Raw genomic sequence first — 57671 nt, 5'->3', positions numbered from 1 at the left:
GGTAAGGTTTGTTCAATCACATCTCTCGCTTGCTGATTACTCACCGTAAAGTGCACGTTTGCCACGTCATTATTCATGGTCATGCGGATTTTCATTTGGCCCAATTCTGGTGGGTCGAGACGAATGTCCAAGTTCTTAAGGTTCTTAGACATCATCATTTGTACTTTTTCAGCCACTTGCTCATTGGCTAGCTCTTTGGTGAGCTGTAAGGGCGCTTGTTGAGCAGCTTGAATTTCAGCTCGCGTAGGTGCTGAACCCACCGTTGCCGTACCTTGTGCACCAGCCGCAGAAGCGATCTGCTGAGCAAAGGTCGAATCTTTAGAATCTTCTTTAGCACCCGCTTTACCCAAACCAGACAGTGCTGCTGCACCGGCGCCCGCTTTAAGAAGCGTATCAGTCGAGCCTGCTTTTGTGGCAGCTGGCGTTGCATTCATCGCCATTCCTTGCGCGGTTAAAGCTGGATCCAACGTTGCTTGCTGCTGAGGTGAAGCCACATTAGCTTGTTGAGCTGCGGCCTGTTGGGCTGCATGTGCATTATTGGCGTGCAGCATTGCCGCCTTGTCCGTAAGAGCATTGTTTGCTGATTGAGAAGCGGCCTGCGCTGACACTTGTTGTGTAGCCGTCGCTACAGCTGCTGTTGATGCTGCCGCAGCTAAGGCTTTAGTTTCGCTTGAATCCGTATTATCCCAATCGATAGCAGTGGGTTCACCAGACGCACTGTTCGCAGCCGGAGCTTGACTTAGCAAAGCTGTTACTTGTTGTTGAACGTTAGCGAGCTGTTGATTCAACAGGTCTAGGTTAGAGGTCGCTTTAGCCAAAGCGGCTTGCTCATCAACCGTCAGCTTAGCGCCACTTTGTTGCTTATCAAGCAAGCTATCGACAACAGACTGCTCTGATTCGATTTGTCCATTCAATTGGTTTAGCGCTTTGGTATGGGCATCTACTTGCTTTGCCAGTTCAATATCCACGGCTGACAATGCTTGGCTCTGCTCGGCAGCAACCGCACTAGCTGCATTCTTTTGGCTCAGCTCTCGGCTCATACTGGCTTCAATTTGTTCTGGAGTGACGCCTTTATCCATCAACTGTCGGATTTCAGTATCAGTTAGCTGAGAAACACCCTTACCTCCGGTAAGTACAGCGATTTCAGAATCGACTTCAAGGCTCTTCTCCTGATTTGCAGCCTTAGCTTGTTGTGTCGCCTTATCCGTAACGGAAACTCCTGCAACAGAAGCACCGGTGATATTACCTTGGGCTTGTTCTACCTGACCTTGCTGAGGCAAGCCTTTGCCGTTTGGCGCTTGATTTAGGGTTTTGTTTGCCTCATCCAATTGACCAAGCAATTTATTGCCTTCGCTCATCGCTGCATTGGCTTGCGATGCCTGCGTAGCACCATCTACCGCTGATGGACCCTGAGTTTGGGATTGAGCAATATGTTCTTTAGATTCGTTAGTCGTATCCTGCGCATCTTTACCATCTGCCTTATCTGCAACAGTCTTATCAGCGACAGTGCTATCAGTGCCCGAATTGGCTTTGAGCTGAGCCTCAGATCCAGACGCAGCCTCTGCTGATGTTTTATCAGCAGCTTTCTCGCCTTCTACTTCTGAAGCTGCTTGCTTGCTTTGCGCTTCGCTCACTTCGTCAGTAGCCTTTGATTCAGCGAAATCACCTTTGTTCGCTTCGGCTGACGCTTCACCTTCGGTAGATGTCTGTTTAGTATCAGGTTTCGCAGTGCTTTCTGTGTCTTTTGCTGCGACTTTACTGTCACTTTCTTCAAAGCCGAGCGCTTCTTTAAAGGACTCAAAGAAACCTTTAGAGTCGCCGGTTTCTTCTACCTTGGAAGAGGCAGAACCGGTGTCCAACAACGATGACATTTTGTTGGTCGCTGAATTTGAGGAAAGACTAACATTCATATATACAAGCTCTATCTACTAGCTTTGCTGCCATGAATCAGGCAACAAAAAGAAAGTCGGATGCTTTTCATGCCTTTGGTGGACATAACGCGCAATTTTATATAAAACGGAGCAAGAAACATGCCTATAAGTTCGGTTTTCACAATATAGAGAACAGCACTGACGTCATTCGTGGCTTAGGATCACATCTTCTTTCGGCTGTATAACAGAGTCGAAAACTCATCCATTTGCTTTTGTTCTCTTCGATCTTGCAGCTTTGCTTTCTCTTTCTGCTTTTTCTCCATCAACCACTCGTAGGATTTACGTTTTTTGCGTAACTCCATCCAGTAGCTTTGGCAGTTGTCGACTTGATTTTTAAAGTGGTGCTCGGCTTCTCTCTGTTTGGATAATGTTTCATCCAACTGAGTTAAGAAGCGGTTCAAGTGACCATATTGGCTCGCCGTTAAGCCTGCCTTGCCGCGGTCAACGAGCTGCTGACAGTAATCCAGTCGATACTTTTCAATCTGCGCAACCTGCTCATAGTAGCCTTGCAGCTCAGAGTTCGCTTTGTTGAGCGCAAGTACCGCTTGGTTCTCTTGATCTTTGGCTTGATCGAGCAAAAATTCTAATGCGTTATCCATGACTAACCTTATTCACCCGTTAGCCACCCAATACATGTTTCAACATGTTGACGCACATGTCGTATGGGACGGTCTCTTTCATCTTCTGCTGCAAGTACTCATCCAGTTTTGGTTTCAACGTGAAGGCACTATCGATTGCTGGATCCGTTCCTGGCTTGTAAGCACCAATCGACACCAAATCTTGGTTTTTACGGCAGATAGACAGCACTTGCCTTACCGCTTTCGACATCAAGACATGTTCTTCAGTGGTGATTTGCGGCATAACACGACTGACGGATTTCTCAACGTCAATCGCTGGGTAGTGACCGGCATCGGCCATCTCACGAGATAACACAACGTGACCATCGAGAATTGCTCGCGACGCATCCGCAATCGGATCTTGTAAGTCATCGCCTTCGGTTAACACGGTAAAGAAAGCCGTGATAGAACCTTGTTCATCATTGCCGTTACCTGCTCGTTCCACCAGCGCAGGAAGCTTAGCGAAGACTGATGGCGGATAGCCCTTGGTTGCTGGCGGCTCACCCACAGACAGAGCAATTTCACGCTGAGCTTGAGCAAAACGGGTCAATGAATCCATGAGTAGCAGAACATCTAAGCCTTGGTCGCGGAAGTACTCGGCGACAGCCAACGCGGTTTGACAGCCTTTTAAGCGCATCAATGGTGATGAGTCGGCAGGAGCGGCAACAACAACCGAACGCTTACGGCCATCTTCACCAAGAATCTCTTCAATAAATTCTTTAACTTCTCGTCCACGCTCACCGATTAGGCCTACGACCACTACTTGCGCAGTTGTGCCTCGAGTCATCATGCCCAGAGTTACGGATTTACCGACACCAGAGCCAGCAAACAGACCTATACGTTGCCCTTTACCCACGGTTAGCAAACCATTAATGGCTTTCAAGCCGACATCGAGTGGTTCAGAAATCGGTTTACGAGCTAACGGGTTGATTGGCTCCGCATTAAATGAAGCGCGTTGCTCTGTATAGATTGGACCTAAACCGTCGAGTGGATTACCTACGCCGTCGATCACTCGACCGAGCAGTTCCATTCCAACAGGGATACCACTTTCGGTAGTCATTGGCGTGACGCGAGCGCCAGGTAAGATCCCGGTGATTTGCTCACTCGGCATCAAAAATAGGTTATCGCCAGAGAAACCGACGACTTCGGCTTCCATCTGACCAGACATGGTTTCGACTAAACACAAACTGCCGATTGGCGCTTTACAGCCGGTCGCTTCAAGCGTTAAGCCAACAACGCGTACTAATTTACCAGAGGCAATTGGTCGCGATTTTAGCCCCTCGACTTTGTACTGACTGAGACGATTCGCTAACTCAAGCATTACTCATGACCTTGGTGACGATTTGCGCCGCAGAAATTTTGAATAACGTTCTTTACACGATCTTCCATGCGGTAGTTAACGCTCGACTCACCCGCTTCAATTTGTAAATCACCACGGTTGAGTGCTGGCTCTGCGACCAGCGTCCAATTACGGCAGTCCAATTCAGTCTCGCCATACGCAGAGCGAATGATCGCCACATCTTCCGGATTGAGTTTCAATGTGATTGCGTGACCAGAAATCGGCAACGACTCTACCGATTCTTTAACGGTATCTAATATGATTTGTGGGTTGGTTTGCACTTCAACATGAACCACTTCTTTGACCATGGTAAGCACCATGTCGACCAATTGCTTCTCCACCTGAGCGTTCATCAACTCTAATGGTTGAGCGAACTGGTTTGCCAGCCCCATGAAGACGGCCACCTGCTGTTGAATGTACTCTTGACCCGCGGTTACGCCTTCAAGCTTGCCGGCTTCGTTGCCTTCTTCGTGACCGGCAGCAAAACCTTCTTCTTTGCCTTTTTCATAGCCTTGCTTAAAGCCCGCCTCTTGGCCTTGATGCAGCCCTTCCTGATAAGCGCCTTGTTTAATCAGCTCGATTTGCTCTTCAGTCAGAACCAGCTCTTCATCTTCAATGGCTTCTTCAACCGTTGGCATCCAACTAGGGTCGTAGTTAAAAGCGGTTTCTTTGGCTTGTTTGCTCACGTCAGAGGTGTAGTCAGGCAGCCCCCATTTCTGAGGTTGGGCAACCGTATTATCTTCTTCAGGGCGAAGGAAGCCGCGTTTTCTATCACCTGACATATCAGTACCTATCTATGAGTGGCTTAACTGTATTGTGAATTCAAGCAGTTAAACTGAGTTAATCTGTGGTTCGAGATTGGATAAAGAAAAGCCCCAACAGTGTGGGGCTTTTGAGATTTCTGTATTAAAGGAACTCGTCGGCGCCACCAGACAGCATAATTTCGCCACTGTCTGCCATCTTCCTCGCGATACCCAAAATCTCTTTCTGAGCCGCTTCAACATCAGAGACTTTGACTGGCGGCATCGCCTCAATATCGTCTCTCATCATATCGGCAGCACGTTTAGACATGTTCTTGAAGATCTTCTCACGTAGACCTTCATCTGCACCTTTAAGTGCTTTCTGTAGAATATCTTGTGGAACATCACGTAGTAGTCGTTGAACACCTTGGTCATCAACTTCAATAAGGTTTTCAAAGACAAACATCAGATCTTGAATCTGTGTTGCCATGTCTTCGTCTTGGTCACGGATTTGATCCATCAAGACGCCTTCCACGTTGTTATCCATGTAGTTCATGATCTCAGCCGCGGCTTTCAGGCCACCAATTTTGGCAGCTTGAGCACCCGCTTGACCCGCGAACTGTTTCTCCATGATTTCATTCAGTTCAGCAAGCGCCGAAGGTTGAACTTCTTCAAGGTTGGCAATACGCATCATCAGATCCAGACGAACTCGCTCTGGGAACTGAGACAGGATCTCAGCCGATTGATCGGCATCGAGGTACGACAACACAATAGTTTGAATTTGAGGGTGCTCGTTGATGATAATGCTCGCCACCTGACGAGGATCCATCCACTTAAGCGAATCCAAACCTTTCGAACCTGTGCCGAGAAGGATTTGGTCAACAAGGTTATTCGCCTTGTCTTCACCCAGAGCAGCAACTAACGCATTACGCATGAAGTCTTCGCTGCCCATACCAATGTTGGTGTACTTCTGAATATCATCTAAGAAAGCACGGTGCACAGCGCCTACTTTCTCTTGGGATAGGTCTGTAGCTCGCGCCATCGCACTACCCACACGCTGAACCTGCTTTGGCTCTAGGTGACGAATAATACCAGCAGCATCTTCTTCATTTAAACTGAGCAACAAGATCGCAGCGCGCTCATCGCCTGAGATAGAGCCGATATCCACGCTAGAGACATCAAGCACTTCACCGCCTTCAGTTTGTTGTGGAACTATTTCGTTAGCCATCTACCATCCAATTCTTAACTACTTGAGCTGCTAGCTCTGGTTCATTCGCTACAAGTGCACGTACTGCTTTCAGCACGTCCTCGTCTTTATGAAGGTTTGGTAAGTCGATACTTGAACCAAATTCAAACAGCTCACCACCTTCAATATCACCACCAATTAAGCTGGTTTCGCCGTCGGCACCAATTGGCATGCCATCAGGTCCGTACATCTGTTCATCGTTGTCTGCTGCTGGGTTAAGCAGTTTCTTCATTGCAGGGCGAACAAGTACCAACACCACCACAATGATAACCAAGGCACTTGCAAACCAACGAACCCAATCATTGAAGTTTGGATGCTCCCAGATTGGCACATCAGCAACAACATCTGTTACTTGAGGTGCAAACTGCATGCTTAATACGTTGAGCAAATCACCACGAGTTTCATCAAAGCCCACCGTACCAATCAGTACTTGGCGAATCGCATTGATTTCGCTCGCCGGGATTGGCGTATGAACCACTTCACCCGTATCTGGGTTCAAGGATTGGCGGTCTTTGATCGCAACAGAAACCGTCTGACGATTAACCGTGCCGCTCTGTTTACGTTCATGACTGATCGTGGTGTCTAGCTCAAAGTTTCGAGTCGCTTCTTTGTGAACAGAGCCTTGACCTGTCATCGCGCCGTCTTTCATCTGAGCCACATCTTGTGGAATTGAGGCATCCGCTGGAGGCTGGTTACTCAACGCACCCGGAATACCCGCCACCGTATTTCCATTGTTGTAATCTTCTAAGGTGTATTCACTTCGAGTCGCCGGTGTATTCGGATCAAAACGTTTTCTGGTTTGCTCCACAGCACTGAAATCGAGCTGGATATCAACCTGAGCGGTGTAGTTACCAAACCCAAGAATAGGAATCAGGATGGAGTCAATTTTTTCACGCAGCGCTTGTTCTTGATTGCGCTCTAACTCGTGTTCTTTACGACGCGCCGCTGACATAGGGTCTTGAGAGCCTGAGCTCAACAATCGGCCATGCTGATCGGTCACCGTAATACGTGAGGTTTTCATTCCCGGAACGGCACTTGCCACCATATCCACAACAGAATCAACTTCTTGCTGCTTGAGGTTAGTACCTGTTTTTAGAGTTAGGAATACAGAAGCAGAGGCTTCTTGATTATGACGTACAAAAACACTCTGCTTCGGCAGGGCCAATAAAACCTGAGCTTTACGCACCTGTTTCATCTGCTCAATGGCTTTGGCAAGTTGTCTTTCGCGGCTTAATTTAAGGCGTTCTTGTTCTAAACGTTGTGATACACCAAAACCCATGTCTTGCATGAGGATGTCATCACCCGCGTTTCGCTCTTGATTCAAACCCGCTCGTACCATATTAAGCTTTAATGAGTTGTACTCACTCGCCGGTACTGAGATGGTATTGCCTTCAAGCGTGTAATCGATCTTTTGCAGATCTAAGTAATCAAGAACGGGGATCAATTCTTCTGTTTCGTAAGCCCCTAATGGACGCATTTCTGGCTCTTTTACCCAGAAAAACAGCATCACAATCAGCGCTACACAGATAGAGATAGAAAGGACTAAGACGACCTGACGAAGTAAATCAAGATCACCGACAGCCATATCGAACTTCGATGAACTGCGTTCACCTAGATCGGGATTTTGCCCTTCTCCGTCTAGCTCAGAGCCTGCAATAAGTGCATGGTTGTTGCTATCGCTTACGGTTAAATCTGTTGTTTGACTATTATCTGCCACTATTTAACTACCCAACTTATACCGGCATATTCATCAGCTCTTTGTACGATTCGACCAATTTATTTCTAATTTGGATCGTCGCCTCAAAAGCCACACTAGATTTATTACGAGCAATCATCACGTCCGATAGGGATACGCTTTGGTCGCCACTATCAAAACGAGCTTGAAGATCACCTGAGGTCTTTTGTAATGAGTTCACATTATTGATGGCATTAGTCAGCATGTTGCCAAAATCTGCACCGACCGCTTGCCCCGTTGCTGCGGGACGCGCGCTGGCAGCTTCGACCATCATTGCCTGCATTTCGCCTTGTAAACCATCTATTCTCATCTACTACCTCAGGAGTCAAAATTATGACCATCTATTTAGCTATATTATTGACAGAGCAATTAGCATGCCACACATTTAATTGACTAGATATCGTATTACACTAGTCAGAAAGCTGACACTACTAATCTATCCTCAGTTTGGGATATCTATTCCAGCATCGCGCATTTTAGCCAACTTGTAACGCAGTGTACGAGGGCTAATGCCCAGTTTTTCAGCCATATCTTTGCGTCGGCCATTACATGCAATCAGGGTTTCAAGAATGATCGCATACTCTTGATCTCTAAGCTCATTACCTAACCCTTCGCTGCTAGCCGCGATTTTATTGATTGGGTTTGCTTCGGCAATAGGCTTAATTTCTGGCGCAGCTACGTCACTGCCTTCGACGATTTGTTGTAGGCTGCTTGCGTCTTGCCAATCGACACCTTCAAGAAGGATATGCTCACCAGAGATGTTCTCTTGTTCGCTCAATATTAGCGCACGCTGTACCACATTGTCTAATTCGCGAACATTGCCCGGCCACGGATAATTGACGAGTTTACTGATCGCTTGCGCTGACATAACCGGTACAGGCATACCAAGTTTGGTGCAATGACGCTCAACTAAGTGCTTAGCTAAAGGCTCAATATCACCTTTTCGCTCACACAGTGGTGGCCAAGAAATTGGGAATACATTCAAACGATAGTATAAATCCTCACGGAAATTCCCTTCAGAAACATACTGTTTAAGGTCTCGGTTACTGGTCGCTAATACACGAACATCCAATTTGATGCTCTTACGACTACCTAATCGCTCAACTTCGCGCTCTTGCAAAACACGTAGTAGTTTGGCTTGTAGGCTAAGATCCATTTCACTGATCTCATCCAACAGAATTGTACCGCCCTGCGCTTGCTCGAATTTCCCCGGGCAAGCTTGAATAGCGCCAGTAAATGCGCCTTTTTCATAACCAAACAGGGTCGCTTCTAACATGTTGTCTGGGATCGCCGCGCAGTTAATCGCGACAAACGGGCCATCTTTTCGGCTAGAAGCATTGTGAATGTAGCGAGACATCACCTCTTTACCAGAACCACTCGGGCCCAACACCATGACGTTGGCATCGGTTTTCGCAACTTTATCAGCCAGCATCATTAGCTTGATACTTTTTTCATCAGCAACGATAGCGTCGCCGTTGTCATCCGACTTTACAGGCGCATAACGGCTGACCATGTTGAGCAGCACTTCTGGCGCAAATGGCTTTGCCATATAGTCGATAGCGCCCTCTTTCATTGCAGCAACGGCATCTTCGATGTTGGCGTACGCTGTCATTAGCAATACCGGCAAATTTGGCCAATGCTGCTTAATGTTTCTCAATAGTGCCAAGCCACCCATGCCCGCCATCTGCACGTCAGATACGACAATATCAACGGAGTTCGATTTTAATTTGACCAGAGCATCTTCCGCACAATCCGCTTCCAGCCATTCATAGCCAGCAAGCGCGAGTGTGTCGACAAGGGCTTCGCGTAGACCTTCATCATCTTCGACGATTAACACTTTGCTTTGAGCCATAGGATTCTCCAGTGTAAATTCAGTTAAAACTTATTAGTCTTCAGAAGAAGCACTTCTTTCAAGCGGTAGACACATGGTAAAGCATGCGCCGTCGCCTTCTTCTGATATCAATTCCAGTCGGCCTTCATGTGCTCGACATACCATTTGTACAACCGCTAAGCCTAGACCTGTACCTTGTGAACGAGTGGTAAAGAAGGGTTCCATTATTTTACCTTGAAGATCTTTCGGTACGCCGGGGCCACTGTCTTGCACTGATATCTTAAGCTCGCCATTTACGGGCCTAAAAAAAACATCGATCTGCGATTCCTTACCCGCAATTTGAACCGCGTTCAACACTAGGTTGCTTAACGCTGAGGCGATAGCATTGGCGTTGCCGAACATTTGAGTCTGTTCGCCCTCAACTTCTTGGCAATAATCAATCTGGTTAGTTTTCAATGCCGCTTCCACCATAGGGTGAAATTCAGTGATCAATTCAGCCACAGTAAATGGCTTAACGACTTTGTTGTCACCACCTTTGGCAAACAACAGCATGTCGTTCACTTGCTTCTCTAAGTCATGCAATCTATCCATAAGCTTAGATTGAAAACGCGTTTTTGTTGCCGGCGGCAGATTTGGCGCGGCAAGGTTTGATGCATACAGCATCGCACTTGAAAGCGGCGTTCGCACTTGATGGGCAAGCGAGGCCACCATTCTACCTAATGAAGACAAACGCTGAAGATCACTCACGCGAGACTGCAATAGTCGGGTCTCGGTCAGATCGGTAATCAAAATCAGCTGACCCGTGGTAGAGGCTGAAATAGCCAAACGCACTTTTCGCCCGTTCTTCAATGAGATCTCATGACCGTCATCGTCTTTTGGGTCAAAGGCACTTTGAATCACTGAAAACCACTTCTCGCCAACCAACTCAACACCAAGAATACGATGCGCTTCAGGGTTCGCTTCTCTCACTTCGCCGTGTGTATCTAACAAGATAACCCCAGCTGGCATCACGTCGAGTACTTGCTTATAGCGCTCAACCTGCTGTTCAACAGAATCTAGGTGTGATTGATTTTCTGGTTCGTTAGATACGCGCATGTCAAAAATTTGCCTCAAATACTAAAACAGCCTGAGACGTACAACACGAGTCAGGCTATTTGCTATATTTATCACATAGTTAAGCAAGCAACAACTCGACTATGGTTTATCTGTTCACTTAGCTAGAGTTACCAAATAGCTAAAAAGTGTGTGCTAGTTTTTCGTTTTCATCGAAAACTGGACACTATCGCTGCAAGTTATATTTACGCATTTTTTCAACCAGAGTGGTTCTACGCATTCCAAGCATGTCAGCAGCACGAGCAACAATGCCGCCCTGCGCTTCCAACGCTTGATTGATCATATTCACTTCCATATCCGCGAGTAGCTCTTTCAAGTTAACCCCTTCTGGCGGTAACTCTTGAGGCGCATTAGCATTGTCGGCAATATCATCATCTTGCTGATCAAAACTGAAATCTTCTGAGAATAAGTCAGCAAGTGCATCACGCTCTTGCTCCTCTTCAGATCCAAAGCTATTAAACTCTGGCTGGAACTCAGGGATATCGCTGTATCGATATTTAGTTGGCAGGTGATTCACATCAACCAAGCTGTTTGGATACAAGATAACCATTCGTTCAACCAGGTTCGCTAGTTCACGAACGTTACCTGGCCAGTAATGCTCCATCAAAGAGTTGATAGCACGAGCCGTGAAACAGATAGGCATGCTGCCTTCCGCTTCCATTCGAGTCATCAGCTCTTGAAGCAACAGTGGAATATCTTCTTTACGATCTTGAAGCGCCGGCATTTCAATCGGGAATACATTTAAGCGGTAGTAAAGATCTTCACGGAACGAATCATCGTCGATCATATCTTCAAGGTTGCGGTGGGTTGCCGCAATCACTCTAACATCAGCTTGTATGGTGCTATTGCCACCTACACGCTCAAAGCATCGCTCTTGCAGCACTCGTAGCAGCTTAACTTGCATCGCCATCGGCATATCGCCAATTTCATCAAGAAACAGTGTGCCACCTTCAGCCAATTCAAAACGGCCTTTACGTGCGGTAATCGCCCCAGTAAATGCGCCCTTCTCATGACCAAACAGTTCACTTTCAAGCAAATCAGGTGGAATCGCGCCACAGTTTACAGGAACAAAAGGCCCTGAACGACGTTTAGAGTGATAGTGAATGTTACGCGCTACGACTTCTTTGCCTGTACCAGATTCACCAAGAATCAGCACGTTCGCTTCCGTAGAAGAGACTTGTTCAATTAAGTGACGTACTTCTTGAATGCCAGCACTTTGTCCTACTAGGCTGCGAAACAGGGTGTTCTTGCGTGCCGAAGACACAACTTGAACACCTTTGCGGCCTAAGAAGTCTTTACAGTGTCTTAATGCATCACTTAATTGCGGGTAGTTAAGAGGAAGTTCAAGCTCACCAACATAGTTAGTCAACTCGTCAACCGGGTGATTGTTTTTGCCAATCACCAGTAAAGGGATGTGATTGGCGTGAACAAGCTTCTCATTCAGTAATGCGTTGAAGCCTTTACCTTTAATGGTACCAATAATGCAGCCGGCCCACTGTAGTGACCAGTCAACTTTACGTGCTTGTTCAGAGCTGATTACTTCGCAGCTCTCTCCTACAAACTCTAATATTGTGCTTAAATTGTGACGATCTTGAGCGTTATCGTCGACGACAAGCAGTTTTGCCAAACCTTGCATAAGTAGGAATTATTGCCTTTATTTTGGTGCGATGCAGAAAAACGGTGAGCGACGTAATCGATAAAACAGAGAAAAGTATCAATGGTTATGGTCTACGTGGACAAATTTAGGAAATCAGCAACGAAAAAAGCCATTAGGCTATCTAATGGCTTCTATTTTATTTGATTAAAAAAATAAGGCAACCAACCAATTAAGGGGTATGAGATTGGTTAAAACTGCAATTTTTCTTTAAATACCTACGTCAGCGGACGTCAAGTTGTGATATTCGTTCGGAATTTGGTCCCAAGCGCTCTTAATTTCGCGAATAATATCGATAACATCATCAATAGGCTGTGGGTCATTTTTGTGATTTGCCGCAGAAATTTGCGTGATCATGAACTCATAAAGTTGATCTAGGTTTTTCGCAATATCGCCACCATCGTCCATAGATAGGCAACTACGTAGGCTAATAATGATATCTAGAGCCTTACCAAGTCGCTCACCTTTCACTGGGATGTTGCCTGCTTGCATTGCCGCTTTGCCTTGAATCAAACGCTCGATAGCACCGGCCATTAGCATTTGTACAATCTTATGCGGTGAGGCAGCCGTTAGCTGACTATCCACTGATACCTTTTTATATGCCTGTAAAGAACCGCGCATAGTAAACCTCTTCTATAAAAACTTTTTGTATTGTTGAACTGATTTAGCGCCGTGACGGTATTTATGTAGGGTCTTACCTACTCGACTCGTCTCAGACTGCATCAATTCGACTAATTTTCTGGTTCTGGTAATGGCTTCAAACCATTCAGAACTTTGCTTAACGTCGGGATGTGAGTCGATTATTTGAAGTACGTTTTGCAATAACTGTTCTCTGTTATCGACAAGCTGCGTTATTTCTTCAGCATTAATTTCACTAAATTCCAGTTTAGAGATAATTAGTTGATCGAGTTCACAAAGCTCTTGTAGCTGGCTATTCATCTATTAGCCCAACGCATTCATCATACTGCCCAGCTGAGATTGCATCTTACTGGTCGCATCTTGCATGGCTGTGAACTTAGAGTGGGTACGGCTCTCTAGGCTGTCCATGCGGCGGTCGAGCGCGCTTTGGTCATCAACCAAACGGTAGTTTTGCTCGACCAAGCTCTTTTCTCTAGTACGGATTGAACCCGTGATACCTGTGATACCTTGAATCGCATCTTCCACTTTTTTGGCGAAACCGTTGTTGCCACCAAAGAACTCACCCAACTTATCAAAGTTATTGTTGAGTTGACGGTCAAGCATATCGTAGTTGATTTCTAGCGAGCCTTGTCTTGTGGTGGTGATACCGAATTCAGTCAAAGACTTTAGATTGTCTGGCGCACCTTCGATACTTGATGAGAACACCCCTTTCAATCGGGAGTCGGCGTTACGCACTGTACTGTCACCAGAGAGCGGGCCTTTTTGACCAGTCGTTGGATCAACACCCGCGAGGTCTTTCGACACTTGATAGAACTGGTTATAAGAGCTCACAAAGGATTCGATATCTTGGCGAACACTGTTACGGTCGTACTCCACACCAATTTCTGCCGGCGGCTTATCTTTTGGCGTTTTTCCTTTCACCGTAATATCAATACCTTCAATGGCATCTTCAATCACATTGTTATTACTAGAGAGTTGAGCAACACCATCTAGGACAACCATAGAATCTTGGCCAGCCTGAACTTCAGTCATTCCACTATAGGTATCAAAAGATTGCTGTGCTTGTTCAAGGTCTGCTTGCGCTTTATCGACCTTCTCTAAGAGCTCGCGCTCTTCGGGTTCTAATTTGGCACGCTCAATTTTCTTGGCTTGCTCTGCGGTGAGTTCGCCTTTTTGAACTTTCTCAGCCAACTCCGCTTTTTCTTGTGAAATCTTCTCTTCGATACGCGCTTGCTCAGCCTCAAGCTTTTGTTGGGCTTCTTTCGGTGTCACGTATGAATCGGTCAGAGTACCTGAGGCAGCATTTGACCACCCCGGCACATCGGGTGCCTTCTCTATCGCTTTTTCATCAAGCTCAAGTTCTGGTGTGTAGTAAGAATCTAAAAGCGTACCTGACGCGGTTTCAGTCCAGCCAGGGATATTATCTTCAGGCATCACAGACTTTGCCGCTTGAGCTGCGTCTAGGGCGGCTTGGCCGTCGGCGGCTGCTTGCTCACCGTAGCTGAGACTTTTAGAGTCTCCGTCAACATCTGAAGTAGAATCGGTTTGGGCTGCTGGGATGATATTGCCATCTTTATCGAGTGTTTCATTCGCATTTGGGTCATCGCTAGCGATCACTTCATCGATGAGTTCAACGGCTTTTCCTGCAGGGGTTAGAGCTAGAATATCTTGAGCAGCAACGCGCGCTTTCTCTAGCGCTTTAACACGTTCTTCAAGCGTTTTGTATTCGAGTTTTTTTAAGGGATTGGCAGCATCTGACTCAACATTAATGCTGATCTGCTGATCTGAACCAGACTGGTTCGAGGCAATAATAAGTCTTGGACCTTCGACATCGTTGATAATAGATGCACGAACGCCTGGGTTGCTATCTGCACCGTTGATACCACGAACAACTTCGATAAGTCTCGATCTGTCGCCAACTTGCACGTCAAAGCTGTCATCACCAAGCGAAACCTGCAGCTTACCTGGGCCAAATTTCATGTCCTCTGACAGTACATCAGAAGCCACTTTATGGCTTTGGGCAAGCTGCAACACATCGATGGCATATTTGCCAGCGATCGCTTCGGTAGTCGCGGTTGCAGAGACAAGCGCTTCATCGGTACTTTCCACTGTTCGCACAGCAAAAGCTTTTTCCTGACGAAAGTTTGTCATCAGGTTTTTCATCGAATCAAGGGATTCTCTGAGTCTTCCATAGGCACTAATGCTGGTATCGATTCGCGTTCGTTCATTGTCGATTCGTTGCTGTTTAGGTACACGCTCCGAATCAACAATTTTGCTGACCATGGAATTGATATCCATGCCAGACGAAATCCCCATTGGGCCAAAACTCATTAAATCACCTCAATAATACGACTTAAACCTTCACCTCAAATATTCGACTATTCGAGTTTTGGGCTGCTAGGCGTCTTAGAATTTCAAGCATTTCTTCATCAGGGATCTGGCGAATAATATCACCGGTTGTGGTCTCATAAATGGTAACCACATCTCTCCCAGATTCTTCATCGACCTTAAAAGCCACACCTTTATTGAGAGAGGAGATAAACTCGTTTACCTTCTCCACCATTTTGACTCGCTCTTCATCATTTAACTCTTGTCTATGTTGAGCTAATTGAATCGCCGCTTCGGTAGCTTCCTCTTTCGATTTCTCTACCTTGTCATAAGATGTTGCTTCTTTTAGTCGCGAAAGACTCGACGCACTACTACCTTCATCGCTTGCAATTTTAATGCCATTAGGTGAGCCATAAGGCTGGATGTTCGATGCGTTGGATGATATTTCCATAACACTCTCCCTCCCTCCTTTATGAGCCATACAGTAAAACTCTACCCAGAGTAGAGTTTACCGCTACTTACCGAGGTAAGTTTAGCCCAATAAGCTTAGAGCTGCTGATGGTGATTGTTTCGCTTGAGCTAGGATAGAAGTACTCGCCTGTTGTAGGATTTGAGACTTCGTCATTGCCGTTGTTTCTTTCGCGTAATCGGTATCTTTGATACGGCTCTTAGACGCATTAACGTTTTCGTTGATGTTGTCTAAGTTGCTGATTGCATGGTCAAAACGGTTTTGGAAAGCACCTAGAGAAGCACGTTGGCTATCAACAGATTTTAGAGCACCATCAATGATAGATACTGCTTCGTTTGCACCTGCAACAGAAGTTACGTCGATATCGTTAACGGTAACGTCTTTACCAGCACCGATACCTAGTTCGCCCGCAAGGCTGCCGCCAAACTCAACATCACCTTCAACTTTTTGGCTTGAAGCGAAAAGTTGCAGTTTACCGCCTTCACCCACAGACGCTTTAACGTCTTGGCTTTGACCATTGATGTAAGTTGCTAGCTCTTCGATATCGTTGCCTTCTTTAGCAGAGATAGATAGCTCTTGCGCTTCACCAAACTTATCGTTGTATTTGATTGTTAAATCAGCACCCGCACCTACACGCCAAGAAGCATCTTTGCCTTCTGTAACGCCGTAGCTCTTACCACCCATGTCTTGAGTGTCAGTACGCATGTTGCTCATAGATAGCATTACTGCTTCACCTGAGTCAGCACCGATTTGGAAAGATTGGCTGCCGTAAGTACCGTTCAGAAGCTTGTTACCACCAAAAGAGGTCGTTTCAGCGATACGGTTAAGTTCTGTGTTTAGAGCAGAGACTTCTTCTTGGATCGCAACACGTTCAGATTTGCTGTTCGAACCGTTTGAAGATTGAAGAGAAAGGTCACGCATACGTTGCAGAATGTTGGTTGACTCATTCATTGCACCTTCAGCTGTCTGTGCAATAGAGATACCGTCATTCGCGTTTTTCACAGCCATATCTAGGCCACGACTTTGCGACGTTAAGCGGTTAGAGATTTGTAGGCCTGCAGCATCATCTTTTGCGCTATTGATTTTATAGCCAGAAGACAAACGCTCCATTGATTTTTGAGTACCTTCAGCCGCGCTATTTAGGTAGCGCTGAGCCGTCATTGCAGACACATTTGTGCTTACATTAATCGCCATAGTTGATCTCCTTTAGGCATTTTTTAATGTACTTATGTGACTCTCACCTCACACTAATACATGTCAATTTTGTTTATGCACCAGTGTCTCTCTCACCTTACATTGGTACATATCATTTCTCTCAATCCCTTTAACGGCGCCTTAATTAGAAGCTTTAATAAAAAATGCGCTTTTTTTCATATTCTTTTCAACAACAAAGGAAAGTGTGATCGGGCTTCAATTAATAGGGCGACATTCGCTAAAGTTGCCCCATTATTTAAGTTAATGAGCGTAGTGTTGAATATAAAGTCAGAAGAGATCCCTGATATCTCGTTCTACTCGATTCTGGGGTGACGAAAGACTGCTTCGATGTAGTAAGCGAGGAAACCATCATTTCCCAATTCCCGTCACTCCCTACAGTGAGGAGCGAGCGTGATAGGGAATCTCGCTTTCCAATCAACGACCAACACCAAAACTCCCCCCTTCTCCAAATTGCAGGCAATAAAAAACCCAGCCGAAGCTGGGTCTGTTTAGCGCTCATCTCTCACCACGAGCTAATTTGTGGAAGCCTAACGTTGACGCTTATAGTCAACGTGGCTTTTTAATCGATTAACCTAGTAGGCTAAGTGCCGAGTTCGGAGCTTGCTTCGCTTGAGCAAGAATCGAGCTTGAAGCTTGAGAAAGGATCTGAGACTTAGTCATCTGAGTCGTTTCTTTCGCGAAATCGGTATCTTTAATACGGCTCTTAGATGCGTTAACGTTCTCGTTAATGTTGTCTAAGTTGCTGATAGCGTGGTCGAAACGGTTTTGGAAAGCACCTAGCTCAGCACGGTGGCTATCTACATACTTAAGTGCCGCATCGATAATAGCTACAGACTCTTGTGCGCCGCCAACTGATGTTACGTCGATAGTATCAACCGTTACGTCTTTGCCAGGTTGCATGCCTAGTTCGCCAGCCAGGCTGCCAGAGAATGCCACTTCGCCTTCAACCTTGTTGTTACCAGTAAACATTTGTAGCTTACCGTCTTCAGTTACAGACGCTTTAACAGAGTCTTGTTGACCGTTGATGTACGTTGCTAGCTCTTCGATGTCGTCACCCGCTTTTGCGCTGATGTCGATTTCTTGTGCTTGACCGAAGTTATCAGTGAACGACATTTTTAGGTCGTTAGAGCCTGCTTGAACGTTCCAATCTTTATCTTTCGCGTTCTCAGTTTGGTAGCTCTTACCACCCATCTGAGCGTTATCAGAGCGCATGTCTTTCAGTTGAAGCATTACCGCTTCACCGTTGTCTGCACCGATTTGGAATGATTTAGTACCGTGAGTACCGTTAAGCAACTTGTTGCCACCAAAAGACGTCGTTTCCGCGATACGGTTCAGTTCGTCGTTCAGCGCTGTTACTTCTTCTTGAATCGCTACACGCTCAGATTTTGAGTTTGAGCCGTTTGAAGATTGTAGAGACAAATCACGCATACGTTGCAGGATGTTAGTCGTCTCATTCATTGCACCTTCAGCTGTTTGTGCGATTGAGATACCGTCGTTCGCGTTACGTACAGCAACATCAAGACCACGACTTTGAACGTTCAAACGGTTCGAGATTTGTAGACCCGCAGCGTCATCTTTTGCGCTGTTGATTTTTGAGCCAGAAGCTAGACGCTCCATTGATGTTTGTTGTGCGCTGTTTGCGTTGTTTAGGTAACGTTGCGCTGTCATCGCTGAAACGTTTGTATTTACATTCACTGCCATGGTGATTTCTCCAATTGATTTTCCGGTATAGCGGTTTCCGACGTCTCGGAAAACCAAGTAGTTCTCTCAAAGTTACTTTTAATAACGGCGCGAAAATCAGAAGCTTTAGAAAAACTTTCAAAAAACCACAAAAAAAATATTAATCTAATATTTATCAACAACTTAATTTTCATCATTTTCTAATACAGCGATAGATTTCAATTGGAAAAAGATCTTAATCTGTTCAGAAAGCGTACGAACCGCCGTCTAAATGGCTCAAGGTCGAGAAATGATCAATCGCCAAAGATCTCTGACTTACGCAAATCTTGTGTAATAGATGAGATTATTTGTCGTGAAGAAGAACCATCAAATAGAGATTTGGAAAAGGTAGTGCGAGAAAGTTCACAGGAAAATAAATAGCAAAAACAAGAAATACAGAAAGGAAAAAGCCCCTTTTCCTTTGAGAGAACCGGGGCTAGTTGGCGCGTCAGAGCCTGTGTGGAGATCATCGAGAAATGAACACATTTCCGACTTGCCGTTGCATTCTTACTGCAAAAATGGATAGCAGGTGAGAGATGAGAGAGCTAAACATTCAATAGTAAGTATGCTTGCCAGTTTCCCTTGCTGCATGGCTCACGTCTGAACACGAGCAGCAAGTTCAACCAATAACTATTGCAATAATGACATTGCAGAGTTAGGCAACTGTTTTGCTTGAGCAAGTATTGAAGTACCTGCTTGTTGCAGAATTTGTGATTTGGTCATTTGCGTCGTCTCTTTCGCAAAGTCCGTATCTTTGATTCGGCTGTTTGAAGCGTCTACGTTCTCTTGTACGTTTGCCAAGTTATTAATACTGTGGCTTAGACGGTTCTGTTTTGCACCCAAATCAGCACGCTGTGAATCCACGTACTTCATTGCAGAATCAATCACGCTGATCGCGTTCTGTGAACCCGCAACGCTGGTTAAGCTAACATCTTGAACCGAGGTTGCGCGGCCTTCACTCTTAATACCTAGCTCAGACGCTAGACCACCAGAGATAGACATTGGGCCGTCAAGGTCAGGTTCAGCAACGAACAGTTGAATGCGACCATCATCAGTAACCGATGCGTTCACAAGATCAGACTGACCATTAATGTAAGTCGCAAGCTCTTCGATATCATCGCCCGCTTTGGTATTGATATCTAAAACGATGTCTTCACCCGCTTTGGTTTTGAATTCGAACTTAAGATCGCTCGCTGTTGGCGGCACTTCCCAGTTCTTATCTTTCGCGTTTTCTGAATCGAACGTAGTACCACCCATACGGTAGTCATCTGCACGGATACTTGTCAGAGCCATGATCATTGCTTCACCAGAGTTAGAACCGATCTGGAATGAAGCTTCACCGAATGAACCGTTCAGTAGACGACGACCACCAAACGATGTGGTTTCCGCAATACGGTTAAGCTCATCTTGAAGTGCCATTGACTCTTCGTTCAGTGCAGTACGCTCTGCCGGCGAGTTAGTGCCGTTTGATGATTGAATCGCTAGATCACGCATACGTTGTAGTACGTTAGTCGATTCGTTCATCGCGCCTTCTGCTGTTTGAGCAATCGAAATACCGTCGTTGGCATTACGCATTGCCACATCAAGACCACGAGACTGAGCGGTTAGACGGTTCGAGATTTGCAGACCTGCCGCATCATCTTTCGCGCTGTTGATCTTGTGACCAGATGACAAACGCTCCATAGAAGTCGCTAAGTCATTAGATGCTTTATTCAGGTAACGCTGTGCTGTCATAGCAGATACGTTAGTGCTTACATTGATAGCCATTTTGCTCTCCTTATGAGTTCGCAAAGTTTCTGCGAAGCGGCCAGCTTTACTCTCATATGGATAAGCACTGACCGTGTATTACTCGATAAACCCTATACAAGGTTTAAGATCTGTATTAATCATTTATAACCAACACAGATACAAGTTGTATGCCAAGTTTAATATCATATAAATAATTTTTTAATTATCTAAAAATCAGAAGCTTACAAACAACACTGCGCAATTATGATTTTCTACTATTAGAAGATGAAAAACATTCACCTTCCTTATTGCCGTTTTTTGCCGCTATTCTAGAAACATCATGCTTCGTACAAAAAAGCGGCAAACTGTGGCGTCATTCGCACGTATGGCATAGCACATACGGCAAGGAATCAACGCCATGGTGATCGACAAGCCACCATTAAATACCGATTGATCATTAAATATAGTTAAACAAGGTCAGGTCTTTGGTTTTGCCAAACGCTTGTTGAGAAGCTTGTAGTGCTCGAGAGTTTTCATTGAACTCAATGATCGCTTTCGAGTAATCCAAGTCTTCAAAGTTGCTTTTTGCTTTTGCTAAAGACAACTTGAAATCTTCATGTTGTTGCTCTTGAATATCCAAAGTACTCAAGCGTGCACCAACATCGGTTCTTGCCTTGGTCAAATGGATAAACGCAGCGTGGAACTCTTCAGTTACTTGGTGCAGTTTCGCTGTTGCTGATGCATCCGATACCGGGTTTTCAGCCTGCTCAGCAGCCTCTTTGAACGTATCAAAGATAGAGAAAGTCTCTCGTGGTTCTAAGGTGATCGAATCACCTTTAGTGATTTGGCCTTTGATTTGAATATTCAGCCCTTCATAAACAATGCCTGTCGAAGGATCAAAATCTTCAGCCGCAACCACTGCGCCGTCTTTTTCAAGCTGATAAGCGAAATTGCCCGTCTGCATGTCGACAAACGTCACTTTATAAGTAGACCCATCTTCATCGCTGTTGGTCGCACGCCCGAGCAATAACTCAGACGCAGGTTCAAGCTCGTACTGAGGTTCGTAGTCACCGAACGGGTTGTCTATTTCCATAAACATCTTGCTGCCCGGATCATTCATTGCCATTTCAAAGCTACTTGCCACACGCATCTTGCGTTGGTAGTCATCACCTTGATATGTCACATTCCCTTCGTTATCTCGAAAGAAAGGCTGATTTTTCGGCTTAGTGCCTGCAAACGTGTAGTTACCCGACTCATCTTGAGAGTTGGCTAAATGCAGGAAGTTATTCGCCAGTTCTTGAATTTCACGCTTCTTAGCTAAACGGTCTTCCGGAGAAAGCGCACCGTTGATCATTTCCATCACGGTTCGTTTTGCTTCATCAGCAAAGCCTTCAGTGTTAGAAACCAATACTTCATGATGCTCAAGACGGTTTCTGACTAGAGTAATCGCATCGACATACTGTTTAAGCTGTTCTGACTGCTGACCAATGTTCTGTAAATAGTGCGTCGCTAATGGGTCATCACTTGGCGACTGTAACTTCTTACCCGAAGCAAGTTGTGCTTGGTTGTGATGCACCTTGTTCTCTTGACGGCGCAAGTCGTTTTGTACTGACTGATAATTATGGAAGCTAGAGATACGATTCAACATTTATACCTTCCTATCTCAGAGCCAAAATAGTGTTAAACGTATCATTGGCTGCTTGCATGATACGTGAAGAAGCCATATACGCTTGCTGAAATTTCATCATGTTTGCCGCTTCTTCATCGAGGTTTACTCCCGAGATAGAAGCAATACGTTCTTGAGCCGACTGTTTTTCTAATGTCGCAATATCACTCAGGCGATTTGCCGTTGAAGACTTCAAGCCCGTATTAGTATTCAAGTTGTGGTAAAGGTCTAAAATCGTAGACTCACCATCATTCAACAGCTTTCCTGTTTGAAGATCTTGTAGCTTACGCAGGTTACCGTTGTCACCTTCTGATGGGACAAGGTTTGCCGTAAACTTATCATTTGCCACCGCACCGGGTGTGAGCTCAAACGTTGTACCGTTGATGGTCACTGGCCCTTGTGGCGGATACGGTTGAGGCTGCATTAAAATGTTACCCTTCGGATCCGTCACAGCAAACTGCTCACCTTTTGGTGAGACAATCACTTCAAACTCACGCAGTTGACCTGCTTCTAGGATTTTAAATCCCGCTGTACCCTTGGCAAACGTGGTCGATGCCTCATAACTTTGCGCAGCAATGTCTTTCGGGTCTTTGGTTTCCATATGAATCTGCGCAGCAAAATTACGCGTTGGACGCAGTAACAGTTTCTCTCCTAGTTCAGGAGGGTTACGTACTTCCACTCGCATGCCATCAAGATAAAAAGCACTACCGCTAGAGTCGGTCGCCATCTTAACGGTCTCACCGTTCGGCTTAGTCACGACATAATCACTGCCATCGTATTTCAGTCCATACTCACCGCCTTTTAAGGCAGAAGTATCATCAATGTATACCGCAACATCGGCTTTCGATTGCCCGCTAGCCGTGACACGAGATTTTGCCACCAGCTCTGAGTTCACGTCGGTAAACAAGTCCTTACCTACGTTGCCGTTAAGATCCAAACCTTGTTCTTGAAGACTATTGACCTCATATGAAAACGCGGTCGCCAAACGACCAAGCTCATCCATGATTGCTGGGATATGTTCGTCACGCATGTCTAGCATGGCGCCGATTTTTCCGTCGATATCACTGCTGGTGATCGGTTTTAAAGACTTACCTTCAACAATCGCTAGGCGGCGCTGATGTGCATCGGGTAAGCCATCAACCATCTTCAGCTGACTCGCTTCACTACCAGAGACCAAGGTATGGCCATTACCAATATGGACATTAAACCCTTCGGCATTTGAGCGTGGTGTCACCGTAACTTTGGTGTAACCAGAAAGCTCATTAATCAACTTTTCATGCTGATCTCGTAGGTCATTATGAGGCCCAGGAGTTCGCATCATTAAACGCTGAACATCACGGATCTCGTACGCAAGTTGGTTAACTCGCTCGATACCCATATCTAATTTTTTATTCGTAGAATCAGACTGTTGACGAACTGTTTCATGAAATTCATTCAAGGTTTTAGTTACAAGCCCTGCTTTCTCTAACACGACCTTACGCGCACCCACATCATTTGGGGTATCGGCGAGAGTCTTAACGGAATCAAACCATTCGTTGAGGTTTTCTGGAATCTTCTTTGAAGCGACCGACGACAACATGCTCGACAACATATCGAGGTTGGCTTCGGTATCGCCTTTGTTGGCGGCATTGGTTGTCGATAAGTTAAGTTCTTTGACGGCAAACTGATCCCAAGAGCGGCGAACATTTTCCACATGTACCCCCATACCGTAGGATTGCCCACCGTACTGGCGCGGGTCATTCACACCTTGAATCACAGACTGGCGGCTATAGCCCTCTGTGTTAGCGTTAGAAATGTTATGACCTGTGGTGTTGAGCTGTCTCTGAGCCGTAAGAACACTTTGTGCCCCTACATTCAGAAGATCCGACGCCATAATGCCCCCAAAAAACTTAACAAAACCAGAATGAACTGATTAACTACAACCGTATATTACTAAGATAATAGCAATATATGTGCCAACAAAAACAATAGGAAATTAAAAGACGATAATTTATTGAAGTGTAAGGAGATAACTATGGATTACGCGTAAGAACTGAAGGGGCGGAGAAGAAAAGAGCCTGCCAGTAGCAAGCTCTCTATGTTGATTTATGACGCTAGTTCATCTCATCAATCTTGGCTTTAACTCGTAAAACCTTGTCTGCATAGTTAGGGTCAGTTGCGTAACCAGCCTGATGAATACCTTTGATGAAATTCTCTGAATTGCCTTGATGCTGTAGCGCCGTTTCGTATCTTGGATTTTCGTTCAAGAACTTCACGTAATCATTAAAGCTATCTTCGAAATTAGAGTAAGAACGGAAGGAAGCTGACTCTTTAACGGCGGTTTTGCCATGGAACTCAAGAGTTTGAGTCGCGACCTTATCGCCCTTCCAACTTCTATCTGCTTTGATGTTAAATAAGTTATTGCTGTTGCCCAAAGAGTTCTTAACCATTTTAGAACCCCAACCCGTTTCAAGGGCAGCTTGTGCCAATAGAAGAGACGAGTCCACACCAAGCGCACTTGCCGCTTTTTCCGCGTAAGGCTTCATTGAGGTCACAAACGATTCTGGAGAATCAAAGGATACTGGCTGTTTTGCTGCTTGCGCAGGTTGAACGTCTGACGCTCGCTCTTCCGAACGGCCTGAATATTGCGGTCTTTGCAATGAAGCATCAAAGCCTTCACTGCGAACCTTCTCTTCAGACGTATCGCTTGCTTGGCCAGCGCTTAGTTGAGCCACGATCATATCTGCAAGACCTAATGAACCTGAAGCGCTTAACTCACTCGCCATTTGGTCATCTTGCATCTGACGATAGAACTGCTCGTTCTGGCTGTTCAACATATCCGACTTAAAGCTCGAGTTAGCATCGCGCATTGACTTAAACAACATCGAGGTGAAAATCGATTCAAACTGTTTTGCCGCCGCGGTTAATGCTTCTTTCTCGCTACCTTCTTCACCGTTTACCGCTTGTTGACGAAGACGGTCTAAACTACCGATGTCGTGAATAAAGCCGATGTCATTGTTATTCTTAATCATGCTTTATTCCTTAGATAATGATCAATTGGCCTTCAATCGCACCCGCTTGTTTCAGTGCTTGAAGGATTGCCATTAAATCAGAAGGTGCAGCGCCCACTTCATTGACTGCGCGTACCAAATCGTCCAGCGTTAGGCCAGGTTCAAATTTGAACATCTTACCATCGCCTTCCGTGATTTCGATATCAGAATCAGGGACCACTACCGTTTGGCCACCAGAGAATGCATTCGGTTGGCTTACGTTTAGATTTTCTTTAATTGCAACCGTCATACCACCGTGGGTGACCGCCGCCGCTTTTAGGCGAACGTGCTTACCAACCACAATCGTACCTGTACGAGAGTTGACGATGATTTTTGCAGAGCCTTCAGCAGGGTCGAACTCGATGTTTTCGATAGCCGACAAGAATGCTACACGCTGGCTGATTTCACGCGGTGCACGAACTTTTACTGAAGTTGCGTCTACCGCTGAAGCCATTTGTGGGCCTAGGAAATTATTAACCGCATCAGCCATACGCTGAGCCGTTGTGAAATCTGATTGGATTAGGTTGAAGGTGATGTAGTCACCACGACCGAATGGCGTTGGGATCTCTTGTTCAACCGTCGCACCGCTAGAGATGATACCAACGTTAGGGTTGTTACCGACAATCTTAGAACCGTCGTTACCTTGTGCACTAAAGCCACTTACCACCAAGTTACCCTGCGCGACCGCATACACTTGACCGTCTAGACCTTTCAAGAAGGTCTGTAGCAAGGTACCACCACGAAGGCTTTTTGCTGAACCGATAGAAGAAACGGTTACGTCAACTTCTTGGCCTTGCTTAGAGAATGCTGGCAGTTCAGCAGTCACAATAACAGCCGCGACGTTTTTGGTTTTTGGCTTAGTGCCGGGCGGCAATTGGATGCCAAAATTTTGCAGCATTGCGTTAAATGTTTGATCGGTAAAGGGAGTTGTCTCACCAGTACCCGGCAAGCCCGTGACCAAACCATAACCGACAAGTTGGTTACTACGAACACCCGCCACTTTTGCCACGTCTTTGATTCGCGCAGCATGGGCACTGGTGGCAAGAAATAGCATGCCGAATAGTACGAGTGTCAGTTTTTTCATTGAGTAACCTGTCTGTATTGCTTTAATTTATAATAGCTTAGCTAAATGTGGCTGAGTGATAGAGGCTGTCAGTATGTCGTCGTCCTATCAAGCTCTACAGAGATACATTAAAGAATCGTGCCAAGAATCCAGGCTCTTGCATATCTTTCTGTACGCCAGTCCCTGAGTACTGAATTCGTGCGTTAGAAACACGGTTTGAAGCAATGGTATTTTCGAAGTCAATATCGTCTGGACGGATGGTACCGCTTAGGCGGATGTACTCATCGCCGGTGTTCAGTGTCATCCACTTCTCACCACGAACCACTAGGTTGCCATTAGCTAATACTTCGATGACTTCAACGGTAATGTAGCCGCTGATGCTGTTACTTTGGTTGGCTGACGCATCACCAGCAAAAGTATTGGTGTTACTCAGATCATAAGAGAAGTTGTACTTGTCGATCGTCAGATCTTGACCACCAACAGCCAGCGGCTCCATTGATGCATCATTCGACTTAGACATGTCTGCGTTGGCTTTTTTGGTCGCTCGAGTATTCTCATCTAACGCTACAGTAATTATGTCACCAATACCACGCGGTTTTGAGTCGTCATACATGCTGCCAATGTGGTTCACATTAAACAGTGAGCCCGTTGCCGCTGCGTAATGCTCTGGTTTCTGCTTGGGGTTGATTGGCGCCCATGCAGGGTCACCAGCAATTGGATCGGTTCGCCCACGAAGCGTGTCAATAATGCCAGAGCTCTCTTGCGCCGACTTATCACCTTCCACAGCATCAACCACTGTGGTTGCATTTTCTTCTGCCGGAGTCTCGATCGGGTCCAGAACAGCACATCCCGACATAGACATAAACATAAACAAAGCTAAACAAAAAATACGTTTCATGGCGATATACTCTCAGCAGGCAGTGGTAAATGGGTCAATTAGCAAAAACAGATAGATTAATTAAAAAAGTAAACGGCGAATAAACCAATTACAGCTGTTGGTTAACAAAGCTCATCATCTTGTCTACTGACGAGATAACTTTCGAATTCATTTCGTATACACGCTGAGCTTCAATCATGTTTACCAGCTCTTCGGTTACGTTTACGTTCGATGTTTCTAGCATCGATTGGCGGATGTTACCCAGGCCATCAAAGCCCGGTACACCCTCTTGTGGGTCGCCACTCGCGCCAGTTGGCAAGTAAAGGTTTTGACCTACTGGCTCTAGACCACCTGGGTTTACAAAGTCAGTAATGGTAATTTGACCAACCACGACGTTGTTTTGCTCGCCACGTAGACGAACCGATACTTCACCGTCGTTACCAACCGTTACCGAGATCGCGTCTTCAGGAATCACAATTTCTGGTTGTAGAGGATAACCTTGGCCCGACGTTACGATCGCGCCTTCACCGTTCAGTGTGAACTGACCATTGCGGCTGTAACCTGTTTCACCGTCTGGCATTTCAACTTGGAAGAAACCGTCGCCTTCAATCATCATGTCTAGGCTGTTAGATGTCGTTTGTGCGTTACCGTGAGTGTGCACTTTTTGAGTCGCGACGACCTTAGAACCGGCACCCAGCATCAAACCACTTGGCAGCTCAGTATTCTGAGACGATTGACCACCCGGTTGATTAATATTCTGGTAGAACAGATCTTCAAATACCGCGCGGCTCTTTTTAAAACCAATGGTCGAGGCGTTGGCAAGGTTGTTCGAAATCGTTGAGATATTGGTTTGTTGGGCGTCTAAACCCGTTTTACTTACCCATAATGCTGGATGCATAGCAATGTCCTTTAAATTCTATTAGCTCATACGAAGCAGTGAATCAGACGACTTGTCCATTTCCTCTGCTGTGCTCATCATTTTGACCTGCATTTCAAACTGACGTTGTAAGTCAATTAGGCTGGTCATTTCACCTACGGCATTTACGTTACTGCCTTCGATAGCACCTTTTAGCAACGTTACCGCTGCATCTACTTCGTATGCCTGATCTGGGTTTTTCGAACGGAATAGACCATTCGTGTCTTTAAACAAACTTTGGTTGTCTGGACGTACAAGCTTAATACGATCAACCACGGCCAATTCTTCAGCTGGAGCGCCTTGAGGAATCACCGAAATCGTACCGTCTGTACCAATTTCTACTTTGCTGATTGGGATTGGCAGCGTGATTGGTGCATCGTTTTCACCAAGCACTAAGTGACCGCTTGCGTTGGTTAGTAAACCGTTTTGGTCAACCCTTAGGTTACCGTTACGTGTTAAACCTTCACGGCCAGTATTGTCCATCACTGAAATCCAACCATCACCTTGAATGGTAACGTCTAGATCTCGGCCAGTAGTAACCACACTACCCTGAGCGAAATTATGACCCGGACGCTCTGTCATGCTGAAAACACGAGTAGGCATGCCTTCGCCATACGCTTGCATTGAACGTGCCTGTGCTAAATCAGCACGGAAACCCGTTGTACTTACGTTGGCAAGGTTGTTTGCACGTAGCTGCAAAGCTTGCATATTTTGCTTAGCGCCACTCATGGCAAGAAACAGTGCGCGATCCATAATTTTGCTCCAAAAATCATCTTCTGGGGCTAATAAAGCAAACACTGTGCCAATATTTTTAACTGTTATTTATCAATAATTTAAATAGAAAACGAACAAGAAGGGTGATCATCAAAGGATCATTGAGGAAGAATTGTTGCCAGTGGCATTACCGGGCGGCAATAGGGGCGGCAAATAAAAAGACAAACAACAATACCCAATTCAATAACATTGAATTGGGTATTCGCAGATGATTCAAACGCTTTAAACGATTAACGAATCTGAAGAATATTCTGTTGTAGCTGGTTGTGTACTTCTAGAGAACGCGAGTTCGCCTGGAAGTTACGTTGAGCAGAAATCAAATCAACCAGTTCTTGAGTCATATCGATGTTCGACTGCTCTAGCGAGCCGTTGTTGATGCTACCAAATGAACCTTTGTTCGATTCACCCCAGATCTTGTCACCAGAGTCGTTGGTAGAATCCCATTGAGTACCGCCTTTCTTATCCAGACCTTGCTCATTTGGTACACGAACCAAGCCTACACGGCCAAGCATCACGTTCTCACCATTTGAATAAGTACCTAGAACACTGCCGTACTCATCGAAATCGATTTTTGTTAAGAAACCTGTTGTCGCGCCATCTTCATCAAACTTAGTCAATTCAAACGGAGCGGCAAACTGAGTTGAAGAATCTAAACCAAACTTAAGCACTTGAGTTGGATCAGCACCGTTCAAGTCAATAGGGTTCGCACCAGCACCCAGTGGTTCCGAGTTAATCGGCTGACCATTGTTTAGGCTTGCTAACGTACCGTCATTGTTGAACTTCATTGTGTGACCAACATGACCTTGTGCATTCGTCGCATCACCACCAGTAATGTTGACCGGCTTTTCACCGTTCTCATCTGACATGGTGTAGTACGTTTGCCAAGTGTTTGGTTGAGTCTGATCTTTGAGGTAGTAAGTCGTTAACTTGTAAGACTGACCCATAGAATCGTATACCGTCGAAGACGTTGCACGGTTATAAGTATCAGCATCTTTGAAGTTAAATGCAGCCGGGTCTTTAAGATCACCGTTTGCAGGAAGGTTAACCCCTACTTCAATGTTTTCTGTCTGTTTTGGCTTACCAAACTCAGCAGGAATGTCGAGAGGCTTTGGCGCGTAAGAAAGAACTTCACCCGAGTTTGGATCAACATCGTAACCTAAAAGAAACTCATCGTTAGCGGTAACCATGTAGTTGTCTTTGTTTAGGTGAAATGCACCATTACGCGTTAATTCGTTAATCTCTGGCACCATGCGGTCTTTCGATACTGCAAAGAAACCTGTACCACTTACACGTAAGTCCATTGGGTTGTTCGTATAAATACTTGAACCTTCGTGGAACTGTTGCGCCACTTGGCTAGCTTGCGCACCGCCACCTGCCGTCGTTTTTGCGTTAGTGAACAACGAGCTTGAGTAAACATCACCAAACTCGGCACGAGACTCTTTAAAGCCAAATGTGTTCGCGTTCGCAATGTTGTTACTGGTTGTATTCAGGTCTAATTGTGCAGCGGATAGGCCGCTTAAAGCTACATATGACATTCCATTATTCTCCTAATCTATCTAGCTAGCATAGTCACTCAATAAAGAGCTACGCTTTACCAACTTCTAGTACTTCAGCAAGTCGTACTGGCGATGTGAAACCAGCCAGATTGAGTAGTACGTTGCCATCGCCCTTACCAAGAAGCACACTGTTCACGTTCGCATAACTGGAAACTTGGAACTCTGTGTTCTCGCCATCCAGCAAACCCGACGCTTTCACGTTGTATTTACCGGCCGGCAATGGGTTACCGTCTTCGTCTTTTCCGTCCCATTCAACACGTGTATCACCAGATGGTTTAGAGCCGATATCAAATGTGCGAACCAATTGGCCAACTTCGTTCTCAACACGGACCATTACATTGTCCATTGCCTGAGGAAGCTTAACCATTGCCGCCATACCGCCATCACCGGGTTTTACACCTGCCGCACCAGGAACCAATACATCACGCCCAACTAAAGAGGAGGCCTGAAGAGCTTGGTTAGAGGTCATTGATGAATTCAAGCTTTCAAACTGTGTATTCATTTTGCCAATGCCATCTACGGTCGCAAATGAAGCCATTTGCGCAATCATCTGGTCATTGCTAACCGGCTTGAAAGGGTCTTGTTGTGCTAGTTGCTTAGTCAACAAAGATAAGAAGTCTTCTTGTTTAAGATCCTGCTTACCTGTTGTTTCGTCGGGCTTTTTAGCGCCATCTTGAAGACTCTTCAGCTGGTCAACATAGGACAAGCCGCTTTGACCAACATTGTTGTTGATTCCAGCCATGTGCTACCTCCTTATCCTTATTGACCCATCTGCAGCGTACGCAGCAGCATTTGTTTACTCGAGTCAGCAACCTGTACGTTTGTTTGGTACGCACGTGATGCCGAAATCATGTTTGCCATTTCTTCCATAACGTTGACATTAGGCTTGTAGATATAGCCTTCGTTGTTCGCTAATGGGTGATCCGGGTTGTACTCCGCGCTTAGCGGCTTATCGCTTTCCACAATACCTAATACTTTCACAGGCACAGTGTGACCACTGTTGCGTGCTTTATTTAACTCAGCGCCGAACACTGCGTGACGAGCCTTGTAAGTTTCTTCAGCAGAACTACTTACACTGTCCGCGTTCGCAAGGTTGCTCGAGGTCGTATTTAGACGAACAGATTCAGCACTCATCGCAGAACCAGTCACATTGAATACATTGAATAAACTCATCTAATTATTCCCCTTTAATCGCTTTAGTTAAATTCTTGAACTTACTTCCTAAGAAGTCGAGAGAGGCTTGATGCCTAATTTGGTTTTGCATGAAAAGGTTTCTTTCCAAATCCAAATCAACCGTGTTGCCATCTCCTGTATCAGGTTGGGTAGGAATGCGATACTTCGTTTCCCCGTTCACCGTTGTTGAGGCAGAAATGTGCCGACCATCTGTACGGCTAAGACCAATGCTTGCCCCAGAACTTGCCGCTTGCAGTGATTTCTTAAAGTCTAATCCCTTTGCTTTATACCCAGGCGTGTTTGCTTGCGCGATATTGGTGGAAAGCACCTCAGCGTTACGCTCACGTACACCAACTGTGTGCTGGTGAATGCCCAAAGCATTGTCAAAAGAAATAGCCATGTAAACCTCAACTCAAGAACTGACTGTTATGAAATAACCAAAGCAATATATATACCAACTTTTGAAACAAGGCGGTCTATCAATGCTTTTACAGGTTACTCGTGGGTAAACTTGCAATAAACAAGCCAAAAAATAGAGTAAATTGGAATGTCACTCTGACTTAAAGATATAGCTTAAGCAGGAAAAAGAAAACCCAGCACTTGGCTGGGTTTTAAATTTAGACGGTAACCTTACACCTAATATCGGTGCCGCTCGTTACTTTAATTTGTAGATGATGCCTGGATTACAGCGAACCATTTCAAAACGATCGGTTAAGCCTGTTAACGATTCAGACGCGCCCAATAGTAAGTACCCACCAGGGTTCAGGCTATTTGCCATCTGGTTAAGTACCTTTGACTTCATATCAGGCGAGAAGTAAATCAGCACGTTACGACAGAAAATAATGTCGAACTTGCCTAACAATGCATAGCTGTCCATCAGGTTCTGAGGGCGGAAGTTCACCATGCGCTTGACGTTATCTTTCACTTTCATACGGCCATCGCCCGCATCTTCAAAGAAAGTACGACGGCGCTCTGGAGAAAGTCCACGTCCCAATGCAAGGTTGTCGTAAGCGCCAGTGCGGCACATATCCAACATACTTGCTGAGATGTCAGTTGCGGTAATCGATACATTTGGCAGCATACCTGGCTTACGAGCTTGAGTTTCAAGAATCGTCATTGCCATTGAGTATGCTTCTTGGCCTGAAGAGCTTGCCGCAGACCAAATCTTAATAGGACGTTTATTTGCCGCTATTTCCGGTAGAAGCTTATCCGCAAGCACAGCAAACGGGTAAGTATCACGGAACCAAAGTGTCTCGTTCGTCGTCATGGCATCGACAGCAGCCACACGCAGCTCACGGTTTCGACCTGTTACTACATCTCTCAACAAATCAGACAAAGAAGCTAACTTAAACTTCGTTACTAATGGGCTTAGACGACTGCGCACTAAATACTGCTTGCTGTCACCTAATACAATGCCACATTGAGATTCTAAGAAACGGCTGAAATCGCGATACTCTTGATCACTTATTGTTATAGCAGTCATTAATGTCTCTTTTAGTTAGTTAACGCAGCTTTTACAGCTGCACCAAGCTCATCTGGGTTGAATTTAGCGATGAAGGAGTTAGCTCCAACACGCTCAACCATGGCTTGGTTAAATACACCACTCAACGATGAGTGTAAAATTACGTATAAATCTTTAAGTTCGGCGTGACGACGAATCTCAGCAGTCAGCGTGTATCCATCCATTTCTGGCATTTCGATATCAGAAATCACCAATGAAATCTGATCGTAAATACTGCCTTCTGATGACATCTGTATCAGCTTCTCGTAGGCTTCTTTACCATCCTTCACCGAGATAACTTCAAAACCAATCGACTCAATAGCACGTTGAACCTGCTTACGAGCAACGGTCGAGTCATCAGCAATCAAGATGCGGCGAACCAGTTCTTTCTCTTGTTCTACTTTCGCAATATCTTCAGCAATCTTGCTGTCCATTGTTTCATCAACAGGAGAAATTTCTGCAAGGATCTTCTCAACATCAAGAATTTCTACCAATTCATTATCAATGTTGGTTACCGCTGTCAGGTAGTTAGCTCTACCTGCGCCATCTGGCGGCGGAAGAATCGATTCCCAGTGCATGTTAATAATGCGCTCAACTGAACTTACCAAGAAACCTTGAATGGTTCGGTTAAACTCAGAGATAACCACAAAACACTTTTCAATATCCGTTGTAGGACGGCCACCAATCGCTAAGCTCAAGTCGATCACAGAGATCGTTTGGCCACGAATGTGTGCTACACCTTTAACCAGTGGGTTCAAGTTTGGCATCTTTGTCAGCTTAGGGCATTGCAGCACTTCTTTTACTTTAAAGACATTAATGCCGTAACGCTGACGCCCCATTAGGCGAAAGGTTAGTAATTCTAATCGGTTTTGACCGACGAGTTGCGTACGCTGATTCACCGAATCAAGAATACCCGTCATGAGCTCATCTCCATATCAAACTTTTTTGTATAAAAAGTGTTAGTCTACTGCAGGCTACGAACCACCAGAGAAACGGAATGACGTATTATAAAACAAATTTGCCACCTCTTTCCATAGCAATGTGTAGAGCTACTTTTAAAACTGTCGCTAAGTTTATCGGCATTTTATCAATATTGTTTAGTTTTTTTGTACAAGCTGCGACCCCAGAACAAATTGAGATGATTCAGTCTGCAGCGGAGCAACATATCCTTGATACAGTTGAGCAGCCACAAGGTGGCGAACTCTTTGTTAATTCAGCAAATGTTGACTCAAGAATCAAAGCGACAGACTGCCCAGTGCCTTTAGAGACCAGCGCTTCAACGACCACCAATACCCGCAGCAGTATTACGGTTTTAGTGCAATGTGTTCCTGATGAGTGGCGAGTTTATGTACCGGTGCGCCTTTCGATGTCGGTGCCTCTTGTCACCACCACTCGCTCACTCGCGAGAGGCGAAATCGTCGGTCAATACGATGTCACCACCGCTATGATTTCTCTTAACAAGTTTCGTCGCCAAGGTTTCACAGCTCCACATCAGGTCATCGGCGCTAAGGTAAAAAAGAACCTAAGACCGGGCGATGTTGTAGAAAGAGGTGATATCTGTGTCGTCTGCCGAAACGAGAAGGTTATCATACAGGCAGTAAAAGGTGGCATGACCATTACCACCAAAGGGACTGCGCTTACCGATGGCTCTATGGGTGATCAAGTAAGAGTGAAAAATGACAAATCACAGCGTATAATTGAAGGAATTGTTACCAGCATGTCTGAAGTCACAGTTTACTTTTAACTCTTTACTTCTAAATTGACGGTATCGTTAGCGATTTCACTCTCTACTCTAACGCCAAATGTGACGGCGGCGGTGTTTTGTCGCTTTTCGACTATTGAGCTAAAAATTGCTAAAGTATTCGAACCCTTGGTCGATATTGACTGTACAGGTTCCCATTTTTGAAGAAAAAGGCTTAACTATGGCAGGCATTGATAATATTCGTTCAGGGCAAACCCTAACGACCACTAACCGATCAGCAGTACGCTCTGATTCTAGTTCTGAGGCATCACGTTCTGATGTATCAACTAAATCACCAGCAAGCAAAGATGCGGTTTCACTTAGCCAACAAGGCAAAGCGATTGGTCAGCTCCACCAAGATATGGCAGCACAACCAAGCTTTGATTCTGTGAAAGTAGCAGCGATCAAAGAAGCGATTGCGAACGGTTCATACACTGTTGATCCAGAAAAACTGGCAGACAACATGATCAAGTTCGAAGATGAATTAAAAGGTCTTTAAGCCAACACTCACTTTTGATTGAAGTGATTGTCTTAAAGCATACGAGGTTATGAATAGGTTTACGTTATGGCGGCACTAGCAGATTTAGTTAATTTTCAACTTCAAAATGCCAAAGCCTTATCTGAATTATTAAGTTCAGAGAAAACCGCTATTACGAGCCGACAATCAAACGATATTGAGCGAATCGCCAAAGAAAAAGTAGTCCTTGTTGAACAATTAAGATCAACCGATCAGCGAATCGCGACCCATACCAATATCTCAGAACTGACCGAGAATCCTGAACTTGCTCAGTTAGTCACAAAGATCCAGTCGATAGTGCACGATTGCCAGCAAGCGAACCTTGTTAATGGCGAAGCCTTGAATCGAGCACACCTTAGCTTCAAAAAACTCAGCAATATGATGCAGCAAAGCCACGGTAAAATTGGCATGACCTACAATGCCGGTGGTCAAACGCATACTATTTCCACGCTGGGAACCAACGTAAAAGCCTAGTTAAGCTACCTCTTCAACAACACTCCTACTTAAGTCTGTATCTCAGGCTATTTCTGTCGTTGTTCTTTATCAAAATTTCTAATCAGCCTTTGAACACCCTGACAAAATCGATAAACAAAAAAGCGGCAAGTATTTTCATACTTGCCGCTTTTACATCCATATTAGTTATTGGTTGCCGATATGCCATCTGGAAAGCGAGTAGCAACCAATATCACTGAATATTCAATTCGAACACCGAAATTAGAACAGTGTTTGTTGTCTCTTCTCAGGTACTGCCTGAACTTCACCGTAGTTACGTAGCTGATCCATCTTGCGAATATCCAACTGAAGCTCTGTTACGTAGCTATCACCCACAGGGTAACTGCGCACCACTTCTGCGCCACGGATAACACCATCAACCGCACCTGACGTACGCTCTGTACCAAGCCGTTGATCTTCAAGTTCTGCTCGACCGCTTACTCGCATGCCGTAAACCTGTTCAGCAAGCTCACGATAAGCATCGATCTTAGAGGCTCTCATCGCGCGGATACGTCTCTCTTCGTCGTTACGACCTTTCTGCTCACTGATACTCGCATAGCCAACAGCCACTAAGAAATCATCAGGTCTCATGCTCTGCAATGGCTGACAGCCAACAAGCAATAAAGCGGCAACAACAAACATTAACTTCTTCATCTCGAACTCCTAAGGGCGAAGAATAACAGTATAAGGCTGACTGATCGTTGGATCGGAACGAATGATCACGCCATCTTGAGTTCGAATACTGTTGAGAGTATCTAGGTCACGGCCAATACGGTCTGCAGGTAAGAAGCCTTGTGCCGTCGCCACTACAATTCGAGTTTGCATGCCAACAACGCGAGCATTTACTAGTACACCGCCTTCTTGGCGAAGCATGGTGCCTGTCAGTACATACTGTACGTCTTGCTCTTGAGCTAAGTCTTTCCAATCGCGGCTCAACGCAAAGTCACCTTGGTGAGTCACTTGGATAGAGCCAGTAGTTTTAAAATCAACCACCTTGAAGCCACGACGCTGAAACTGATGAATGAAGCCTTCTGATACCGAGTTGCCTAGCCAGTTCGTTGTGTCCATGTGCTGCAGGTCCACAAACGAAGTAATTGCTATTGGCGTTCTCGCTGAAATACTTGTATTCGAAATGATCAAATCTTCAGTCATACTTTCCACAAAAAAATCCATGGTATGACGAGGGCTGTCCATCAACATAAACTGACTGCCTGAATATTCAGACTTGCCGTTATAGATCGGCGAATAAGCGCATGATGTCAGTAACATGACACTCATTACTACGAGCCATTTTTTCATTCTCTAATCTCCAGATAGTTTTAGTGCCACCTGTTCCAATATGTTCTCACCATTATTCTTTTCAATGGATTACAATGTTGGAACAGTCTTTGCTTTTCATTAATGGTTCAGATTAAGAAAAACGCACTTAAGTCAGCTTCAAGCTTATAGTTATTTGTTAAGCAATATTTATACCCAACTGGTAACGAATAGATGAAAAAAATAATTTCTTACTTATTTTCAATAAGTTCACTGATAACCATAAGCTTCAGTGCTCATGCCTCTTGGTATGAGGTTACCGGTACCGCAGCCATCGTATCGTCAGAGGAAACGGCAAGGGTCCATGCTCTGGAAGACGCGGTATATAAAGCGATCCAGTTCTCAGGAGCCGACATTGGTAGCATTGCCAACCTCACGCCCTACCTCGACGCAAACAAAAAAGAGTTTCAATTTACCAATCATGAAGTGCGCTACATCTTGGTAGAAAAAGAGAAAAAACGCAGTGGCAATATAATGATCACCGCAAGGATCGATATCTATCCTTCGGCAAATGCTTGCCATGAGAGCCAATATAAGAAGACATTTTTGGTCGGCAACATCGATGTGACTTCCCCACAGCAAGCTGTAATGGGCAGAATCTATAACATCGGTGATGATTTTGGTCATGTCGTAGATCGACAGCTGGCGCAAGAGTCTCGCAGCTTTGTTTCCGTTGGCACGACCAATTACGACATCGACAAACGTCGACCTGAAGTGATCAAGATGATCGCCCAAGACACTGGCGCACAATACATCATTGGTGGCGACATTACCGATTTAACCGCGACCATCGAGTCCAAGCTTTTGAAAGACGACATCATCAATCGTCAGTTTGCGTTAGAGATGCAAGTCTTCGATGGTAAAACAGGACATCAGGTTTACAACCGTAGCTATCGTGAAGTGGCAAAGTGGCCATTTGCTAAGACCAGTGAAGTCGACACCCGCAGTGCTCGTTTCTGGGCATCAACCTACGGCAGTATGATGCTGCGTGTTAGCCGCAATATTATGTTGGACTTGGAATCTGAAGTGTCATGTAAGATCACGCTTCCAGAGGTGGCAGCGGTATTTGGTAACACGGTGACCATTGATTTAGGTCGAATGCATGGTGTTCAACAAGGTGACAAACTGCAACTGTGGCACACAGGTTCGTTTATCGACCAACGCGGCTTGCCACGTAATAAGGTATCTCAAAGCGATATCACACTGACCGTTTCTCGCGTTTATGAAAACGAAGCAGAACTGACGATCGACCAACCAAGCCTTGCTGGAAGCATTCAAATTGGTGATGTGATGCAGAAAATCATGTAGTTAGCGACACGCCCGCCTCACAGTTTCTAATAAAGCCTTAGCACTTTTGTTAAGGCTTTATTTTTTTTCATGGGTATTAGTTTCGGTTTTGCAGTATTTGGCGTAATCTTATTAATAACATAATCATCACTTAGCAAACTATGAGTCAGAATAATCTAATTGGTGCTACCGGTTACCGCTTTATCTCGAAAGGTAAAACCGCTTTTAAGATCCACATTCATACTCCCGAAGATACGGTGTTGCATCGGTCGGTCGGTTTTGTTCGTATGGGTGAAGACAAAGCACTGAAGAAAACCATTAAATTAAGAGATGAACTGGGCAGACAGCTATGGGGCAAATTTTGGCCCAAAGTCCTCAAAGAGCCCTACCTGATGACGCGCCTGCCTCATAGTTTAGAACCCAAAATTGTATTCAAGCCAAATCCAACTCAGAGTGATCCTGAGCACCGCGACGAGTGCTACATCGCTAAGTGGCGCGTCTTCTCTGAGAATGGTGACTACAAGTACAAAACCAAGGTATGTTCAATCAGAAAGCACGGCCGACTTGCAGCTTATAGCCAAACCAAACGTGCGCTGCTTGATGCTCACAAAGACGTAATTGATCTACTTATATTTATGGGACGATTGAACAGCATCGACTTAAAATAGGCTTAAATCCGATTAAGCTGACCGCCCATATTTTTCAGATACAAAAACAGCCGCACATTGCGGCTGTTTTTAATTTATGACGATCCATCGTGGCAATTTAGAGTATTGCTACATACAAAATCGATTACCTAGTTTCGGCATATCTCAGCCAGTGTCGCCAATCGGCGCTTAGACTCTTTCACATAAGGGTTGGCTTGATCCCATGCGTAACCCGCCAGAATTGAGCACACCATCTGCTTAATCTTTGGATTTGGATCTTGATAGAAAATCACATCCTGCAAAGTACCTGAGTACCACCCCTCAACATACGTTCTAAAGGTGTTTACACCAACCATCAAAGGAGCGGCATAATCGCGTTCCCAATCTACCTTCTCACCGTTAAGTTGCTTTTCGACACACTCAACCGCAAACTGTGCCGACTTCATCGCAATCGTCACGCCTGACGAGAACACCGGGTCAAGGAACTCGCCGGCATTGCCAAGCAACGCGTACTTATCCGTCGCCAAATGTTTTACATTGGCAGAATAGCCACCAATTTCACCCGCAGGGTTTGGATACTCGGCGCTTGCCAGTATCTCAGCCAAGCCCGGCTCTTCCGCTGCCAGCTGTTTAATTGCAGCAATCTTGTCTTCTGGATAGGACTCAAAGAACTTAGGCTCTCCTACGACACCAAACGAAGAGACACCGTTACTAAACGGGATCAACCAATACCAAACATCAGGGTTGGTTGGATGCACAGAGATAAGAATTTTATTTCGGTCATATTCAAGATCGGTATCCACCTCTGCAATATGATCGTTAATGTGCGTAAAAATAGCTTTGCGTGGAGGGAGCGATGACGGCTCTGCCAAGTTAAGCATTTTTGGTAGCACTCGACCAAAACCACTGCCATCCAGAACGTATTGCGCTTCTATCTGATAACGCTCTCCACCCAGCACTTGTACATCTAAAATGGTGCTGTCGTCGGTGAAATTAATGCCCATTAACTCATGTTGGTAATCAATGAAGACACCCTGCGCCTCAGCCGTATCTGCCAAAACCTGATCAAAGGCACCTCGCTGAACCTGAAACGTAGTTCCAGGGCCAGAAGAGAACTTGTCTTCAAAATTAAACGCCGTATAAACGCCATTTTTGCGAAAGGCAGCGCCATCTTTGTATTGGAAGTTAGCGTTGATCACTGCGTCAGTCATCCCAGCCTGTTCAATCACTTCCATACAAGCTGGTAATAGGCTTTCACCAATAGAAAAGCGAGGGAATACGCTCTTTTCAATCACTCGAACATCGATGCCTTTTTTATGAAGTAAAGACGCAGCAATAGACCCTGATGGCCCAGCTCCGATGATCACCACTTGAGTTGATAGTTTTTTCATTATTTAAGCCATGTTTGTTATTTTTATTGCGCGCCAGCTTTCAATTCTAGAAGCGTGTGACCAAGACCGATATCGTCGGTACGCGTTACCACTTCAAAGCCCGCTTCTTCAACAATCTCTAAGAAATCTTCACTGCGGTAAAAACGACTGTTGCCATTGGCCAAGCAGGTAAAGTAGAGAGACGTCGCGTTTAAGCTATAAGAAGCCGCATCGTATTTCTGTGAATCCCAAAACAGTTCAAGGATATAGACAGTCGCATCTTCTGACATATGAGAGCGAACGCGCTTTAATATGCTCAGAATCTCCATTGGCGAGAAACAATCAAGGAACTGACTCATCCACCAAACATCCGCGCCCGTTGGCAGAGTTTGCTGTTTATCGAGCATATTCGCTGGGAATGGCGTGACTCGCTCTTGATGACCATGCTTTGCCGCGTTTGCCATTGCCATTTCTAGCTGCTGTGGCAAATCAACAATCGTCACCTCAACGTCCGCATCATGGTTGCAGCATTGCATCGCCCACTTACCCGTGTTGCCGCCGATATCCACCAGCGACTTAGGTTTCTTGCTGAAGACTTTTTCAAGTAACACAGGGAACGAGCGATCCGAATAGAAGTGATCAAACTTGAACCAACTCTCTTTTGCTTTTTCTGGCAATTGAGACAAGCCTTGGTAAATGGTTTCCCAATCACCCAACTCTTTCAAGCCTGCAGGTGTGCCTTCTTCAATCGCTTCTGTTAGATGCATCATCGCGGCATAACAAACATCGGCTGTGAAATCCATGTTTGCGTTAGTCATACCATCATGCAGAAGGTAGAAACCAAGGTTAGCCATTTTGTAGTTAGGCTTTTCCCAAGTCACAATATGAGCACTTAACGCCATATCGAGCAGGACTTTCACGCCGTACTCAGAGACACCGGTCGATTCAGAGATAGACTCTGCTGGTAAACCCTCGTTGCCCGCGTCATCTAACGCTTTCAAAATGCCTAAATCACGAAGTGTACGAGCAGTATGAAAAACAATCGGAGCGAAAGACAATTTCTGCGCTTCTGTTTTTGCTTCTAATGCGTTGAATGGATCTAATTTATATTCCGACACGAAAAACCTAACTTTAAATAATAGAGAGTTACTCAGCTGCCATTTGCGCAAGCTTACGTTTAATATCAACGTTTAAGTTATTAACCCAACGGTTGTAATTACGGTGTATTTCACCATCGTCGTACTTCAAATTCTCTGATTCAACGTAAAGAATAGAGTAAAACTTATCACTATAAGGAATTTCAACCACAGCGTGGTGCGAACGAACATACAATTCAGCGCGGATCAAACCAGGCTTTATTTCTGAAACCAACCAGCCTCGATTTTCAGCAGATTCAGAAATAGCTGATTTAACCTGTTTACTTTGAAGATTCAGTGCAACTGGAGTATCCTCAACATTCATTACAGGTTGGACGCGTCCACATCCTGCAAGAACGAATATGAATAACATTGAAACTGCTATTTTTAGTAATTTCATTTAAATTCCTTATCTGTGTTTATTTATAAGCGCGCATAGTATTTAGTTAGACTCAAAGCAAATCAATACTCTATGTCAAATCAATCCCAATTAATGTCGTTTAATATTGAGAAATGGTCTGCAAATTCAGCGGGGCTCAATTCTGTTGCCCAATGGCAAGCGTGGAGCACTAATTTAGATTGGCCACAAGATGGCTCAACTGAATTTAAAGCTATTCCTCCAATGATGCGCCGCCGAATGAGTGTGCAAAGCAAACTTGCTGTCCAAACCGCGTTAACCCTATTAAAAGACACCTCGATTGATTATCTGGTCTTTGCTAGCCGACATGGTGAGTTGCATCGAACCGCCACTTTGATTCAGTCGATATTAGAAGGTGACGATGCCTCACCAATGGCGTTCTCGCAGTCGGTACATAATACCGCAGCTGGTCTAACCACCATTGCCGCCAAAGCACCGATTCCACTGACTTCAATAGCCGCAGGGCAAGATACTTTCCATAACGCTCTGATCGAAGCTTATCTTTACCTTCATCAATATCCGTCGCATCGAGTGTTAGTTATCGATTTCGACCAACCTCTGCCCGAGCTCTACCAAGAGTACGAAACACAGAACTTTGCTGATTATGCGCTGGGCTTAGTGCTCACCGCTGGCAGTGAATACTCTATTACTAGGACAGTAGAGACCAACCAAGCACCTTCCGTGTTACCACAAGGGTTACAAACGCTCCAACATATCTTATTAGGTACAAATAGGTGGGCTATTGCTGGCAAGCACCAAACTTGGTCTTGGGTAAATAACACCGAGACAGGTACAGCGTAATGAGCAGAGTAGACCAGTATTGGCGAGTATTCGCGACAGGCCTCTGCTTTACCATCTTTGGTTTGGGTGGCTTAGTATTGAGCTTCTTAATCTTACCGACTATCGCGCTAACCAATCCCAATACCATTAAAAGAGAGCTTAAAGCACAGCGATTAATCCGTTTCTCATTCAATGCGTTTTGCCAGATCATGAAGTTCACCGGAGCAATCGATTACCGAATTGATGGTGCAGAACTACTGCGTAACGACCGTAACTGCATTATCGTCGCCAACCACCCAAGTTTGATTGACTATGTGCTGATCGCCTCTCAACTTCCTCAATGTGATTGCCTCGTCAAAGCGGCCATTTGGGAAAACCCTTTTATGAAAAGGATTGTCAAAGCGGCAGGTTATATACCGAACCAAGCCCCTGACGATCTTTTAGAGCGCTGTGAAGAACGCTTCTCACGTGGCAATGTCATGCTGATTTTTCCCGAAGGAACTCGCACAACGCCAGGAATTGAACCATCCTTACAGCGTGGGGCGGCACAAATCGCGACTCGAACACAAACCGATTTACGCGTGATTCATATTACGGTTTCTCCGACATTCTTAACGAAAGAGAAAAAATGGTATCAAGTTCCTGCGTCGAAGCCCTTTTTTCATGTCGCGGTGAAAGGTAAAATAGAAGTCGAACCATTTATTGAAGGCTCAAATAATTTAACTTCGGCAGCAAGGCGCCTTAATCATCATCTTGCACAAACAATTTTCCCTTCCGAAGAAAACATTTAGCGTATCAATAACATAACAGGCGATATCGGCATTTCGAAAATACCTCATATAATGTAGAATCGCCCCCTTAAAGCAGCATTCAGATAAAGCATTAAGTAGGCCAAAGTGGAAACATTACACAACGAACTGAAACAACTGATCATCGACGCATTGAACCTTGAAGACATGAGCATTGATGAGATTGAAACGGAAGCTCCACTATTTGGTGATGGACTTGGACTAGACTCTATCGATGCCCTTGAGCTTGGCCTTGCTATCAAGAAAAAGTACAACATTGTTATCGATGCAGATGATTCAAACACTCGACAGCACTTTGCGTCAGTTGAAAATCTAGCGAACTACATCTCTTCTCAAACGAATAACTAGACAGATCTTTATGACACAAGCTAACCAACAAGAAGTATACAACCAGGTTAAAGATGCGCTTATTGAGCTGTTCGAGCTTGACGCTGAAGATATCACCCCTGAAGCTCATCTCTATCTTGATCTAGACCTAGACAGCATTGATGCCGTTGATTTGGTCGTTCACCTACAGAACGTCACAGGTAAGAAGATAAAACCTGAAGAGTTCAAAGCAGTGCGCACCGTTAATGACGTTGTCGAATCTGTGGTTGAACTATTGAAGGACGCCTAATGCGTCCTCTGCTGACTTTACTGTCGGCAATTATACTTTTCACTTATCCAATAGCGGTTTACTTTGGACTCAACAAGTTTGGCTTACAAACCGTTGGTATTGCCTTAGCCGCTATCTTTGCTGTACGCATTTTCACCGGCGGTCAGGCTAAAATCAAAGAGCTAAAACACCTAGCTTGGATCAGTGGAAGTGCCGGTATTGTTCTGCTGGCTTTAGGCTTAGCCTTTAAGCAACACGGCTGGCTAACCTATTATCCCGTTATCGTTAATGTTTGTATGCTGGTTGTATTCGCTTCGAGCCTATGGCAACCACAAACGATTATCGAACGTCTTGCTCGCCTTCAAGAGCCTGAACTTCCGCAAAGTGGCGTTGATTACACACGAAAAGTCACCAAAGTGTGGTGCTTGTTCTTTGTTATCAATGGCTCTATTGCCCTTTACACCTGCTTCCAACCGCTAGAAGTATGGACCCTATACAATGGCTTACTCAGCTATCTGTTTGCAGGGTTACTCTTTGCAGGAGAGTGGGTAGTAAGACAGCGCATTCGTCAGAGTTAAATTGTTATGACCCAAACCGTATCTTACACCTCGTTGTCTGAGCTTCTTAGCCAGGACAGAGCCCCTGAATCTATTGTCTGCTTTGACGACAATAGCGAGATTACGTGGCAAACATTTAACGACGACTTATCTCAACTCGTACAATTTTTGTCTTTATCCCCTTTTCAACGAATCGCGATTTGTACCCAAGACAGCTACCTATTTGCGGTGGCCTTTTTGGCATGTACAGCAGCCAACAAACACATCATCTTACCGGGCAACTACCAGCCATGTGCGCTTGCTGAGTTAAGTAAGCAGTTTGATTGCCTGCTAGTTGATAACTCGATTGGCGAAGTTGAGGTGAATGACGTTCGTAATATCCAAACCTTATTGGATTCAAACACTGAAGCACAAAAACCTCTAACCGAGAATCTTACGACCATTGATTTGGCAACAGTCCCATTAACTCTGTTCACTTCAGGTTCAAGTGGCACGCCAAAAGCGATAGATAAAACGTTAGAGCACCTCGATATTGAGACCGCTCAGTTACACAAGAACTGGGGTGAGTTACTCAAGGGAAACCAAATCCAAAGCACAGTTTCTCATCAACATATCTATGGTTTGATGTTTAGAATCTTATGGCCACTATGCTCTGGTGTTCCATTTGCTCGACACAACCTTGAATACCCAGAACAGATCTTATCTCACGCAAATCAAAACTGTGTACTGATCAGCAGCCCAGCGCTACTTAAACGATTAAAGCATGAGACCAACAAGGTACAACTTGCAGGAATCTTCTCTTCGGGTGGTCCATTGCCTACCGAGTCGGCTCACCAGTCACGAGATCTGCTTGGTCATTTACCGATTGAAGTCTTTGGTAGCACAGAAACCGGTGGCATCGCATTTCGTCAGCAAGAGAGCGCTCAAACGCCTTGGCAGCTTTTTGCCTGTATTGAGGCTAGTCTCAACAGTGAGAATTGCATTAAGTTATTGTCGCCGTACATCGATAAGAATAACTGGTATCAAACCTGTGATGAGTGCGAGATGGTCTCGGAGAATCAATTCATATTGAAGGGCCGAACGGACCGAGTGATCAAGATAGAAGAAAAGCGAGTATCACTGGTTGAAGTGGAAAAGCGACTGGAGCAACTGCCTTGGATAAGTGAGTGCGTGGTTATTCCATTTGAGGAGCCTGAGCGATTAATATTAGCCTCTGTTTTGGTATTATCAGATGAAGGCCAAGCCGCTCTATCGACCATGAGCAAAGGTAAATTCTGGTTGATGCTGCGTACAGAACTCAGAAAGTGGTTAGAGCCAATCGCAATCCCGAGAAAATACCGTGTTGTCGATGAGATCCCCCTCAACAGCCAAGGTAAGCGATTAACATCTCACATAGAACAGCTAATAAAATCATAGAAACCGCTGATCGTATTTTACACTGAGATTATCTTTTTATATTTTTGTCAAAGAACCAATATTTGCCCAAGGATTCTAAGCACGCCCTATGGATAAAAGAAAACCAAACATCATTGCTGTAGACACGGTAGAAAATGAATCGACCCTGACACTTCATGTTAGCGGAGATATCACCGACTTTAATGGGCACTTCAAGAGCTTCCCTATTCTACCTGGCGTCACGCAAATTGATTGGGCACTTCACTACGCAGTCCAAGAGTTAGGCGTTCCTGGTTTCTTTAAAGGAATGGAAGTCATTAAGTTCCAAGAGCCTATCCTGCCTGACGCTACAATCCAGCTATCACTCAAATGGGATGCTGACAAAGACAAGCTGAGCTTTAGTTACACATCAAACAACGGTGAACAGACCCACTCTTCAGGCAAAATGAAGCTGGGAGAAAAAAGTGAATAGCGCTCCCGTCGAGGCTACTTCTCAACACCACACAAAAGAAAGCAGCTACAAGGCTTGCTTCCTTATCCCGTGCTTTAACCATGGCGCAACCATGCCGGCTGTGGTGTCGTCACTTCATCATTTTGAGTTACCGATCATCATCGTTGACGATGGCAGTGAACTCACAACAAAACAGTTTCTGTCTCCCCTAGCAGAGAATTCAAACGTAACCTTGGTGACGCTTGAACAGAACCAAGGTAAAGGCGGCGCAGTAAAAGCCGGAATCAAAAAAGCGCAGCAACTAGGCTTTAGCCACGCTATTCAGATAGATGCTGATGGGCAACACGACCTGGAAGCCTTGCCAACATTGATTGAGGCCTCACAAGCTAAGCCACAACGTCTGATATCAGGCCAGCCAATCTACGACGACAGCGTACCCAAAGCAAGGCTCTATGGGCGCTACGCGACACATATCTGGGTATGGATAGAAACCCTTTCTTTATCAATTAAAGACAGCATGTGTGGCTTTAGAGCGTATCCTATCAACCAAACTCAAACTGTGTTGAATAAGTACGATGTTGGTTCGAGAATGGACTTCGATATCGAGATTTTGGTTCGCCTGTATTGGGAAGGTTGCGACATAGACTTCGTTGAAACGCGCGTTATCTATCCTGAGAACGGCATCTCTCATTTCGATGCGTTGTGGGATAACGTCAAAATCAGTTGGATGCATACACGTCTATTCTTCAGCATGCTGCCAAGAGCACCAAAACTGATTGCTCGCCATTTCAAATCCGATTCAGCTGATAATAACCCAAATTTATCGACTGATTCAGAGCCGCAAGCTTCTGAACAACCACACTGGTCCCGCACTCAAGAACGCGGCACAGTGCTGGGCATCAAACTGTTATTGGCTGTTTATACCTTGTTAGGCCGAGGCGTATTTAATCTTATTTTACGCTGTGTGATGCGTTACTACCATCTAACGGGCAAACGTGCACGAAACGCCTCAGAACAGTACCTATTTCAACTTAAGGCATACGCTGAACAACAGAATATTGAGTTACCCGCTGAATTAACCAGTTATAACCACCTGCTCTCGTTTGGCCATACCATGCTAGATAAGTTAGCGGCATGGAAAGGCGATTTCTCGGTAGATAACCTGACGATTCATGGCCAAGACCAATTCGAAAGCATGGTGGAAAACCAACAAGGTGTGCTAATCCTTGGATCTCACCTTGGCAATATTGAGCTGTGCCGAGCTTTAGGTCGCAGACACTCGAACATCAAAATCAACGCCCTGGTTTTTACAGAACACGCCGAACGTTTTAATTCCGTGATGAAAGCGGTTAACCCGCAGTCTGATTTAAATCTGATTCAGGTGACATCGATGGGGCCTGATACCGCTATCTTGTTACAACAGAAACTAGAGCAAGGCGAATGGATCGTGATTGTTGGCGATCGAACTTCCACCAGCAAAGAGAGCCGCTCAGTATGGGCTGAGTTCTTAGGTAAGGAAGCTCCATTCCCTCAAGGTCCATTTATGTTAGCCTCGGTTCTCAAAGCACCCGTATTTTTGCTGTTTGGGTTACGTGACGACTCACAATCTAAGCCGCATTTTAATGTCTATTTCGAGCATTTTAGCAACAAGATCGAGCTACCAAGAAAGGCTCGCGAACAATCTTTACAGCAAGTCGTGCAAAAATACGCAAATCGACTTCAGCACTACACACTGCAAGCACCGCTTCAGTGGTACAACTTTTTTAATTTTTGGACATTGAGCAAGCACCATGACGAAAAAGAATCCAAATAGCATCACCTTTGGTGCCGAGCGCCTCACGATTGAGGATGTTGTCGCTATCTCACAAGGCGCAAAAGCCTCGATGAACACAAGTGAAGCATTCACATCTAAGATCGACCGTGGTGTCGCTTTCTTAGAACGCCTATTGAAAGAAGAAGGTGTGATTTACGGTGTAACGACGGGTTACGGTGACTCATGTACGGTTGCGATTCCGCCAAACCTAGTTGACGAGCTACCACTGCATTTAACACGTTTTCACGGCTGTGGTTTAGGTGAAATATTGTCTCACGAACAAGCTCGTGCAGTCCTTGCAACTCGTCTTTGTTCGTTATCACAAGGTGTCTCTGGTGTGACTCACGATCTACTCAACCAGATCGTTACCCTAATCAACCAAGACATCTCACCACGCATTCCTCAAGAAGGATCGGTGGGTGCCAGTGGCGACTTAACACCTCTGTCTTACTTAGCCGCAGCACTGATTGGTGAGCGTGATGTAATCTACAAAGGTGAAGTGCGCCCAACCAGTGACGTCTACAAAGAGTTAGGAATTAGCCCTATCAAACTTAAGCCAAAAGAAGGCTTGGCGTTGATGAATGGTACGTCTGTAATGACGGCATTAGCTTGTATCGCTTACAAGCGTGCGGAATATCTAGCTCAGCTATCAACTAAGATCACCGCTATGGTATCAGTCGGTATGCACGGCAATGACTTCCATTTCGATGAAGCGCTGTTTGCAGTCAAACCTCATCCTGGTCAACAACAAGTTGCTGCATGGCTGCGTGATGATCTGCAAGCGGATCGCCCGCCACGTAACAGTGATCGCCTCCAAGATCGTTACTCTCTGCGCTGTGCTCCACATGTTATCGGCGTGGTTCAAGACTCTCTGCCTTGGCTACGCCAAATGATCGAGAACGAGCTAAACAGTGCCAACGACAACCCAATTATCGATGGTGATAATGAGCGCGTACTGCACGGTGGACACTTCTACGGTGGACACATTGCAATGGCGATGGATACGTTAAAAACTGCAGTTGCGAACCTTGCTGATCTGCTTGACCGTCAAATGGCTCAGCTGATGGACTACAAGTTCAACAACGGTTTGCCATTCAACCTAACGGGTGCTGAAGGCGAACGTAAGCCAATCAACCACGGCTTTAAAGCAGTACAGATTGGCGTTTCAGCTTGGACAGCAGAAGCATTGAAACACACCATGCCAGCAAGCGTATTCTCTCGCTCAACTGAGTGTCACAACCAAGATAAAGTGAGTATGGGCACCATCGCAGCTCGTGACTGTTTACGCGTTCTAGAGCTAACCGAACAAGTGGCAGCAGCGTCACTACTGGCGGGGACACAAGCACTCGAACTTCGTAAGCGCCACAATGAGCTTGATGAGCACCACATGAGTGAGAACCTCAAGCACATTCGCGACGAAGTGCTTAAGGAGTTTGAATTTATCGTAGAAGATCGACCACTTGAAGGCGATCTACGCCACTTCATTGCTCGTATTCAAAGTCAGCACTGGTCACTTTACTCATAAAGTAGCCAACCCTTTACGCAATATTGTTGAGAGCGATTTATGTCTGAAATCCTTCACCCATTACAATCTGAGGTGACGCTTATCACCTCATTCCAAGATGCCGACCCAATGGGCGTGATCTATCACGGCAACTACTTCCGATTCTTTGAAGAAGTTAGGCGCATCATGATGGATAAGATTGAGTACAACTACCATGAGATGAAGGATTCTGGCTACATGTGGCCTATCATCGATACCCGCGTGAAATACATTAAGGCGATACCGTTTAATCACAAGATTAAGGTAACGGCGAAACTCACCGAGTGGGAAAATCGCCTGCGCGTCGATTATGAAATTCATGATGCTCTAACCGGTGCTCGAATGACACGTGCTCACACCATGCAGGTTGCCGTCACCATCGAAGAACAAGAGATGTGCTTTGCCTCACCCAAAGTGTTTACTGACAAAGTCGAACACTGGCACCAATTTGGTTGCTTACCTCTAGCAACTGAACATCAAACACAAACCTCTAACCCACAGCAGGTGAACCATGAATCTGTTTAAACGCAGTCGCAAATACATCAATATCGCGCTAATTGGACTTACTGCGATGATGGCAAGCGGCCTTGTAAGCGCCAAAGAAAACTCTGCTGCTGTCAATTCTATTTCAGAGCTGCAGACGGTGCTCAGCGAAAATAGTATTGTGCGTGGTGAGTTCACTCAAACACGCAATATGGAGATGTTCGCCCAGCCTTTAACGTCACAAGGTACATTTCTGTTAGACAAATCAAGTGGCTTACTCTGGACACAAACCACTCCGTTTCCCGTGAACTTAGTGCTCACCGATAACAAACTGAGCCAAAGGTTTGCCGATCAACCCGCAAAAATCATCACCGACAAAGAAAATCCAATGGCGTTTTATTTCAGCCATATCTTCTTGTCAGTGTTTCATGGGGACACGCAAAAACTTCAGGAACAGTTCGCACTCAATTTTGAGCCCGCAACTAACACCAGCTCTGATGAAAATGTACAAGCATGGACACTGACTCTAAAGCCCAAAAATGCACCGATGAATGCGGTGTTTGAGGCTATCACGCTGCAAGGCAACAGCGATATTGAACGTATTGAGTTGAAAGAGATTCGTGGAGATAGCACAGTGATCGAATTCAGTCAGTTAAGCCATCTACCGGAAGTATTATCAGATGCTGAAGCGAAACAATTCCAACTCTAGTCTTGCCCTTGTTTGGCTTGTTGTTGTAATGCTGTTTAGCGGGTTGTTGACCAAACAATTCGCTTTTTCTTCGTCGGTACCGATTGAAAGCAACATTCTAAAGTTACTGCCCGAAAACCAGCAAGACCCAATGGTAGAGCAAGCCTTTCAGCAGATATCCAGCTCGATGAGCGAGCAAGTGGTATTTATCATAAGCGCTCCCGATATCGAACAAACCATGGTTGCGACCGACGCTTTTGAAAAAGCTCTCAACCAAAGAACTTTTTCAAGTCAGCCAACTCTGTTTAAGCAAGTTCAAGGTAAAATCAACGCCAGCACTCAAAGCCAGTGGAGCGATTTCTATTTTCGTCACCGATCTCAACTGCTGACCCAACAACAAAAAGAGACGCTGACACACTCGCCTGATTCGCGAGCTCAATATGTCATTCAGTCTCTGTACAATCCATTCTCAGGCGTCACTGCAGCAGAGTTATCTCTCGACCCATTCTTGTTATTTCGCGACTACATCAGTGCTATTGGCGTCCAATCAAGTAACTTTGTTCTGAAAGAGGGCTATCTCACGGCCCAGTCGAATGAGCAAACTCATATTTTAGTCACGGCTACTCTGGCGGACTCACCTTATAGCTTGGCGATTCAAGAACAACTTCCAGATCTTGATTCAATTGAGCGCGAGGTCGAAAAACAATTTGGCGTCAAGGTGCAGCATACTGGTGTGGTGTTCTACGCCAATTACGGTACCGAAAGCGCGAAATCAGAAATCAGTACCATTGGTTTGGGCTCATTGGCAGGCGTTATTTTATTGGTGTGGCTGACATTTCGTAGTGCGCTACCACTTGCCTTATCTTTACTCTCAATCAGTACAGGATTATTGGTTGCACTGGCAAGCACTGTCGCTATCTTTGGTAAGGTGCATCTATTCAGCTTGGTGTTTGGCGCTAGCTTGATTGGCGTATCCATCGATTACTCTTTTCACTATCTCACTGACCGTTTGGCCGCAGGAAGCCACTGGCAGAGCGATAAAGGCCTAAAGCATATTTTCATTGCCATCACTCTAGGTTTAATCACCAGCTTAATCGGATACTTAGGGCTACTGGTTGCGCCATTCCCAGGCTTGCAGCAACTGGCTCTGTTTTCGTCGATTGGACTGATCGCAGCTTACGCCAGTGTGGTGTGTTGGTATCCGGTTTTAGCGGCAAAACCAAGCCAAGAACGACCTCTTCCCTTATCGAAGCTTTGGCATACTTGGTTAAGCCTCTGGAGCAACCAAAAATTTAGAATTGGCTTACCATTAATAGTGACTGTCGTTAGTTTGATATCACTCAGCCAAATTCGCTACGACGACGATATTCGTCAACTTCAAGCGATGCCAGATCAACTCAAACAGCAAGAGCAAGCCATTACTGATATCTCAGGATTAGGCAGCGGTCAAAATATGCTGCTGGTGACCGCCAAGAGCGACCAAAAACTGCTAAAAAAACTGGCTGAGATCACCACGAGCTTAGATTCTTTGGTCGATAGCCAAGGTATCTCCGGATATCGCAGCATCAACCAACAATTGTTAAGCAAACAAGAACAGCATGATAACTATCAGTTGGTTGAACAACTCTATAGTCAACAAAGCCATATATTACAAAGCTCTCTCGGTTGGTCTACGTTTCCAGAACTACCAAAATTCGAACCAATCACGGTATCTGGATTTTTGGAGTCTCCAGTCTCAGAGCCTGTTCGACCACTTTGGTTAAAACCTATCGACGGGCAAGCAGCGTCGGTCATTTTGATAAAAGACGTCACTGATGCTGAGCTGTTCTCACAGTGGTTGGAGTCAGATTTTGCTCAGAAGCAAGGTGTGAAACACCTCAATAAAGCGGATGAAATCTCCTCTCTTTTTGCTGAGTACCGCGTCAAGATTACCGAGCTGTTATTGATAGCATTGGCAGCTATTGGCATGCTGTTAGGCTGGCGCTATGGTGTGAAGCAAAGCCTGTTAATGCTGTTGCCTTCATTGATTGCAGGCGTAGCAGGTTTGGCGGTCACGGGCATTTTAGGCTCGACACTGAACCTATTTAACCTGCTTGGTTTGATTCTGATTTTAGGGATTGGCATAGACTACACCCTGTTCTTTGCTGAGCAAAAGAAATCGCTGAGCACCTTATTAGCGATCACCTTGTCAGGTCTCACAACACTACTTTCATTCGGCTTACTGTCGCTGAGCCAGACTCATGCTATTCATAGCTTCGGGGTGACGGTTCTGACAGGGATCTTTGTCGCTTGGCTGCTTTCTCCACTCGCGATCAACAGTAGTAAAAACGTAGAAGGACCAATTACTCGAGAGGCTTTTAGATGATCCAGACATTAAAGGTAACCTTCGCCATACTAGTGGGCATTCTAATGAGTGCCTGCTCGATGGTTTCTCAGCAGCCAAGTGGTGCGAGCGTGTCTATCGATCAAGACACCGATCTAGCACTACCACTGCCAGCTGAACTGGGATACTCATTAACAGCCAGTCAGTTGATTAGCGCTACGTGGGAAAATGATACACAGCAGCTTCCGGTTCAAGTCGAAGTCACACCAGGTAAAGTGGTTTTGGCGGGGTTCTCCTCTTGGGGTACTCGCATTCTATCGCTGCAATACCAGAATCAAGTAATTGATACGCAGGTTTTGTCTGGGCTTGGCGCAACTTTGCCACAACCTGAACAGGTGCTATTTAATTTAATGCTTACCTTATGGCCGGCTGAAGCATGGGCTCAGCCTTTACAAAGCATAGGTTGGCACCTAGTCGATACCGACAAAACAAGAACCGTATTTGATGAAAACCAACAGGCAATCATTCAAATTGATTACCAAACAGATCCTGGTACACACAAAACGGCAGGCGACATTGTTTTCAAACATTTGACCCTGGGCTACAACATCACCATACAAACGTTGAACTCAACGATTGTCGACAATCCAAGTAAGAGTTGAACACTATGCCTATTTACATCCAAGACTGTGGTTTCCACTCAGCGCTAGGCTCAGAGATTGCCGATATTCATGGCTGTCTAAAAGACGAGCGTGAATCAAATATGGTCGAAGTGCACGATATGCTGAACGATGGTAAACACACTGTCGTTGGTCAGATCGCGGGTGAACTACCACCGATTCCTTCAGATCTTACGCAATACGCCACTCGCAACAATCAACTGGCGCTGTCGGCTCTTCACCAAATTGAAGATTCTATCGAGCAAGCCAAATCTCAGTTTGGCGCAGATAGAATTGCTGTTGTTATTGGCACCAGCACATCTGGGATCTCCGATGGTGAAGCAGTCTTCAAACAAAAATTGGCAAACGGCGAGTTTCCAGCAGATTACCATTACTCAAAACAAGAGCTTGGTGATACCTCAGAGTTCGTTAGCCAGTATTGCGCATTAACGGGGCCAAACTACGTCATATCTACGGCTTGCTCATCCAGTGGCCGCGTATTTCTGACCGCCCAGCGCTTATTAGATTCAGGTATGGCTGATGCCGTGTTAGTGGGTGGTGTGGATACATTGTGTAAGCTGACACTCAATGGTTTCCACGGTCTTGAAGCACTCTCAACAACACATTGTAAGCCATTTAGTGCAACCCGAGAAGGTATCAACATAGGAGAAGCAGCGGCATTTATGTTGCTCAGCAAAACAAAGTTAGCCGGTGTTAATGCAGCACAAGACACGTCAAACATTGCCTTATTGGGCTGTGGGGACAGCTCTGATGCACACCACATTTCAGCGCCTCACCCTGAAGGCAATGGTGCTGAACAAGCAATGAAAAAAGCGTTACATTCTGCACAGTTAAACGCAGAAGACATTGGTTATATCAATGCACATGGTACAGCAACGCCACTCAATGACTCGATGGAAAGTAAAGCCATTCATCGTATTTTTGCAAACAAGGTTCCCGTCAGTTCTACCAAACCGCTGACCGGGCATACTCTAGGCGCAGCAAGTGCGATTGAGGCTGCAATTGCGTGGCATATTTTGAAATATGACTTACCGCTTCCCTTACAAAAATGTCAGGATAAAGCTGAAGATATTGAGATTGATTTGGTAAACTGTTCACAGAAACTTAAAGCAAAGAACATCTTAAGCAACTCGTTTGCTTTTGGTGGCAACAACATTAGCCTGATTTTTGGTGTAGTAAATGACTGATATCCCTTCTGTAGACCAACTTCTCCCTCACGATGATCCGATGATATTAATCGATCGTGCTATCAGCGTAGAGGCGTTGTCGATCCACTGTCAGGTCGATATTGGTGACCATAATCTGTTCTTTGACGCCGAATCTCAAACGGTACCAGCATATGTTGGAATCGAGTTTATGGCGCAGTCTGTAGCGGCATGGTCTGGATATCACGCACTTAAAAACGGCACCACGCCCCCAATCGGATTCTTACTCGGCTCTCGTCGCTATAAATCACTGTGTGATGAGTTTACTCAAGGTCAGACCCTTGATATCTACGCCGAACAGATGATGGAAGACAGCGGTATGGCTGTGTTTACCGCAAGAGTCGAAGACCGAGGTGAGTTAGTGGCTCAATGCCAACTCAACGTCTACGTGCCGACCGAACAAAAATTACAAGAAATGAAAACTAGGAGCCCATCATGAGCCGTCAGGTTTTAGTCACTGGTGCCAGTAAAGGTATTGGTAAAGCGATCGCTATTCAACTCGCGAAAGACGGGTTTGAAATCGCCGTTCATTACATGGGTGACAAGCAAGGTGCTGAAGAGACGCTAAAGTCGATCACCGAACTGGGTGGCGCTGGACGTCTTATTCAATTTGATATCAGCAAACGAAGCGAGTGTCGCGAAAAGCTTGAGTCTGATATCGCTGAACATGGTGCTTACTATGGTGTAGTGAACAACGCGGGCATTACTCGTGACACTGCATTCCCCGCGATGACGGAAGAAGAGTGGGATGGTGTGATCCATACCAACCTAGATAGCTTCTACAACGTACTTCACCCTTGTGTAATGCCTATGGTTCAAAAGCGTAAAGGTGGCCGTATCGTCACTCTAGCGTCGGTATCCGGCATTATGGGTAACCGTGGTCAAACTAACTATGCTGCAGCAAAAGCGGGGGTGATTGGCGCAACTAAGTCTCTTGCTCTAGAACTCGCAAAACGCAAGATCACGGTAAACTGTGTCGCTCCTGGCTTAATTGACACAGGTATGGTTGACGAGCACGTGAAAGATCATGCACTTCCTCAAGTACCACTGCGCCGTATGGGTGAGCCGGAAGAAGTAGCCGGCCTAGTCAGCTACCTAATGTCTGATATTGCAGGCTACGTAACTCGCCAAGTGATTTCAGTAAATGGAGGCTTAGTATGACCCGCCGCGTTGTTGTAACTGGAATGTCTGGTGTTACTGCTTTTGGTAACGACTGGCAACAGATAGAGCCTAAGCTAAAGGCCTGTGAAAATGCGACTCAATATATGCCAAGCTTCGAGCAATATGATGGTCTCAACACAAAACTTGCCGCGCCTATTGATGACTTCCAACTGCCTAAACACTACAAGCGTAAGCAAGTGCGTGGCATGGGCCGTGTATCACGCCTAGCTACCGTTGCGACTGAGAATGCATTGGAGCAAGCCGGCTTAATTGGTCACGATGTATTGACCAATGGCGAAACTGGTATCGCTTACGGCTCTTCAACTGGCAGTACCGATGCGGTTGGTGCTTTCGGAGTAATGCTGAACGAGAAGTCGACACGAGCAATCACAGCAACCACTTACGTTCAAATGATGCCACACACAGCCGCGGTAAACGTAGGTCTGTTCTTTGGTCTGCGTGGCCGCGTGATTCCCACCAGCAGCGCCTGTACTTCAGGAAGCCAAGCCATTGGTTACGCCTATGAAGCGATCAAGCATGGTTACCAAACCGTAATGGTTGCCGGTGGTGGTGAAGAGTTATGCCCAACTGAGTCTGCCGTTTTCGATACCCTTTTCGCTACCAGTTTAAAAAACGACACACCCAAGAAATCCCCTAGCCCATACGACAGCGAGCGTGATGGCTTGGTTATCGGCGAAGGCGCTGGAACCCTGATCCTTGAAGAGTACGAACATGCTGTTGCTCGTGGCGCAAAGATCTACGCAGAAATCATAGGTTTTGCGAGCAACTGTGATGCGGCTCATGTGACTCAACCTCAGATGGAAACCATGCAAATCTGTATGGAGAAAGCATTGAGAGACGCACAACTTCCAGCTGAGAAGATTGGCTATGTTTCTGCGCACGGTACTGCGACTGAAAAAGGTGATATTGCAGAGAGTAACGCGACAGCGAATATCTTTGGTGAAGTACCAATCAGCTCTCTTAAGAGTTACTTTGGCCATACGCTTGGTGCATGTGGTGCAATTGAAGCGTGGCTCAGCCTAGAGATGATGCATAGCGGTTGGTTCAGCCCAACCCTAAACCTTAAGAATGTCGATGAACAGTGCGGCAAGCTCGATTACATCACGGGCTCAGGTCGCGAATTGGATGTTGAATACTTGATGAGCAACAACTTTGCTTTTGGTGGAATCAACACCTCTATCATCTTCAAGAAAGTCTAAGCTTAGCTACATAAAACGCTAAGTAAATAAAAAGGTTCATCGCGGATTAGCGGGAACTAAAAACAAAAACGGTAGTAAGTGATATGGTTTAGTCGCCAAACAAAAATCATACACAAACTACCGTTTTCATGCCGAATCATACTTTCCTATCTTCATTCTGGGAACAGGGCGCGAGCACACTTTG

57 protein-coding genes (1 of these 57 running past the window's edge) are annotated in these 57671 nt (G+C 45.4%); 22 read left to right on the top strand and 35 right to left on the bottom strand.

Annotated features, from left to right (window positions below):
• From AB4138_RS19055 to AB4138_RS18910, 30 genes are all read right to left on the bottom strand, one after another.
• Positions 1–1910: the 5' portion of a flagellar hook-length control protein FliK gene (locus AB4138_RS19055; protein ID WP_372154559.1), read on the bottom strand. The gene continues 220 nt to the left of window position 1, outside the view; 1910 of the gene's 2130 nt are visible here — the first part of the coding sequence; its start codon is at positions 1908–1910; the stop codon falls past the left edge of the window.
• A gap of 182 nt (positions 1911–2092) precedes the next feature.
• Complete coding sequence (fliJ, locus tag AB4138_RS19050; protein ID WP_017060679.1) at positions 2093–2530, bottom strand: flagellar export protein FliJ; 438 nt, start codon at positions 2528–2530, stop codon at positions 2093–2095.
• A gap of 19 nt (positions 2531–2549) precedes the next feature.
• Positions 2550–3869, bottom strand: a complete 1320-nt coding sequence (gene fliI, locus AB4138_RS19045; RefSeq protein ID WP_017060680.1) for a flagellar protein export ATPase FliI — start codon at positions 3867–3869, stop codon at positions 2550–2552.
• Positions 3869–4669, bottom strand: a complete 801-nt coding sequence (fliH, locus tag AB4138_RS19040) for a flagellar assembly protein FliH (protein WP_372154558.1) — start codon at positions 4667–4669, stop codon at positions 3869–3871. Before fliH ends, fliI begins: the two co-directional genes overlap by 1 nt.
• Before the next feature lie 124 nt (positions 4670–4793).
• Positions 4794–5855 (bottom strand): flagellar motor switch protein FliG, encoded by a 1062-nt coding sequence (fliG, locus tag AB4138_RS19035; protein ID WP_017060682.1) that lies wholly within the window; start codon positions 5853–5855, stop codon positions 4794–4796.
• Complete coding sequence (fliF, locus tag AB4138_RS19030; RefSeq protein WP_371724532.1) at positions 5848–7590, bottom strand: flagellar basal-body MS-ring/collar protein FliF; 1743 nt, start codon at positions 7588–7590, stop codon at positions 5848–5850. The genes fliG and fliF overlap by 8 nt, the downstream gene beginning before the upstream one ends.
• 16 nt (positions 7591–7606) lie before the next feature.
• Complete coding sequence (gene fliE / locus AB4138_RS19025) at positions 7607–7918, bottom strand: flagellar hook-basal body complex protein FliE (protein ID WP_017060684.1); 312 nt, start codon at positions 7916–7918, stop codon at positions 7607–7609.
• 132 nt (positions 7919–8050) lie between these two features.
• Positions 8051–9460: a sigma-54 dependent transcriptional regulator gene (locus tag AB4138_RS19020; RefSeq protein WP_017060685.1), complete on the bottom strand. Its 1410-nt coding sequence runs from the start codon at positions 9458–9460 to the stop codon at positions 8051–8053.
• A gap of 33 nt (positions 9461–9493) precedes the next feature.
• Positions 9494–10534: a PAS domain-containing sensor histidine kinase gene (locus AB4138_RS19015; protein ID WP_372307287.1), complete on the bottom strand. Its 1041-nt coding sequence runs from the start codon at positions 10532–10534 to the stop codon at positions 9494–9496.
• A gap of 184 nt (positions 10535–10718) precedes the next feature.
• On the bottom strand, positions 10719–12188 hold the full coding sequence (locus tag AB4138_RS19010) for a sigma-54 dependent transcriptional regulator (RefSeq protein ID WP_372307284.1): 1470 nt from the start codon (positions 12186–12188) through the stop codon (positions 10719–10721).
• A 228-nt stretch (positions 12189–12416) separates the two neighbouring features.
• Positions 12417–12827 carry a flagellar export chaperone FliS gene (fliS, locus tag AB4138_RS19005; protein WP_004736194.1) on the bottom strand — a complete coding sequence of 137 codons (411 nt, stop codon included), beginning with the start codon at positions 12825–12827 and terminating at the stop codon, positions 12417–12419.
• A gap of 12 nt (positions 12828–12839) precedes the next feature.
• Entirely contained in the window at positions 12840–13145 is a 306-nt protein-coding gene (locus AB4138_RS19000; protein ID WP_017060688.1) for a flagellar protein FliT, read from the bottom strand.
• A gap of 3 nt (positions 13146–13148) precedes the next feature.
• Entirely contained in the window at positions 13149–15176 is a 2028-nt protein-coding gene (fliD, locus tag AB4138_RS18995; RefSeq protein ID WP_017066379.1) for a flagellar filament capping protein FliD, read from the bottom strand.
• 22 nt (positions 15177–15198) lie between these two features.
• On the bottom strand, positions 15199–15624 hold the full coding sequence (flaG, locus tag AB4138_RS18990; RefSeq protein ID WP_017066380.1) for a flagellar protein FlaG: 426 nt from the start codon (positions 15622–15624) through the stop codon (positions 15199–15201).
• An 81-nt stretch (positions 15625–15705) separates the two neighbouring features.
• Positions 15706–16836, bottom strand: coding sequence for a flagellin (locus AB4138_RS18985; protein WP_017066381.1), 1131 nt, complete (start codon positions 16834–16836; stop codon positions 15706–15708).
• 588 nt (positions 16837–17424) lie between these two features.
• The gene (locus AB4138_RS18980; RefSeq protein WP_048616124.1) at positions 17425–18558 is read right to left on the bottom strand and encodes a flagellin; all 1134 of its coding nucleotides are present in this window, start codon (positions 18556–18558) and stop codon (positions 17425–17427) included.
• Positions 18559–19206: 648 nt separating this feature from the next.
• Positions 19207–20343, bottom strand: coding sequence for a flagellin (locus AB4138_RS18975; protein ID WP_017064128.1), 1137 nt, complete (start codon positions 20341–20343; stop codon positions 19207–19209).
• A 418-nt stretch (positions 20344–20761) separates the two neighbouring features.
• Entirely contained in the window at positions 20762–21952 is a 1191-nt protein-coding gene (gene flgL / locus AB4138_RS18970) for a flagellar hook-associated protein FlgL (protein ID WP_017064129.1), read from the bottom strand.
• Positions 21953–21962: 10 nt separating this feature from the next.
• The gene (gene flgK, locus AB4138_RS18965; RefSeq protein ID WP_017067655.1) at positions 21963–23843 is read right to left on the bottom strand and encodes a flagellar hook-associated protein FlgK; all 1881 of its coding nucleotides are present in this window, start codon (positions 23841–23843) and stop codon (positions 21963–21965) included.
• Between the two features lie 220 nt (positions 23844–24063).
• A complete protein-coding gene (flgJ, locus tag AB4138_RS18960; RefSeq protein ID WP_017064131.1) occupies positions 24064–24981 on the bottom strand; it encodes a flagellar assembly peptidoglycan hydrolase FlgJ in 918 nt (305 codons plus the stop codon).
• A gap of 10 nt (positions 24982–24991) precedes the next feature.
• Positions 24992–26083: a flagellar basal body P-ring protein FlgI gene (locus AB4138_RS18955; RefSeq protein ID WP_017062257.1), complete on the bottom strand. Its 1092-nt coding sequence runs from the start codon at positions 26081–26083 to the stop codon at positions 24992–24994.
• Positions 26084–26177: 94 nt separating this feature from the next.
• On the bottom strand, positions 26178–26960 hold the full coding sequence (gene flgH, locus AB4138_RS18950; protein WP_372154557.1) for a flagellar basal body L-ring protein FlgH: 783 nt from the start codon (positions 26958–26960) through the stop codon (positions 26178–26180).
• 88 nt (positions 26961–27048) lie between these two features.
• On the bottom strand, positions 27049–27837 hold the full coding sequence (gene flgG, locus AB4138_RS18945) for a flagellar basal-body rod protein FlgG (RefSeq protein ID WP_017062259.1): 789 nt from the start codon (positions 27835–27837) through the stop codon (positions 27049–27051).
• Between the two features lie 21 nt (positions 27838–27858).
• Positions 27859–28608, bottom strand: a complete 750-nt coding sequence (locus AB4138_RS18940; RefSeq protein ID WP_372307280.1) for a flagellar basal body rod protein FlgF — start codon at positions 28606–28608, stop codon at positions 27859–27861.
• A 251-nt stretch (positions 28609–28859) separates the two neighbouring features.
• Positions 28860–30164, bottom strand: a complete 1305-nt coding sequence (flgE, locus tag AB4138_RS18935) for a flagellar hook protein FlgE (RefSeq protein ID WP_017062260.1) — start codon at positions 30162–30164, stop codon at positions 28860–28862.
• A 49-nt stretch (positions 30165–30213) separates the two neighbouring features.
• Positions 30214–30927, bottom strand: coding sequence for a flagellar hook assembly protein FlgD (flgD, locus tag AB4138_RS18930; protein ID WP_010439286.1), 714 nt, complete (start codon positions 30925–30927; stop codon positions 30214–30216).
• Positions 30928–30944: 17 nt separating this feature from the next.
• Positions 30945–31358, bottom strand: a complete 414-nt coding sequence (flgC, locus tag AB4138_RS18925) for a flagellar basal body rod protein FlgC (protein WP_004736176.1) — start codon at positions 31356–31358, stop codon at positions 30945–30947.
• Between the two features lie 4 nt (positions 31359–31362).
• Complete coding sequence (gene flgB / locus AB4138_RS18920) at positions 31363–31758, bottom strand: flagellar basal body rod protein FlgB (protein WP_004736175.1); 396 nt, start codon at positions 31756–31758, stop codon at positions 31363–31365.
• Between the two features lie 255 nt (positions 31759–32013).
• Positions 32014–32841 carry a protein-glutamate O-methyltransferase gene (locus tag AB4138_RS18915; RefSeq protein ID WP_004736174.1) on the bottom strand — a complete coding sequence of 276 codons (828 nt, stop codon included), beginning with the start codon at positions 32839–32841 and terminating at the stop codon, positions 32014–32016.
• A gap of 11 nt (positions 32842–32852) precedes the next feature.
• Positions 32853–33779: a chemotaxis protein CheV gene (locus AB4138_RS18910; RefSeq protein WP_017066180.1), complete on the bottom strand. Its 927-nt coding sequence runs from the start codon at positions 33777–33779 to the stop codon at positions 32853–32855.
• 77 nt (positions 33780–33856) lie between these two features.
• Here AB4138_RS18910 and flgA point away from each other — a divergent pair, with 77 nt between their 5' ends.
• From flgA to AB4138_RS18895, 3 genes are all read left to right on the top strand, one after another.
• A complete protein-coding gene (flgA, locus tag AB4138_RS18905; protein WP_017064135.1) occupies positions 33857–34603 on the top strand; it encodes a flagellar basal body P-ring formation chaperone FlgA in 747 nt (248 codons plus the stop codon).
• A gap of 178 nt (positions 34604–34781) precedes the next feature.
• Entirely contained in the window at positions 34782–35099 is a 318-nt protein-coding gene (gene flgM / locus AB4138_RS18900) for a flagellar biosynthesis anti-sigma factor FlgM (protein ID WP_017062263.1), read from the top strand.
• A gap of 66 nt (positions 35100–35165) precedes the next feature.
• A complete protein-coding gene (locus AB4138_RS18895) occupies positions 35166–35591 on the top strand; it encodes a flagella synthesis protein FlgN (protein ID WP_017062264.1) in 426 nt (141 codons plus the stop codon).
• Between the two features lie 240 nt (positions 35592–35831).
• On the opposite strand, the gene flgP is transcribed toward AB4138_RS18895, so the two are convergent.
• Entirely contained in the window at positions 35832–36263 is a 432-nt protein-coding gene (gene flgP, locus AB4138_RS18890) for a flagellar assembly lipoprotein FlgP (RefSeq protein ID WP_016791311.1), read from the bottom strand.
• 9 nt (positions 36264–36272) lie between these two features.
• Positions 36273–36908, bottom strand: coding sequence for a FlgO family outer membrane protein (locus tag AB4138_RS18885; RefSeq protein ID WP_017064137.1), 636 nt, complete (start codon positions 36906–36908; stop codon positions 36273–36275).
• A 192-nt stretch (positions 36909–37100) separates the two neighbouring features.
• Between AB4138_RS18885 and AB4138_RS18880 the strand changes: the two genes are divergently transcribed.
• Positions 37101–38234, top strand: coding sequence for a flagellar assembly protein FlgT (locus tag AB4138_RS18880; RefSeq protein ID WP_017062267.1), 1134 nt, complete (start codon positions 37101–37103; stop codon positions 38232–38234).
• A 140-nt stretch (positions 38235–38374) separates the two neighbouring features.
• Positions 38375–38881 carry a hypothetical protein gene (locus AB4138_RS18875; protein WP_017062268.1) on the top strand — a complete coding sequence of 169 codons (507 nt, stop codon included), beginning with the start codon at positions 38375–38377 and terminating at the stop codon, positions 38879–38881.
• A 128-nt stretch (positions 38882–39009) separates the two neighbouring features.
• On the opposite strand, the gene AB4138_RS18870 is transcribed toward AB4138_RS18875, so the two are convergent.
• From AB4138_RS18870 to AB4138_RS18860, 3 genes are read right to left on the bottom strand one after another with little or no spacing between them, the layout of a single operon-like run.
• Positions 39010–40251, bottom strand: a complete 1242-nt coding sequence (locus AB4138_RS18870; RefSeq protein ID WP_372307275.1) for an NAD(P)/FAD-dependent oxidoreductase — start codon at positions 40249–40251, stop codon at positions 39010–39012.
• A 23-nt stretch (positions 40252–40274) separates the two neighbouring features.
• On the bottom strand, positions 40275–41348 hold the full coding sequence (locus tag AB4138_RS18865; protein ID WP_017062270.1) for a methyltransferase: 1074 nt from the start codon (positions 41346–41348) through the stop codon (positions 40275–40277).
• 28 nt (positions 41349–41376) lie between these two features.
• Positions 41377–41766, bottom strand: a complete 390-nt coding sequence (locus tag AB4138_RS18860) for a hypothetical protein (RefSeq protein WP_017062271.1) — start codon at positions 41764–41766, stop codon at positions 41377–41379.
• A 72-nt stretch (positions 41767–41838) separates the two neighbouring features.
• Between AB4138_RS18860 and AB4138_RS18855 the strand changes: the two genes are divergently transcribed.
• From AB4138_RS18855 to AB4138_RS18775, 17 genes are all read left to right on the top strand, one after another.
• The gene (locus tag AB4138_RS18855; RefSeq protein WP_170967444.1) at positions 41839–42585 is read left to right on the top strand and encodes a beta-ketoacyl synthase chain length factor; all 747 of its coding nucleotides are present in this window, start codon (positions 41839–41841) and stop codon (positions 42583–42585) included.
• A complete protein-coding gene (locus AB4138_RS18850) occupies positions 42585–43355 on the top strand; it encodes a 1-acyl-sn-glycerol-3-phosphate acyltransferase (protein ID WP_017062273.1) in 771 nt (256 codons plus the stop codon). Before AB4138_RS18855 ends, AB4138_RS18850 begins: the two co-directional genes overlap by 1 nt.
• 105 nt (positions 43356–43460) lie before the next feature.
• Positions 43461–43721, top strand: a complete 261-nt coding sequence (locus AB4138_RS18845; protein WP_004736154.1) for a phosphopantetheine-binding protein — start codon at positions 43461–43463, stop codon at positions 43719–43721.
• 10 nt (positions 43722–43731) lie between these two features.
• The gene (locus AB4138_RS18840) at positions 43732–43989 is read left to right on the top strand and encodes an acyl carrier protein (RefSeq protein ID WP_004739745.1); all 258 of its coding nucleotides are present in this window, start codon (positions 43732–43734) and stop codon (positions 43987–43989) included.
• Positions 43989–44546: a septation protein IspZ gene (locus tag AB4138_RS18835; protein WP_017062274.1), complete on the top strand. Its 558-nt coding sequence runs from the start codon at positions 43989–43991 to the stop codon at positions 44544–44546. The genes AB4138_RS18840 and AB4138_RS18835 overlap by 1 nt, the downstream gene beginning before the upstream one ends.
• A 6-nt stretch (positions 44547–44552) precedes the next feature.
• Positions 44553–45941, top strand: a complete 1389-nt coding sequence (locus AB4138_RS18830; RefSeq protein ID WP_372307272.1) for an AMP-binding protein — start codon at positions 44553–44555, stop codon at positions 45939–45941.
• An 88-nt stretch (positions 45942–46029) separates the two neighbouring features.
• The gene (locus AB4138_RS18825) at positions 46030–46392 is read left to right on the top strand and encodes a 3-hydroxyacyl-ACP dehydratase (protein WP_017062276.1); all 363 of its coding nucleotides are present in this window, start codon (positions 46030–46032) and stop codon (positions 46390–46392) included.
• The gene (locus AB4138_RS18820; RefSeq protein WP_372307269.1) at positions 46385–48184 is read left to right on the top strand and encodes a glycosyltransferase; all 1800 of its coding nucleotides are present in this window, start codon (positions 46385–46387) and stop codon (positions 48182–48184) included. Before AB4138_RS18825 ends, AB4138_RS18820 begins: the two co-directional genes overlap by 8 nt.
• A complete protein-coding gene (gene hutH, locus AB4138_RS18815) occupies positions 48162–49709 on the top strand; it encodes a histidine ammonia-lyase (RefSeq protein WP_017062278.1) in 1548 nt (515 codons plus the stop codon). Before AB4138_RS18820 ends, hutH begins: the two co-directional genes overlap by 23 nt.
• Before the next feature lie 39 nt (positions 49710–49748).
• Positions 49749–50252: a thioesterase family protein gene (locus AB4138_RS18810; RefSeq protein ID WP_017062279.1), complete on the top strand. Its 504-nt coding sequence runs from the start codon at positions 49749–49751 to the stop codon at positions 50250–50252.
• Complete coding sequence (locus AB4138_RS18805; RefSeq protein WP_017064143.1) at positions 50239–50919, top strand: outer membrane lipoprotein carrier protein LolA; 681 nt, start codon at positions 50239–50241, stop codon at positions 50917–50919. The genes AB4138_RS18810 and AB4138_RS18805 overlap by 14 nt, the downstream gene beginning before the upstream one ends.
• Entirely contained in the window at positions 50891–53263 is a 2373-nt protein-coding gene (locus AB4138_RS18800) for an MMPL family transporter (protein ID WP_372307266.1), read from the top strand. The genes AB4138_RS18805 and AB4138_RS18800 overlap by 29 nt, the downstream gene beginning before the upstream one ends.
• Entirely contained in the window at positions 53260–53883 is a 624-nt protein-coding gene (locus AB4138_RS18795; RefSeq protein ID WP_029235193.1) for a DUF3261 domain-containing protein, read from the top strand. The genes AB4138_RS18800 and AB4138_RS18795 overlap by 4 nt, the downstream gene beginning before the upstream one ends.
• Before the next feature lie 5 nt (positions 53884–53888).
• Entirely contained in the window at positions 53889–55088 is a 1200-nt protein-coding gene (locus tag AB4138_RS18790) for a beta-ketoacyl-[acyl-carrier-protein] synthase family protein (protein WP_017062283.1), read from the top strand.
• The gene (locus AB4138_RS18785) at positions 55081–55545 is read left to right on the top strand and encodes a hotdog family protein (RefSeq protein WP_017062284.1); all 465 of its coding nucleotides are present in this window, start codon (positions 55081–55083) and stop codon (positions 55543–55545) included. The genes AB4138_RS18790 and AB4138_RS18785 overlap by 8 nt, the downstream gene beginning before the upstream one ends.
• Entirely contained in the window at positions 55542–56267 is a 726-nt protein-coding gene (locus tag AB4138_RS18780) for a 3-ketoacyl-ACP reductase FabG2 (RefSeq protein WP_017062285.1), read from the top strand. The genes AB4138_RS18785 and AB4138_RS18780 overlap by 4 nt, the downstream gene beginning before the upstream one ends.
• Positions 56264–57487, top strand: coding sequence for a beta-ketoacyl-ACP synthase (locus tag AB4138_RS18775; protein ID WP_017062286.1), 1224 nt, complete (start codon positions 56264–56266; stop codon positions 57485–57487). The genes AB4138_RS18780 and AB4138_RS18775 overlap by 4 nt, the downstream gene beginning before the upstream one ends.
• Positions 57488–57671 lie beyond the last annotated feature (184 nt).

The organism is Vibrio sp. 10N.286.52.C3 (genome assembly GCF_041468865.1).
Lineage (GTDB): Bacteria > Pseudomonadota > Gammaproteobacteria > Enterobacterales > Vibrionaceae > Vibrio > Vibrio crassostreae_C.
The sequence above is the reverse complement of the archived record's forward strand: the minus strand, read 5'-3'. Positions and strand labels throughout refer to the sequence as shown.

Coding starts and splice junctions, on each gene's coding strand:
- AB4138_RS18775 (WP_017062286.1), top strand. CDS start 56,264: ATGACCCGCCGCGTTGTTGTAACTGGAATGTCTGGTGTTACTGCTTTT.
- AB4138_RS18795 (WP_029235193.1), top strand. CDS start 53,260: ATGATCCAGACATTAAAGGTAACCTTCGCCATACTAGTGGGCATTCTA.
- flaG (WP_017066380.1), bottom strand. CDS start 15,624: ATGGAAATATCATCCAACGCATCGAACATCCAGCCTTATGGCTCACCT.
- flgA (WP_017064135.1), top strand. CDS start 33,857: ATGACGTATTATAAAACAAATTTGCCACCTCTTTCCATAGCAATGTGT.
- fliE (WP_017060684.1), bottom strand. CDS start 7,918: ATGAGAATAGATGGTTTACAAGGCGAAATGCAGGCAATGATGGTCGAA.
- AB4138_RS18790 (WP_017062283.1), top strand. CDS start 53,889: ATGCCTATTTACATCCAAGACTGTGGTTTCCACTCAGCGCTAGGCTCA.
- AB4138_RS18860 (WP_017062271.1), bottom strand. CDS start 41,766: ATGAAATTACTAAAAATAGCAGTTTCAATGTTATTCATATTCGTTCTT.
- flgD (WP_010439286.1), bottom strand. CDS start 30,927: ATGGCTGGAATCAACAACAATGTTGGTCAAAGCGGCTTGTCCTATGTT.
- hutH (WP_017062278.1), top strand. CDS start 48,162: ATGACGAAAAAGAATCCAAATAGCATCACCTTTGGTGCCGAGCGCCTC.
- AB4138_RS18870 (WP_372307275.1), bottom strand. CDS start 40,251: ATGAAAAAACTATCAACTCAAGTGGTGATCATCGGAGCTGGGCCATCA.
- AB4138_RS18880 (WP_017062267.1), top strand. CDS start 37,101: ATGAAAAAAATAATTTCTTACTTATTTTCAATAAGTTCACTGATAACC.
- AB4138_RS18830 (WP_372307272.1), top strand. CDS start 44,553: ATGACCCAAACCGTATCTTACACCTCGTTGTCTGAGCTTCTTAGCCAG.
- flgL (WP_017064129.1), bottom strand. CDS start 21,952: ATGTTGAATCGTATCTCTAGCTTCCATAATTATCAGTCAGTACAAAAC.
- AB4138_RS18805 (WP_017064143.1), top strand. CDS start 50,239: ATGAATCTGTTTAAACGCAGTCGCAAATACATCAATATCGCGCTAATT.
- AB4138_RS19020 (WP_017060685.1), bottom strand. CDS start 9,460: ATGGCTCAAAGCAAAGTGTTAATCGTCGAAGATGATGAAGGTCTACGC.
- AB4138_RS18915 (WP_004736174.1), bottom strand. CDS start 32,841: ATGACTGCTATAACAATAAGTGATCAAGAGTATCGCGATTTCAGCCGT.
- AB4138_RS18940 (WP_372307280.1), bottom strand. CDS start 28,608: ATGGATCGCGCACTGTTTCTTGCCATGAGTGGCGCTAAGCAAAATATG.
- flgP (WP_016791311.1), bottom strand. CDS start 36,263: ATGAAGAAGTTAATGTTTGTTGTTGCCGCTTTATTGCTTGTTGGCTGT.
- AB4138_RS18810 (WP_017062279.1), top strand. CDS start 49,749: ATGTCTGAAATCCTTCACCCATTACAATCTGAGGTGACGCTTATCACC.
- fliI (WP_017060680.1), bottom strand. CDS start 3,869: ATGCTTGAGTTAGCGAATCGTCTCAGTCAGTACAAAGTCGAGGGGCTA.
- AB4138_RS18785 (WP_017062284.1), top strand. CDS start 55,081: ATGACTGATATCCCTTCTGTAGACCAACTTCTCCCTCACGATGATCCG.
- AB4138_RS18840 (WP_004739745.1), top strand. CDS start 43,732: ATGACACAAGCTAACCAACAAGAAGTATACAACCAGGTTAAAGATGCG.
- fliH (WP_372154558.1), bottom strand. CDS start 4,669: ATGTCAGGTGATAGAAAACGCGGCTTCCTTCGCCCTGAAGAAGATAAT.
- fliJ (WP_017060679.1), bottom strand. CDS start 2,530: ATGGATAACGCATTAGAATTTTTGCTCGATCAAGCCAAAGATCAAGAG.
- AB4138_RS19010 (WP_372307284.1), bottom strand. CDS start 12,188: ATGCAAGGTTTGGCAAAACTGCTTGTCGTCGACGATAACGCTCAAGAT.
- AB4138_RS18980 (WP_048616124.1), bottom strand. CDS start 18,558: ATGGCAGTGAATGTAAATACAAACGTTTCAGCGATGACAGCGCAACGT.
- flgG (WP_017062259.1), bottom strand. CDS start 27,837: ATGCATCCAGCATTATGGGTAAGTAAAACGGGTTTAGACGCCCAACAA.
- AB4138_RS18850 (WP_017062273.1), top strand. CDS start 42,585: ATGAGCAGAGTAGACCAGTATTGGCGAGTATTCGCGACAGGCCTCTGC.
- flgJ (WP_017064131.1), bottom strand. CDS start 24,981: ATGATTAAGAATAACAATGACATCGGCTTTATTCACGACATCGGTAGT.
- flgM (WP_017062263.1), top strand. CDS start 34,782: ATGGCAGGCATTGATAATATTCGTTCAGGGCAAACCCTAACGACCACT.
- fliD (WP_017066379.1), bottom strand. CDS start 15,176: ATGAGTTTTGGCCCAATGGGGATTTCGTCTGGCATGGATATCAATTCC.
- AB4138_RS18910 (WP_017066180.1), bottom strand. CDS start 33,779: ATGACGGGTATTCTTGATTCGGTGAATCAGCGTACGCAACTCGTCGGT.
- fliG (WP_017060682.1), bottom strand. CDS start 5,855: ATGGCTAACGAAATAGTTCCACAACAAACTGAAGGCGGTGAAGTGCTT.
- flgC (WP_004736176.1), bottom strand. CDS start 31,358: ATGAGTTTATTCAATGTATTCAATGTGACTGGTTCTGCGATGAGTGCT.
- AB4138_RS18800 (WP_372307266.1), top strand. CDS start 50,891: ATGCTGAAGCGAAACAATTCCAACTCTAGTCTTGCCCTTGTTTGGCTT.
- AB4138_RS18855 (WP_170967444.1), top strand. CDS start 41,839: ATGTCAAATCAATCCCAATTAATGTCGTTTAATATTGAGAAATGGTCT.
- AB4138_RS18955 (WP_017062257.1), bottom strand. CDS start 26,083: ATGAAAAAACTGACACTCGTACTATTCGGCATGCTATTTCTTGCCACC.
- fliS (WP_004736194.1), bottom strand. CDS start 12,827: ATGCGCGGTTCTTTACAGGCATATAAAAAGGTATCAGTGGATAGTCAG.
- AB4138_RS18780 (WP_017062285.1), top strand. CDS start 55,542: ATGAGCCGTCAGGTTTTAGTCACTGGTGCCAGTAAAGGTATTGGTAAA.
- AB4138_RS18975 (WP_017064128.1), bottom strand. CDS start 20,343: ATGGCTATCAATGTAAGCACTAACGTATCTGCTATGACAGCACAGCGT.
- AB4138_RS19000 (WP_017060688.1), bottom strand. CDS start 13,145: ATGAATAGCCAGCTACAAGAGCTTTGTGAACTCGATCAACTAATTATC.
- flgE (WP_017062260.1), bottom strand. CDS start 30,164: ATGTCATATGTAGCTTTAAGCGGCCTATCCGCTGCACAATTAGACCTG.
- flgK (WP_017067655.1), bottom strand. CDS start 23,843: ATGGCGTCGGATCTTCTGAATGTAGGGGCACAAAGTGTTCTTACGGCT.
- AB4138_RS18875 (WP_017062268.1), top strand. CDS start 38,375: ATGAGTCAGAATAATCTAATTGGTGCTACCGGTTACCGCTTTATCTCG.
- AB4138_RS18985 (WP_017066381.1), bottom strand. CDS start 16,836: ATGGCGATTAATGTAAGCACAAATGTGTCTGCAATGACGGCTCAGCGC.
- AB4138_RS18895 (WP_017062264.1), top strand. CDS start 35,166: ATGGCGGCACTAGCAGATTTAGTTAATTTTCAACTTCAAAATGCCAAA.
- AB4138_RS18885 (WP_017064137.1), bottom strand. CDS start 36,908: ATGAAAAAATGGCTCGTAGTAATGAGTGTCATGTTACTGACATCATGC.
- AB4138_RS18835 (WP_017062274.1), top strand. CDS start 43,989: ATGCGTCCTCTGCTGACTTTACTGTCGGCAATTATACTTTTCACTTAT.
- flgB (WP_004736175.1), bottom strand. CDS start 31,758: ATGGCTATTTCTTTTGACAATGCTTTGGGCATTCACCAGCACACAGTT.
- flgH (WP_372154557.1), bottom strand. CDS start 26,960: ATGAAACGTATTTTTTGTTTAGCTTTGTTTATGTTTATGTCTATGTCG.
- AB4138_RS19015 (WP_372307287.1), bottom strand. CDS start 10,534: ATGCGCGTATCTAACGAACCAGAAAATCAATCACACCTAGATTCTGTT.
- AB4138_RS18825 (WP_017062276.1), top strand. CDS start 46,030: ATGGATAAAAGAAAACCAAACATCATTGCTGTAGACACGGTAGAAAAT.